Raw genomic sequence first — 49,619 nt, forward strand, 5'->3', positions numbered from 1 at the left:
GCGCAGCGTGAAGGCCAGTGCAACTGCCGGGCGAGTCATGCGCCGTCTTCCGCCACGCGGTTTCCGGGAAGGCTCCGGCGGGGGTCATCGTGGCCGTTGTCCCGCTCATGGTGGGCGCGGGCGCATTCCGTCACGTACAGGTCGTATACGGCCGTTATGTTGCGGGCGGGGTCAAAAAGCTTTTCCACCAGGGCGCGGCCCGCTTCGGCCATGTCCAGCGCAGCCTGCCTGTCAGCAAGCATGCGGCGCACGGCATTGGCCAGCGCGCGCGGATCGCGCTGCTGCACCAGAAGGCCGGTCTCGCCGTCAATGATCACCTCGGCAATGCCGCACACATCGGTGGCAATGACAGGCATGCGGTGTGAAAGGGCTTCCATGATCACATTGGGGATGCCGTCACGGTCGCCGTTGGTATGCACAACGCTGGGCATGATAAGCATGTCGTGATCCAGCATGAAATCACAGATTTTATCGTGGGGGATAAAGCCAGGCATATCCACAACCCCGGCAAGCCCAAGCGCATCGCGCATCTTTGTCAGCTTGCGCCGCCAGTTGCCGTCCCCCACAAGGGTCAGGGTCACCGGCACGTTTTCACGACGCAGCCGGGCCATGGCCGTAAGCAGTTCGGGAAAGCCCTTGGTACGGGCAAAACGCCCTACAGCCAGCAGGCGGTACGGCGGCTGCATGGGCATGGCGCACCGGCCGCGCGGGCGGAATGTAAGGCTGTTATAGATGGCGTGCACCTTGTCCGCGCTTTCCGGCGGGCAAAAGCTGCGCAACCACTGCACGTTGGTGTGGTTATTGGTGCGGATGAAGAGCGCATCGCGCGATTTTTCCCGCAGCAGGCCGTCTTCGGGATAGATATCTCCGGCGCGGCCCGTAAAGGCAAAAGGAATGCCGGACATGCGGGAGGCCACCCAGGAGGCGGTGGCAGGCCCGTTGGCCCAGGCCGCATGGATAAGCTGCACGCCATCCCGGCGGCACTGCTCGGCCAGCAGAAAACCCGCCAGAAAGCACCAGGTATTCTCGCCCACGGCCTCAATGTTGCGCATGCGCCGGAAAAGACCCTCGCGCATAAGCCGCCACACCTTGTCCGGTTGCTGCCGCAGGGCACGCCAGAAGGCGGCCAGAACCCTGCCCGCGGCCCTGAAGCCCATACGCCGTACAGGGCCGTCATAATCGCGCATCTCTTCGCTGCAGCCCTTCAGGTTTTCGCCGTACATGCTGTAGGCATAGACCGGAAGGCCCCGCTGTCTGAGCTGTACAACCTCACGGAATATAAATGTTTCCGAGGATAAAGGGAACCATAGAAGCACATACGCGACAGCCGGGGGCGCCGCCTGCCGGCCGCGCTCTGCTCCCGCTTCTGTGGCATCGCCACTGGTAAAAGACATGTCGGTCTCCGCAGCAAACGAGAGCCGGGCCATAAGGCCCGGCCGGAGTGTTGTTTTTATTCGCCCAGGGATTCTTCGGCGTGGTCGCTTTTGTATTTTTCAACAATGGCCTGCGCCTTGGGAATCTCTTCTTTCACAGCATCGAGCGCCTTGCGGATATGTTCTTCCGTATGGGCGGCCGAAAGGAAGAAACGCAGCCGGTCTGTGCCTTCCTTGACTGCCGGAAATGTGATGGGCATGACGTAGATGCCGCGTTTGAACAGGGCGTTGGACAAAAAGCCCGCCACCATGGGGTCGCCCACCATGACAGGCACAATGGCGTAGCCTTGGGCCGCGCCTGTATCAAGGCCGATGCTCGAAGCGTACTCCACAAAAAACTTGGAAATCCTCTGCAGCTTGTGTACCCGTTCCGGCTCACGCAGCATAATGTCCAGAGCCTTGTGGCAGGCCACGGCAATAACCGGGGGCATGCCCACGCTGAACACAAAGCCCGGTGAACCGTACTTGAGAAATTCCACCAGCTCATGCCGGCCGGCAATAAAGCCGCCGCACCCGCACATGGACTTGGAGAGCGTGCTCATCCACATGTCCACTTCATTGGCGTCAATGCCGAAATGCTCGTGAGCGCCGCGTCCGGTTGCGCCCAGCACCCCCAGCGAGTGAGCCTCGTCCACCAGCAGCATGCAGTCATACTGCTTTTTCAGCCGGATGATGCGGGGCAGGTCGGGGATGTTGCCGTCCATGCTGAACAGGCCTTCGGTAACGATAATGGCCCGCTTGTGGTCTGCGCGCTTGGCCTTGAGGATTTCTTCAAGGGCATCGCAATCGTTGTGATTATACGAGTAGCGCGCCGCGTGGGACAGGCGCGCGCCCTGAATCAGCGAATTGTGGGCCAGGCCGTCGTGAAAGATGGCGTCGCGATGGCCGAGCAAAAAGCCCAGAGTGGATACGTTGGTGGCGTGGCCGCTCACGTACACGATACTGTCTTCCACGCCATACAGATCAGCGAAAGCGCGCTCCAGCGCACGGTGGGGCGGGCGCTCGCCGCCCACAAGGCGGCTGGCCCCGGCGGAAGTGCCGTATACGGCGGCGGCTTCGGTGACGACCTCGGTTATTTCCGGATGGGCGTTGATATCCAGATAATCGTAGGTGGAAAAATTCAGATATTCTTTGCCTTCAATAAGCGTGGTGGCCTTGGCCGCGCGCTCGTGGCAAAGAAAAAGAGGATTTTCCATCCCCATCTTGGCTCCCATCTCCACAAGCCGGTCAAAGGCGAGCTTGGAACGCATGCGGCTGAAACCGCCGGCGGAGCTTTCAGTAGCGGCAGCGGTTGTTGATGCCGCCTCTTTTCCGGCCTGACAGGAATGGTCTTTCTTCATGCCTTGTCCTCTTAATTTGTCCAAAAAACGCGCCTATCCGCACCCTGCGGCGAGCCGCCGGGCACAGAGCGCAACTTTGTAAGGAGCCAGTATAGCCAAAGCGCGAAGCTATGGCAAGTGGGGAATGACAAATACACACCAGACCGCAAAACCGGCTTCCAGCAAGACTTCAGGCACTGCGGGCGGTTTGCCGCGCGCACTTCCGGCGCACATTTACCGCTGCGCTTCTGGACAAGCACTGCGATATGCCCTAACATAACACCCTTAGCCGATCTGAGATCACGGTTCGGCCCTTTTTGACCAACCGCGCTCCACAGGCTTGAAATTTTATGCAGCAATATCCTGCTCCTCAATACGGTAAAAACCGTGCACCGCAAAGCGCCGTTCTTTCCGGCGGCCTGCTTGTTGTGTCGCTTTCCGGCGCCGCGTTTTCACGTCCCGTCCCGGAGGATTCCGGCTCCGCCAGGCAACCTCTCCTCACAGGGCAGGTCTGCGCCCAGACCCTGGCCCGCCAGTGCTTTGACTGGCTCACCCATGCGGAAGATTCCGGCCCCGTCATGCTCTGGCTTTGCTGGAACGAGCAGAAGCCCCCCACTCCGTTGGCCCAGCCTCTGGCGCTTGCCCTTGAAGGCCTGCAAAACCTCTGGCGTATCGGGCCGGTCCGGCTACAGTGCGAGCCCTTCGCGCCCGGCCTTATGCAGGAGGCTGAAAAACTCTTGCGCCACATGCCGGAACAGGGGGGCAACGCCGTGGAAGCCCCCGGCGAAAGCATCCCCGGAACGCCGACCCAATGCCCCCTGGGGGCAGACCAGCACCTGCAGCCCGAGACAGGGCGCGTGCCGACCATTCTTTTGCTGGACTTCACGGCCGATGAGGACGGCAGGCTGCATTGCCAGCCCCTGCTGCTGCGCCTGCCCGCGCCCACCCCGCCCTGCTGCGACACACTTACATGCCGCAAAAGCCCGTCCCGCGACATACAGGAACAAACAGGCGCACACGCCGCACCCACGCCCTGCCGCCAAGCCGCAGCGGTCACGGTTGCCGCCCCCGCGCCCGCCATGCCCGGCACAGCCGACGCCCATGCCGCGCCTGGCGAGATCATACTTGACGGAGTGCGCTACGCGGAACTTCCCCAGGACGGCACACTATGGCGCATAGGCGCCACCAATCCCCTGTGGCGGCAGGAACTTCTTGCCTTGCCACGCAATCCCGATGCTGCCGCGCTTGCGGCTCTTGAGCCACGCGGCCTGTGGATATCCCCTGCCCAGACGCCGCCGCCCCTGGCCGTCATGTGCTGCGGGCTTGGTTCGGTCTGGCCGGGCATGGGCCGTGAACTGTACGACAGTTTCCCTGTGGCGCGCGCGGCCATGGACCGCATCGCCGCCGTGGCGGACTGGGACGTGCTTGGCCTTATGGATGAAAAGGACGTGGAAAAGGTCAGCCTCACCCGCTGGCAGTCGCCCTACTTTTTCATGCTTGAGTTTGCGCAGTGGAGCGTGCTTTCTTCGCTGGGTTTGCGTCCCTCACTCTTTTGCGGCCATAGCCTGGGCGAACTTATCGCCCTCTGCTTCAGCGGCATCTATTCGCCCGAGGTGGCCTGGTATATTCTGGACACGCGCGCAGTACACATGGCCGAGCTGGAGGCCGCGGCCACACGCGAGACAGGCATGATGGCCGTGCACGCCAGCGCGGAGGTCGTGGAAGAAATCCGCGCCACCTGGCCGACCCTGTACGTATCCAATTATAATACCCCCCAGCAGTTCATCCTCAGCGGCCCGCGCGAAGCCCTGCAGGAAGCCCGCAAGAGCATGCGCAAACGGCGCATACCGGCCATTGTGCTCAACGTAAGCATGGCGTTCCATCATCCGAGCATGCGCGTGCTGCGCGATCTTTCGCTGCGCCGCCTCAATGCCCTCGAAATGCACGCCCCCCACAGCCCCATGCTCAGTTGCATAACCACCGGCCTTTACCCGGATGACCAGCCTTCCATCTGCCGCCACATTACCGACCTGGATGAAAATTCCGTCCGCTGGACCGAGTGTGTGCATGCCATGTGGAACAGGGACGGTATCCGGCATTTTGTGGAGTTGGGACCTCAGGACACCCTTTGCGGCCTTGTCCGGGACAACGAAGCCCGCGCCCTCTGCCTGTCGGCCGGGCGCAAGGGCAAGGAAGTTGAAGGCATGCGTCAGGCGTGCGCACAGCTCTACGCCCTCGGCCATCTGCGCGAAAGCGCCATCCGGGCGCGCTTCACCACCACGCACGACGGCGGCGATGCTGCGGCTGCCGCGCGCACACCGCTGCCACACTGCGGCCTTGTACCCGCCGGAACGCCGGACACCGCCTGCCCTGTGGCACACGACGCGCAAAACGCGCCGCCCACCGAAGCTGCGCTGCCGTCCGAAGCACCGTCCGCGCCTCTTTCAAGGGTGGAAGAAACAACGGCATCCGTTTCCGCCGCCGCTGCGCTGCGCGTCGTCATGGACGTGCTGGCCCGCGCCAGCGGACGGCCAGCGGAAGAGCTGCGTCCAGAAATGGACCTGCGCTATGACCTGGCCCTGCGCTCCAGCCGCTTTCCGCTCATTATTCAGGAAGTGGAAAAAGCGCTGGATATCACCGTCAATTTTGAAGATCTGCTCAAGGTTTCCACCATAGGCGATCTGGCACGCATTCTGGGCGGCCCCCTCTTTGCCGAAGGCGGTCAGGAATCCGTAACAACAGGCGCAAGCCCTTCCCGCCGTGCAGCACTGGCCTGCGCCTGCGCTCCCCTGGGTCGTTTTGCGCCTCTGCCGCGGCATCAGCCGGAAGAAAACACTCAAGCAGAGGATGCCGCAAACCAGGCACAAAGCGTCCCCGCCCAACTGCCACTGGACCCCTGCGGACAGGGGCTGCCCATTCGCAAAGGCGACGTGCTGGCCCTGCTCTTTTTTGAGCCTGACCTTTTGCCCGCGCTCATGAGCGGGCTTGCGCCGCTGGGCTGCGTACTGGCCGTGCCGAAAGAGCAGCTTGAAGCCTGCGCTCCCCTGGCCAAAGCCGGTTCGCGCCTTGTACCCCTTGACCTGCGCATACGCCTGCCGCACAGCGCCACAGAGGCGCTGGCCCTTGCCGAAGAAACCCGCATGGCTCTTGACGCTCTGGCCCACCGTGAGGGCCGCGTGGACGGCCTCATCTTCGCACCCGCCGCCCTTGCGCAGCCGGATGGAGCAGCCCGCGGCCCCGCCTCTTCAGATGCCGGCTTCGCCGAGGCCCGCATGCCGGAAGTTCTGGAAGCCGCCATGCGCTCCTCCCTGGGGCATGGCCTGCGCTACGCCTGCCTGTGCAGTCTGCTTCTGCCCGCACGGGAAAACATGTATTGCGACGGCTCGCTGGAAAAATGCCTCGACACGCTGGGGCAGGAAGCGGGTGTAGCCGTACGCGCCGTGCGTCTGCTTGAACCCAGCCTGCGCGCCGGGCTCAACGAATGGGGCGACCTGCTGGCCCGCGAACTGCTGCGCGGCGCAACGGGGCATGTATTTTGGGCGCGGCACACCGCCCTGCCGCACCGTGCTGAACCCGGCCACCGGGCTGAGCACGCCCCGACGGACGCGGGCCTGGCCCTGGTCGAGCGGCCCCGCTTCTACCCCCTGGTTTTTCCCGATCCGCACCCGCCATACCGCGGCACGGCCACGCTGTTTCAGGGCAACTGCCACTATTCGCGCTTTGCCGACACGGATCTGGCCCTGCACGGCGGGCAGCCGGGCAATGCCCTTGGCGAAAACACGCCCTGGTTGCCGACAAACCGCGCCCTTGCGGCCCTGCTGGAAGCCTCCAGCCTGTGGCTGCCCTGGCTTACCGTAACCGGTTTTTCAGACCTGCGCTTTCATGAGCCGCCGCTGTTGCCGCCCGGCATCACGCGTGAATGCCGCCTGACCGTGGAGGCCGAACCCTGGCTCATGCAGGACGGCGTCATGACCCGCATGTGCCGGGGCGATCTGGCCGTGCGCGAAATTACGGCCAACGGCAGGCATCTCGGCCAGTACGCCCCTGTAGCCGGGGGCATGACCCTGCTGGCTGCGGACAGTGGGCAGGTCCCCCCCCTGTGGCCGCACGAGGCCGGTATTTTCGAAAAAAACGGCGATGCCGCGGTTCCCGGTCTGGACACCGAACTTTTTTATGAGGCCGTCGGCCTTGGCGCGCCCTGGCGCATGTTACAGGATTTTTTGATTTTACCAGAGCACAGATACGCGGCGCGCCTTAATCCGCCGCATGCGGCCATTGCCCCCGAGGGCAATAAAGGCTATGCTGATGTTCTGCATGTGGTGGAGGGAATGGTGCAGGCTGCCTGGCTGTCTATCGCCCAGGAAGCTGAACATACCAGCGCGGGCATAACAGCGGTGGCCGATGCGGTACGCTGCTGGCGGCTGCACGCGGCTGGTTTTATCCGATTCGGGGCCGAAAGGGGCAAAGGGCCGTGGCATGTGGTGCTGCGCCGCTCATGGTCGGATCCCCGGCTGCTGCGTTTTGACGGCCAGGCCGTTGACGAACGCGGCCGCGTCTTCCTCACTCTTCATCATCTGGAATTTGACCGGCGGGACCACGGACCCATCGCGCCTTAGCGCGTTCCCGCCGCAACAACCGTGACCATACCAACGCGCCGGGCGCGCGAGCCTGTAAAGGGTGCCAGATGCCGCATAACGCACGTACTTTCCTTCCAGCGCGGACCTATCTTCCGCTGCTGCTCGTTCTGACCCTTCTTTTCTCTGCCTGTGCCTCCAACAAGGCGGGACTCAAGTCGCCGGAACTGCCCGCCAGACACTGGCTGGAAGAGGCTCCCGGCGTGCCGGTAGAAAACAAGGCCAAGCTCGAGGCTGCGGTTCCCAACCTTTATGATCCCGCCAAGGTCTTCACCTTTGAAGACTGTGTTTTTCTTACCATCCAGCAGTCACCGCTTCTGGTCAACAGCGCGGTTGACCTGGAAATCAAGCGTGTTGCCCTTACCGATGCCGTGTGGAAATACCTGCCCGAACCACGCATGACCATGCAGGTTACCAACAACCTCACGCGCTACAACATGGACCACAAGGACACCCCCGGCGACTACGGGCGTGCCAAATTTACCGTGGGCTTTCACGCTGCCTTTCCCAATCCTGTGGCCGCCTATTTTGAACATCAGGTGCAAAAGGCCATGGTCAACCTGGCTATCTCCACGCACCGCAAGGCCGTGGGCGAAGCGATCTACAAGATCGGCCAGGCCTACCTGCAACTGCAGGCACAGAAAAAAATCGTCAAGGCACAGAAAGATCTGCTGCCCATCGGCAAGGAACTGGTTTCCTACTGGCAGCAGGTGGAAGCCGTTGACGGCCGTCAGGGTGTTTCTCTCAATCTGGCGATGCAGCACCAGCGCGAGCTTGAGCTTATGCTGGAGCAGACCAAGATGAAAGAAACCATGCAGCTTACCCAGCTCAAGATCCTCGCGGGCGTGGATCCGCAGCAGCGCCTGGATGTGGACACCTCCAGCGCCGAAGAAATCCTGCGCGACTTTAACGGACGCAAGCTCAAGTGGGACGAACGCTGGACCACCACCGAAGACGATCTGCTGCTGCGCGGCCAGATCAAGCTTGGCGACTATAACATCATGGTTGCCTGGGCACAGTATATTCCCGACATGAGCATCGCCATCGACAAAAACCCGCCCGCCGGTCAATATCAACCCTCCAGCGGCAGCGAAGATACCTTCCTGCACCTGAATTTCAGTTTCCCCTTGCTGGACTGGGGCCGCCGCTACCGCGGCGTGCAGACTGCCCGCATGCAGAAGGCGCAGGCTTTTCATGAGATGGCCCGCAAGCGCACCGACTATTCCAACCGGTGGCTGCAGGCCGAACAGAGCGTGGCCCTGGCCGAAACCGAGCTCAAACTGGCACGTACGCGCTTTGACACGGCAGCCATGCAGTTCAAGGAAGCCCACATTTCTTTCAACGAAGGCATCGCCGAACTGCCCGCCGTGGCCGACAAGCAGGAAGCCATGGTGCAGGCCCAGGTGGCCCTTATTCGCGCCGAGCTGACCTGCGAGCTGGCCCAGCTTGAATGGATGCACCTTTCCACGGTCCTTCAGGAACATTTCCTCGGCCTGCCCGCCAAAGAGGTGCTGTAATGCAACGCCTTGCCCGTATATGCTCCCCCGCCGCGCGCGGCCTGTTTCTGACGCTGGCTCTGCTGTGCAGCCTGGCATTGGCTGTCGCCGCCACTGCGGCCGAAGGCGGCAAAAGCAGCGTGACCATCCTTACCGGCAAAGTGGTGACCACGGTTACGCGCGCCATACCCATGCCCTTTAACGGGGTGGTGGACGAAGTGCTTGTCAAACCCGGCGAAGCCGTTGAGGAAGACGCCCCGCTCATGCGCTACCACCTGCATGAAGACGCTGAACGCGCCTTGCAGCGCGAAGTTATGCAGGGGCCAAGCACAGAAAGCCTCAAGGGTCAGGTACTTGACCTTGAACGCAAGCTGGCCGAAACCATTGCCCAGCGCAACAAGGCGCGCCAGCTTGCCGCCTCGGGCCTCGGCTCCCGGCAGGCTTCCGGCCGTCTTGAAGAAGACGTGACCTCCCTGCAGCGTCGTATCGAGCTCACCACCATTACCATCAAGAAAGCTGAAAACAGCTTTGCCATCCGCCTCAAGGAACTGAGCAGCTACTTTGGACAGGAAATCAAGGAAGGCGAAATCCTGCCTGAAACCCTCACCCTGACCTCCCCCATCAAGGGGTACGTGCTCTCTCTTGACGCCACCCTCAACCCCGGCACCCTGCTGCAGGCAGGCAGCATGCCTATCAGGGTAGGGCAGCTTGACCCCGTGCTGATTCAGGTGCCTGTGTACGAGGCCGAAATCAGCGGCATCTCGGAAGGGGACAAGGTGGATGTGGAAATTCCCTCGCTCGGCAACAAGGTTTTTCCCGGTAAGGTCAATGAAATATCCTGGGTTTCCAGTGACATGAGCGTCTCAAATCCGTCCTACTACACGGTGGAGATCACTGTTCCCAACCCTGATCTGGAACTCAAGCCCGGCTTCAAGGCCGTTGTGCGTTTCGGGGGCGGCAGGTAAAGCCGAGGCATGAAGCTCAAAAGCATCCCCCGCAGGCTCGGGTACATTCTGGGCGCGCAATGGACGCGCGACCTGGCATGGACGGCCTTTACCATATTGCTGGCCCGCCGCAGCCCGGATATTATGGGCCAGATCGTGTTGGCCCTCACGTTTGGCTATCTGGTGAAAACCATTGCTGATGTGGGGCTTAACGATTTTCTGCTGTCCACCTTCGCCCGACGTGAAGGCCGCCCCCGGGCGCTGCTCGGTGAGGTCACATGGCTCAAACTTGTTGTGCTGGTGCTGGCGCTGGTCACGACATGGCTGGTGACAGGCTGGCAGAACTACAGCCCGGAACTGCGACTCATAGTGCTCTGCATTGCCGCAGGCCTCGGTCTTGACGGCGTAAGCGACTCCTTTTTTGCCCTGTGCCAGGCCCGTGGGCGGCAGGATGTCGAAATGCGCATCCGCGTGCCTTCGGCCCTCATCGGCATCGGCTTTGGCATTGCGTGCGTGATTATGGGCGCGCCGCCCATTGTCATCGCTCTGTACAAACCCATCGAATCCGTACTCTGCATCCTTTTCGCGCTGGTAGCGCTCGGACGCAATCCCCTGACCGGCGTCGGCAAGGCCGGTATGTTAGACCTTGCGCGCCAGATGAAGCACGGCCTTATTTTTACCTGCATGGCCGCCTGCGCCATGTTCTACAACAAGATCAACGTTATTTTTCTCAAGCAGTACGGGGGCAATGCCGATGTGGGCGGGTACGGCGTTGCCTGGGAAACCATTGAGGGACTCTCGGTTCTGGTTTCCAGCGCCCTGCTGGGCAAGGTTATATTTCCCCTGCTGGCCAGACACTGGCAACAAGACAAGGCGGCCTTCAGCCAGTTGGCGGGCCAGACAGCCCGGACACTGTGGGCGGCGGCCCTGCCCATAATTTTTCTTATCTGTGTGGAAAGCGACCGTTTTTTGCCTTTCATCTACGGGCAAAACTATGAAAGCGCCGTCCGCGCCCAGCAATTGCTCACCCCGTGCCTGGCTACAGCCTTTCTGCACAATCTGGCAGCCTATGCCATGATTGGCATGCGCCGTCATCGTCTGCTGCTGGCCTTTTATGTGAGCGGGCTTGTGCTCAACATTGTCTGCTGCTTTACGCTCATTCCGGCCCAGCCTCTGGAAGGCGCTGCCCTGTCGTTGACCATCACCAAGGTGTGGGTCGCCATTCTGACTGTGGGGTTTTTCCAGTGGGCCGCCCGCCCCATGAGCGCAGGGCAATGGCTGCTTATGCTGGCCGCCATCATGGTGAGCCTGGCCCTGTGGTGGTTCACCGGCAAGATGGCCCCGCGCGAGGTGGCCGAACTTGTCGGGCTTGTTCCCCTGCTGGCCCTTTTCTGGCGCTGGCGGCCGCCGCCGCCCTTTGAAAAAAAGACAGCCTGACCCACAAACCGTTTTCCGACGAACCTTACGGCCGGGCGACTCCGCCTGCCCGGCTGCAACAAGCGACCATCGCAACCGCTGCTGTGCCGCCGGGCGTTGCCGCATCAAGCGGTGACTCCGGCCCGGTAACCTTTCCTTTTTCCATTTCTGCCTGGCCGCGCGTTGACGCGAGCATCCTGCTACGCGTAGTATGTGTCCATAATCCATGAAAAGACATGGCAAAGAACCTCTCAAGGGGCAGCATGGCAAAGGATTTTTTACCAGAACGCAGACGCCTGCTCAAAGGGCTGACATCGGCCGTGGGGGCCGCCGGTCTTGGGTTCGCAGGCCTTCAGCCCGCCCAGGGCATGGCCCTGCGCCTGTCCACCGACGATGTGAACTGCTGTACCATTATTGACGTGGACCGTTGCACCGGCTGCGGCGCTTGCGTCAATGCCTGCCGCGAGCGCAACCTTGCCCGCCTGCCGGTACCGCACAAGCCCATTCCCCAGCCAGTTCCCTCCTGGAAGCCTGTTGCCGACTGGTCCGACCGGCAGGATGTGACAAACCGCCTTACCCCGTACAACTGGCTGTATATCCAGTCCTGCACTCTTTCCGGCCACCGCGAGGGACACAAGGTGTTCATGCCGCGCCGCTGCCTGCACTGCCTTAATCCCCAGTGTGTGAGCCTGTGCCCTTCCGGCGCGGCCCGGCAAAGCCCGCAGGGGGCTGCATACATTGATGAATCCATGTGCCTGGGAGATGGCCCCTGCCACCGGGCCTGCCCATGGGGCATTCCCCAGCGCCAGTCAGGCGTCGGCCCTTACCTCAAACTCGCGCCCCGCTATATCGGCTATGGTCTTGTATTCAAATGCGATTATTGCCGGGACTTGCTGGCGCAGGGGCAGACGCCCGTGTGCGTGTCAGCCTGTCCGTCCGGGGCGCAAAGCATCGGCCCGCGCAACAAGATGGTGGCCCGCGCAAAAGAAATGGCGAGCCTGCGGCGGGGAGAGCTTTTCGGCCTTGCGGAAAACGGCGGAACCAACACCATCTACGTTTCTTCGGTCCCTTTCAGGGACATTGAAGCCGCCATGCTGCAGCAGGAACAGGTAGACTTCGGGCAGCCGAGCCTGCGTCCGGCCCGATCCAGTATGGAGAAAGAAAACAGCCTGTTTGATATAGTGCTGGCTGCCCCTCTGGCCGGAGCCGCCCTTGCTTCATTGCGCCTGTGGCGCGATCGGAAAAAGGAGCGCAAGCCATGACACGCATGATACGCTCGCAGTACCGGGACCGGAGCCTTTTTTCCGGCCTGTTTCATATGCTGTGGGCTGCAAGCCTGGCAGTCGCAGCGTTTTCCGGCCTGGCCCATTTGCCTTTTGCCGTGCGCTACGGCCTGGTGGACTGGGACAACCGTGCTCCCCTGTGGCACTACTATGCAGCTGCGGCCCTGCTCATGCTCAGCACCTACGCCGTTATCATCTGGTGGCGGCAGGGCCGGAAATATTTGCGCCTCACCCTTGGGGGATGCCTGCGGGCGGCGCTGCTGGGCGTCCTTATTCTCAGCGGCCTGACCCTGGTGCTGCACAATCTTCCTGATGTGGCTTTTTTTGGTAAAGCCTACGCCGTGATCAAACTCTGCCACCTGTTTTGCGCACTCATACTTGTGCCGGTTCTGCTGGTGCAGATATGTCTGCGTCTGACCGGGCGCTCGCCCTGCCTCATATCCCGCGGGGCTTCCGCAGCACAAGGAACGCAGCCCTCGCCGCCACAGGGTAATTGAAAGGCCTGGGGTGCGAGTACGCCCGGGCAATGAGGGAAAAGGCTTGTCTTCGGCAAGGAGGCTTGCCGTCCAGCGGGGAAAGGACTTGCCCTGCGGCAGGTTCGTTATTTTCGGTCTTGCAACGGACCCGGATTTTTCAGGCAAGGCGAAAGCGATGGATGGTATTGCGCGGCGCGCAGGGAGATCACCCGAACGAAGCGAGGGAAGCTCCCGCAGCAGCGGCCGTGCAGCCCTCGCGGAATTACGGAAGCAGGTAGGCCCAGCAGGATTGCCCGGAGTGAGTGCAGATGTGGCCTTGAGGATCGATGGAATGTGGAAGGCCCAGCGGAGGTGCTTCGAGGGGGATGCAAGGGGGGCCGAGAAGGGGGCGCAGCCCCGTAACCGGCCCCACCTTGCCGCACGCCGCGCAGGCGGCCCAAATAACAAACAAAGAAAAAGCCTTCGCGCCCGCGGGGCGACAAAAAACCTCTCTCAAAGGACAAGCTCTTTCCCACCCCAGCCTGTGTAGCGCAAAGCCGTCCACGGCATAGCGCCCCCCAGCGGGGCGGCAAAACTCCCATCCCAAAGGGCAAGCCTTTTTTCTCTCAATCCCTGCGGATCACGCAATACCGCACGCCGCGCGGCAGTCCCCGCGCCGCAGAGGCGGCCTTTATGAACGGTAATCCGCATTTTCCGTCACATATTCATGCCCAAGATCCGAAGCCTTGAAAGCATATGAGCCAGAGCCGCCGCCCAGATCAATATCCACCTGTACATCCGCGCCCTTGAGCCGCTCGGTGAGTACGGCTTCCTGGTCTTCATTGACCGGGCAGCCCTTGCGGAAGCGTTCAATGCCGCAGAGCTTCATGCTCACCGCCGCCGGATCAAACCTGGCCCCGCTGTAGCCCACGGCCGTCACAATACGGCCCCAGTTGGCGTCTCCGCCATAAATGGCTGTCTTGACCAGTTGTGAATGCCCCACGCTACGGGCCACCAGTTCGGCATCTGCGTCGTTTTCCGCCCCGTTGACCGTAATGTGAATAACCTTGCGTGCGCCTTCGCCGTCCTTGACCAGCATGTACGATACCTGCCCCAGAATGGCCGTAAGCGCATCTTCAAGCAGAGCGATGTCTTCCGGCCCCTGTGCAGCCACCCCTGAGGCTCCGTTGGCAAGCCCCAGAATGGTGTCGTTGGTGGAGGTGTCGCCATCCACGCTCACCCGGTTAAAGGTCCTGTTCACGGCGCGGCCAAACATGGCCTGCCAGGGTTCGGCGGCTACCTGCGCGTCTGTCAGGGCCACGCAGAGCATGGTTGCCATGTTGGGGCAGATCATGCCGGCCCCCTTGGCCATAACCGTCAGGCGCACTGTTCCGCCGGCAAGCGCCACCTCGCGCGTGGCAAACTTGGGGAAAGCGTCGGTCGTCATGAAGGCGCGGGTAAAGCCCTCGGCATCGCGACTGCCAAGGCTTTGTACCAGCGCAGGAACAGCATCAAGCCAAAGATCCATTTTGAGATGCGCGCCCACAACACCCGTGGAAAGAGGCAGGATTTCATCCTGCGCAAGCCCGGTAAGGCCAGCCACCATAGCCTGGGTAGCACGACAGTTGGCAAGGCCCTCATCGCCGGTGCAGGCATTGGCCTGCCCCGCATTGGCAAGCACGGCGCGAACTGCGCGCCCGCGGGCCAGAATTTCCTGACAAACCAGCACAGGTGCCGCCTTGAAAAGATTTTGCGTAAACATGGCTGCCAGCACAGCGGGTGTATCGGAAACAATAAGGCCCAGGTCGTCGCGGCCTGCTTTCTTGAAGTTGGCTGCCGCGGCCCCGGCCCTGAAACCTTTGGGCAAATCATTCTGCATGAACGTTCTCCTCAAAAAAGTATGCCGTCGGCATCAATGCCGGACGACTGCACCGAAAGCCCGGTGCTGCGCGCCATTCGCTGCTTTCGCTTAGCACAGGCACGGTGGCCCGGACTGGAATTTTCCGGCAGCGGCGCCTGCCGCGCGCCTGTGCCGGACTGTTTGCAACAAAGCACCCAAGCGCAAAAAACAAAAGGAAGGACCCCGCACCTGTGCGCCGGATATCCTTCCCCGGCCTTCGCTGCCAGTGGGCGGCAGCAGCCTGCCCGTGACGCGAAGGACAAGGGCGGGCGCTCCGAGGAACGCCCGCCCGCATAATGCCTATGTCCTGCTTTTCTGAATTTCTTCAGAAATGGCCTGGGGCACTTTTTCGTAATGGTCAAACTGCATGGTGAAGGTGGCGCGGCCCTGAGTGCGCGAGCGCAGGTCAGTGGCATAGCCGAACATGGCGGACAGCGGCACCTGAGCGCGCACGCTCTGCGCGCCGCCGGCGCGGGCTTCCATGCTCTGCACGCGGCCACGGCGGCCGTTGAGGTCGCCCATGACGTCGCCGAGGTATTCTTCGGGCGTCACCACTTCCACGTCCATGATGGGTTCAAGCAGCACGGGGCTGGCCTTGTGCATGGCGTCCTTGATAGCCATGGAGCCTGCCACGTAGAAGGCCTGTTCCGACGAGTCCACTTCGTGGTAGGAGCCGAAGACCAGATTGACCTTCACGTCCACCACGGGGAAGCCGGCCAGAACACCGGACTTCAGGGCGTCGCTGATGCCCTTGTCCACCGGGTTGATGTATTCCTTGGGAATGACACCACCGGTGATGGAGTTGATGAACTCATATCCCTTGCCCGGATTGGGTTCGACTTCAATAACAACGTGGCCGTACTGGCCGTCGGACTTGGCAGGCTTGGAAATGGTTTCGCGATAGGCCACCTGGGGCTTGCCCACGTTGGCGTTCACGTTGAATTCACGGGTCAGGCGGTCAACGATGATTTCCAGATGCAGTTCGCCCATACCGGCGATGAGGGTCTGGTTGGTTTCTTCGTCGCCCTTGACGCGGAAAGAGGGGTCTTCTTTGGCGAGCTTGTTGAGCGCGGCGGAAAGGGCGTCGCGGTCAGCCTTGGTCTTGGGCTCAATGGCCACTTCAATGACCGGCTCGGGGATGTTCAGCGATTCCAGAATGACCGGGCGCTTTTCATCGCACAGGGTGTCGCCGGTGGCGGCGTTCTTGAGGCCCACCAGGGCCACAATGTCGCCCGCGCCGGCCCATTTCACGTCTTCACGCTTGTTGGCGTGCATCTTGAGGATGCGGCCGATGCGCTCGCGCTTGCCGGTATTGGAGTTGTACACCGTGCTGCCGGACTCAAGGAAGCCCGAATAAATGCGGAAGAACGAAAGATGCCCGATGAAGGGGTCGGAGAACAGCTTGAACAGCAGACCGGCCAGGGGATCCTTGTCGTTGCAGTAGCATTCGACGATTTCATCTTCCTTGCCGGGCACATGGCCGGGCATGGGCGGAATGTCCACAGGCGAAGGCAGGTAATCCACCACGGCGTCCAGCAGGGGCTGCACACCCATGTTGCGGAAAGCCGAGCCGCACATGACAGGCACGATGGAGCGGGCAATGGTAGCCTTGCGGATGCAGGAAACAATTTCCTCTTCCGTAAGGGTTTCGCCGCTCAGGTACTTTTCGAGCAGCACTTCATCTTCTTCAGCCACGGCTTCAAGCAGTTCGTGGCGCTTTTCCTCAAAGAGGTCCTGCATTTCGGCGGGCACGTCTTCAACCAGAAATTCCTGGCCCTTGCTGAGCTTGTCAAAGCGGATAGCCTTGCCGCGCACGAGGTCCACAACGCCTTCAAACTTGTCTTCAGCGCCGATGGGCAGTTCCAGCGGCACGGCCTTGGCGCCCAGGCGGTCGTGAATCATGCCCACGCAACGGAAGAAGTTGGCGCCGATGCGGTCCATCTTGTTCACGAAACAGATGCGGGGTACACCGTAGTGGTCGGCCTGGCGCCACACGGTTTCAGACTGGGGTTCAACACCGGCCACGGCGTCAAACACGCAGATGGCACCGTCAAGCACGCGCAGCGAACGTTCCACTTCAATGGTGAAGTCAACGTGGCCGGGGGTGTCGATGATGTTGATACGGCAGTCTTTCCAGAAGCAGGTGGTGGCAGCGGAGGTAATGGTGATGCCACGCTCCTGTTCCTGCTCCATCCAGTCCATGGTGGCCTGGCCTTCGTGCGTTTCGCCAATCTTGTGGCTCACGCCGGTATAGAAAAGAATGCGCTCGGTGGTGGTGGTTTTGCCGGCGTCAATATGGGCCATGATGCCGATATTGCGCTGTTTGTCTACAGGAACGGTGCGGGACACGGGGTTATCCTCCATACTGCGGATGCGGTGTGGTGTGGTGCAAAACCGACGCCGCTTCCTTACGGATGCGGCGTCGGGATACATTCATGAGAAAATCGGGACGGCCTCTTACCAGCGGTAATGAGAGAAGGCCTTGTTGGCATCAGCCATGCGGTGGGTGTCTTCGCGTTTTTTCACCGCGCCACCGCGCCCGTTGAAAGCATCCAGCAGTTCGGCGGAGAGTTTCGCGGTCATGCCTTTTTCGCCACGGGAACGGGCGTAGTTGATGAGCCAGCGAATGGACAGGGAAACCTGGCGCTCGGGGCGCACTTCCATAGGAACCTGATAGGTGGCGCCGCCCACGCGGCGGGCCTTGACTTCCATGTGGGGCTTCACGTTGTCCAGGGCCTTTTCAAAGGCGCGCATGGGTTCTTCACCGGTCTTTTCGGCCAGGTGCTCCAACGAGCTGTAGAAAATTTTTTCAGCAGCGCCCTTTTTGCCGTCATACATGAGCCGGTTCACGAACTTGGTGATGAGACGGCTGGAATAAATCGGATCGGGCAGCACTTCCCTTTTGGGAACAGGACCTTTACGGGGCATGGGGTTTCTCCTTCATGCGGGTTTTCGGCGTCACCAACCCCGCAACGCACCGGCGCTCGAAACAACGGGCGGCCAGGCGCGCCGCATGGCGCACGCCGTACAAGATACAAAAGGCTACTTGGGACGCTTGGCGCCGTACTTGGAACGGCTCTTGCGACGGTCGGCCACACCGGAGGTATCCAGGGTGCCGCGCACGATGTGATAACGCACGCCGGGCAAGTCTTTTACACGGCCGCCGCGGATGATGACCACAGAGTGTTCCTGAAGGTTGTGGCCTTCGCCGGGGATGTACGCCGTCACTTCAATGCCGTTGGTCAGGCGCACACGGGCAACCTTACGCAGAGCGGAGTTAGGCTTTTTAGGGGTGGTGGTGTAAACGCGCGTGCACACGCCGCGACGCTGCGGGCAAGCCTGCAGGGCGGGGGTCTTTTTGCGTTTCAGCACGGCCTTCCGCTCGATGCGGATAAGCTGGTTAATCGTGGGCATTCTTTCCCTCCATTTGGGATTTTTCAAAAACTAGACACCTGAAGAGGACAGGACATAGCTTACCTGTCAAAGCCTGTCAATAGAACTTCCCCGGCGAAAGCCCGTGATCTGCGCATAAAAACACCGCCTGGCGTCACGCCATGGGTGTCTTTACCGTATCATTGCGCCGGGTTGTCCGCCCGTGATCAGTGCGGCACGGAGCTGGAAAAAAAATTGATGACAAGCACGCCTACAACAATAAATCCAAGCCCTATGCAGGCCGCCAGATCAAGTTTTTGCCCGAAAAAAACAAGACCGATGATGGAGACAATGACGATGCCCACACCACTCCAGATGCCGTAGGAAATCCCCATGGGTACAACCTTGAGCACCAGCGACAGCAGAAAAAATGAAAAGCCGTAACCGACCAGGGCGGTCACAGTGGGGACAAGGCGGCTCATGCCCTCGGACTGCTTGAGGCATGCCGTGGCAATGACCTCAAGCAGGATGGCTCCGCCCAGTTGCAGATAGGCCAGGGTGGCGGGATGCATACTTTCCTCACGCAGGCCGCATGGGCGGCCGCAACTAAAGCTTCAACACCGAGAAGGCTACTCTCAAAGCATGCAGGGTACTCGCCCGGCACGCCGCCGCGAAAAAGGTTCAACGCCTCTGCGCGCATGTGGCGGATATTGCCCGGGCAGCTTCCCGGGCATCATCAGGACTGCTTCATGGCCGCATTACCATGCAGTTTCCGCAGGCTGCGGCTATGCGGCACGGCTGCCGTGCCGCAGCCAAAAGGCAACGTGCCACGAAGCAAAAAAGACATTGGGGAGAGCATGTCGCACAACATGCCCTCCCCGCATTCCGTTCTATTCTTCGTTCAGGGCTTCGGCAAAGCGGGTGCGCAGGGCCTCCAGCTTGGCCTTGGCGTCCAGCAGCTTTCCGGCGCGTTCGCGCTCGCGCTCCACCACGTCGGCCGGGGCGCGGCTTACGAAGCTCTCGTTGCTGAGTTTTTTATTCACACCCACAATGTCTTTTTCAAGCTTGGCAAGTTCCTTGTCCAGCCGGGCCAGTTCACCATTAAGGTCCACTGCTCCCTTGAGCGGCACAATAACCTGGCAGCCTTCCACCACAGCCGAAGCCGAGGCCTTGGGCGCATGCACGTCCGCTCCCACGTCAAGCCCTTCCAGGCGGGCCAGGGTAAGCATGAGGTCGCGGTTTTCTTCCAGCAGGGCCTGCTGGGCCGCATCCACGGGGTGCAGGAGCAGGCTTACGCGGTGCGCGGGGCTGATGCCGAGCTCGGCCTTGATGGTACGCACAGCCACGATGATCCCCTGAACAAGCTCCATACGGGCAGCTTCGGCGGGGCGCACGCAGGCCGGGCGCAGTGCGGGATAAAGCTCGCAGGCCAGATCAGTGGCTTTTTCACCGGCCGGCACGGACAGGGCCGCCCATATCTCGGCCGTGACAAAAGGCATGACCGGATGCAACAGCAGCAGTATTTCCCGCAGGGCCAGCCACAGCACATACTGGGCGGCAGCCTTGCGCTGCTCGTCTTCGCTCTGCATGTCGGGCTTGATAAGCTCAAGATACCAGTCGCAAAACTCGTTCCAGAGAAACTTGTACCCAAGCTGGGCCGCATCGTTAAAGCGGTAATCCTCAAGGGCCTGGTCCATGTCCTGCTTGACCACCTCAAGCCTGTGCAGCAGCCACTGATGGTGCAGCCCCTGTATGGCCGAAAGATCCACGCGGGCCGGGGCTTCTTCGGGCAGGTTCATAAGGGTGAAGCGCGCGGCGTTCCAGAGCTTGTTGACAAAATGGCGGTAGCCTTCAATGCGGTCTTCGGAAAGACGGATATCGCGGCCCATGGCGGCAAAGGCCGTCAGCGTGAAGCGCAGGGAGTCACAACCATATTTGTCTATCATTTCCAGTGGGTTGATGACATTGCCCGTGGATTTGGACATTTTGCGGCCCGAGGCGTCGCGCACCAGCGCGTGCAGGTACACATCGGCAAAGGGCGGCTTGCCCATAAAGTGGATGCCCATCATCATCATGCGGGCCACCCAGAAAAACAGGATGTCAAAACCCGTCACCAGCACAGATGTGGGATACCAGCGGTGCATCTCCTTGGTATCGGCGGGCCAGCCCATGGTCGAGAACGGCCAGAGCGCCGAAGAAAACCAGGTGTCCAGCACGTCCTCATCCTGCTTCAGGGCGGTGCTGCCGCAGTGGGGGCAGACGTCCGGGGCCTCTTCGGCCACAATCAACTGGCTGCACGCATCGCAGGTCCAGGCGGGGATGCGATGGCCCCACCATATCTGGCGGCTGATGCACCAGTCGCGGATATTGTCCAGCCAGTGGTAATAAGTCTTGAGCCAGGATTCCGGCAAAATGCGGGTCATGCCAGGCACGGCGTCACGGGCGGCCGGGGCCATCTTTGTGGCGGCCACGAACCACTGGGTGGAAACGTGGGGTTCCACCACGGTGTGGCAGCGGTAGCAATGGCCCACGGCATGTTCCAGCTCTTCCACGCCTTCGAGCTGTCCGGCGGCCTCAATGTCGGCCACGATTTTTTCGCGGCATGCCGCCTTTTCCAGCCCCTGATAGATTCCGGCTTCAGCCTTCATGATGCCGTTTTCGTCGATGGCCTGGATAAAGAGCAGATCGTGCTTCTTGCCCAGCATCCAGTCGTTGGGATCGTGGCAGGGCGTCACCTTGAGCGCGCCGGTACCGAACTCGCGATCCACGTAGGCATCGGCAATAATGGGAATTTCGCGGCCCAGCACGGGAACCAGCGCCGTCTTGCCCACCATGTGGGCGTAGCGCTCGTCCTCGGGGTGTACGCAAATGGCCGTATCGCCGGGGATGGTTTCAGGCCGGGTGGTGGCGATGGTGATGGAGCCGGAGCCGTCCGCAAGGGCATAGCGCACCTTCCAGAGCCTGCCCCTGCTCTGCTCGTGCTCGACTTCGTCATCGGCAAGCGCCGTATGGCAGCGGGAGCACCAGTTGATAATATAGTCGCCCTTATAGATAAGGCCGTCGTTGTACAACTGCACAAAAACCTTGCGCACGGCGGCGGAAAGGCCTTCATCCATAGTAAAGCGCAGGCGCGACCAGTCCACCGAAGCGCCCATGGCGCGAATCTGGTCAAGGATGCGGTGGCCGTAGTCTTCGCGCCATTCCCACACCCGCTCGACAAAAGCCTCGCGGCCCAAGTCCTTGCGGCCCTTGCCTTCGGCTGCCAGGGCGCGCTCAACCACATTCTGGGTGGCAATGCCCGCGTGGTCAGTGCCGGGAACCCAAAGCACATTCTTGCCCTTCTGGCGGGCGTGACGGCAGAGCACGTCAATGAGCGTCAGGTTGAGAGCATGACCGATGTGCAGCGCGCCGGTGACGTTGGGCGGCGGAATGACTATGGAAAAAGGTTCGCCAGGGGCGTCCGGGTCGGGCGTGAAGGTTTTGTCGTCTTCCCAGTGCTTACGCCACCGGGCTTCCACGTCATGGGGCTCGTAGCCCTTGGGTAGGGTATCCGCCATCTTGCATTCTCCGTAAAAGGCGGCAATAGTGCAGCATTATGCATGCCGCTCAGCCAATCTGTATTTTATGGGATTCGTCTCACATCTGGGGCCTCATGGCCTGGCGCGCCGTGCGCGCCATGGGACTGCCCTGCCGCCTGGTTAAGGGAAAAGAGATAGCTCAAGGCGCTCTTTTAGGCAAGCCGCACGGCGGCAATGCCCCTGACGCTACGCAACCGGCCGTTCATACGGAAAACCAGCAGTCCGGGCGCGCCTCTCTGCTGCTGGTTCCCGGCGGCAACGCGCGCCTCAAGGCCGCCGGCCTGGGTGACGACGGCATACGGGCCGTGCGCCGCTGGATGGAAGAAGGCGGCAACTATCTCGGCTTTTGCGGCGGGGCCGGGCTGGCCCTGAGCCATGCCGCGCCGCAAAAGGGCCTGGGCATCTGCCCCTGGGGGCGGGCAGCCTATCCCGAACGGCTGCACCATCTTATTTCGGGTCATGCCAGGGTGCACATTTGCGATAACGGCGATTTTTCTTTCCGCCCCCCGCCACGCCCCAGCGGCGGCTGCCCCCAAAAACAGCAGGCCACAGCGCCCCCGGCAGACAGAGCCTGCCCCGGCGCGGGAAAAGCTGCGGGCAGGGTTTCCGCTCGCTGCCTGCCCCTGTCCGCCGGAACGGAACGCCCCCCAAGCCTGCCCGTGTGGTGGCCCGGCCGCTTTGCCGCGGAGGCCGACACCGGCGTTCATGTGCTGGCCTCCTACGATGCGCCCGATGCCGACTTCTGGCTGGCCGACCTGCCCTTGCAAAGCATACCGCCGCACATTTTCGGGCAGTGGCAGGAGCTTTACGGCGTGAATCTTCTGCCCGACTTTCTCAAGGGCCAGCCTCTCGTGGTCAGCGGCCGCCATGGCCGGGGGAATTACGTACTGAGCTATTCGCACCTTGAAACCCCGCACAGCCCCGATGCCAACACATGGCTGGCCCAACTGCTGCGCCAGCTTACCGGTCTTGAGCCTGACAGGGCGGACGTGCCCCTGTGGCAACTGCGCCACCCCTGCCATGCCTGGCCCGAAGGCAGCACGCCTCTGCTGGATGCCCTGCGCCACATGCGTGATCTGCTGGACCTTGCCGTGGAGCATCATCTTTTTTTCGCGCGCACCCACTGGCTGTGGGGCTGGCGCACAGGCCTGCCCGGCGCGGCGTGCAACAACCTGCATGCGGCCCTGTGTACGGCGGCCAGCCTTGAGCCTTCCGCGGCAGCCCTGGCCTACTGGCGCGAAGTACGCCCGCGTTTCAGCGAACTGGCAGACCGCTTCGCCGCCGGAGCCGAAGGATATTTTCTGGCATGCCGCCTGGCCGAAACCCTTTCGCCCAGCCTGCCGGACGCCGTGAGCAGACGCGGGCTGGACAGCCAGCGGCAAGCGCTTTTCGGCCATCCCATGAGCGGCGGCGGCCTTATGGAAGAGCTGCTGAACATTACTGAGGAACTGGTTTTTCTTTCGCAGGACTCCACTCCCTGCGACTTGCGGTAACAGAACAGCCCGCGTAAACAAAACGAAAAACAGCAGAAACAACATGCTTGCATTTGATCTGGGCCGCACTGGCTATGAAGACGCTTTTGCCCTGCAAAAACAGGCACAGGCAATGGTACAATCCGGCGGGGACGACATCCTGCTTCTTCTCGAACACCCGCCCACCGTCAGCATCGGCAAAAATTCCGGGGCAGAAAATGTTCCGCCGCACCTGCAGAGCATGTGGAACGGCCATGTGGACATTGTGCACAGCACCCGTGGTGGCAATGTGACCTGCCATTTTCCGGGCCAGCTTGTGGCCTATCCGGTTATCAGCCTGAAAAAACGTTCCGGCGGCATCCGCGCCTATGTGCATGACCTTGAAGAAGCCGCCATATGCATGCTGGCCCGCTTTGACGTAACGGCAGCACGGCGGCAGGGTTTTCCCGGCGTATGGACGGGTGAAAGAAAAATCGCATCGCTGGGCATCGCGGTGAGCCGCTACGTCACCATGCACGGCCTGGCCCTCAACGTGGCTGACGACCTGTCCCTGTTCAACATTATCTCGCCCTGCGGCCTGGAAGGCGTGGCCGCCACGTCCATTGCCCGGGAAACCGCGGGTCCTGTTCCGGACATGGCCGCCGTAAAAACGGCTTTTCTTGAAGAATTCCATAATATTTTCCAGCCCGCCGGGGGCGAGGCCCTGCCTCTGCCCGCCCTGCGGGCCGCCCAAGACCTCATGACACTGTTGCAAGACACGCAAAGGACTGAAAAGTGACCTGCAAAACCTCCGCTTCCGGCTCCTGCGGTGACAAACCGCAAAAAGCCATGCGCATGCCGTCCTGGCTGCGCCGCCCACTGGCCTCGGACAAACGCTTTTTCTCCACCACCGGCCTTGTGGACGATCTGGGCCTTTTCACCGTCTGCAAGGCGGCCAACTGCCCCAACCGGCAGGAATGCTATTCCGCAGGCACAGCCACTTTTCTGATCCTGGGTGAAACCTGCACGCGCAACTGCCGTTTCTGCAACATCCATCCCGGCCAGACCGCACTCCCCAGCCCCGATGAACCGGAACGCGTGGCCAAGGCCGCACGCACCCTGGGCCTGCGGCATATCGTCATCACCTCGGTCACGCGGGATGATCTGGAAGATGGCGGCGCCGGGCATTTTGCCCGCACCATCGCCGCCGTGCGCCAGTCTCTGCCCCAGAGCAGCATTGAGGTGCTCATTCCGGACTTTCAGGGTAACGAACAGGCCCTGCGCACGGTTATGGACGCCGAGCCCCATGTAATCAACCACAATGTGGAGACCCATCCGGCGCTGTACAGCAAGGTACGCCCGCAGGCCCGCTACGAACAGAGCCTGGAGCTGCTGCGCCGGGTGCATGCTGCCGGGCGTACGGCCAAAAGCGGCCTTATGGTGGGCCTTGGCGAAACCGACGAGCAGGTGCGCGAAGTCATCCGCGACCTGCATGCCGCGGGCTGCTCCATCATCACCATCGGGCAGTACCTGCCCCCCAGCAAGGAGCACCACCCCCTTGACCGCTACGTGACGCCGGAACAGTTTGAAGCCTATGCCGACTACGGAAAGTCGCTGGGCGTCACGCACGTTTTTTCCGCCCCGCTGGTGCGCAGCAGCTATCAGGCGGGAAGCTTCGTGCAGCCCGATGCATAACACTCCTCCCATTGAAAACATACACGCCCGCACGGAGCGGGCTTTTACTGAAATACTGCCGCAAGTCACCCGCGGATAAAAAGTACCCACAAACGCAGGCCCGGCCTTTTTCCTGAAAGCGCGCTTTCGCGGGAAAAGGCCGGGCCTGCGTTTGGTTGCTAAAAAGACTGTTTCTTAAACCGGCTGCAATACTACAGCTACAATGTTAAATCATGCCCAGAGTCTGGAACAGCCAGACAAAGCCCGTAAGGGTCAGTATGCTCAGACCGTTGCTGACCACAGCGGTCAGGGCGGCCTCTTCCGGCACGGCATTGTAAACCTGGGCCAGCACGCTTACCACCAGGGCTGTGGCCGTGGCGCTGATAAGAACGCCGATGGTCAGCCACAGGCCTGTAATACCGAGTGCATACATAATCCCCCAGCACAGCAGCGGATGCAGCACAAGCTTGCACAAGAAAAACCATATCTGGCGCAGCAGCACCCCCCCTTGAGAACGGCGTGTGGCCACGGCCAGTTTTTGCTGTAGATCCAGCCCGAGCGCCAGCAGCATGCAGGGGGCGGCTGTATAGCCCACAAGACTGATGGCGCTGTCCAGCGGCTTCCACAGGCCAAGCCTGGTCAGGGAAAGCACGCCGCCAGCCAGCGTGGCCAGCAGTATGGGATTGCCCAGGATGAAGATGCGCACCACAGTTCCCGCAAAAACCAGCGGGTTGCCGCCCTTCCAGGCCAGAGAGCCGGACAGGATGTCCAGCCGGGTCTGCGCCATGATCATGACCACGTTGGGCGTGAGGATAGCCAGCCCCGCCACCAGCATGGCCTCACTGTTGCCAGGCCAGAGATTTGACACAATGGGCAGCCCCACAAAGGCCGCGTTGCAGGCCGAGCAGGAAAGACCGCTGATTACCGCCGGGCCGGCCTCGCGATGGCAGAACAGCCTGTCGCCCGCATAGCCGAGAATGTAAACAATCATCTGGGACCCGATAACAGCCAGCCAGAAGCCGCCTCTGGCCAGATCTTCCGGATTCGCCCCGGCCAGCAGATGAAAGATAAGCAAGGGCAGGGCCAGCTTGAGCACATATACGCCAAGCACCGGTCCGGCGTTTTCGGGCAGCACATCGCGCGCCCTGAGCAGCACCCCGAGGGCGATGATGCAAAACACCGGCACAACAGCAAAAAAAGCATGAAACATGGCATTTCTCAAAACGAAAAAGGTGAACAACATGAACGTCCGCGCACTGTCACGCGGACGCATCATGAACCTGTGCGGCACCACTGTCCAGCCCGCGAGCCTGCGGTTGCCCGGCGACGAGGCACACGCAGCCGCAAAAAATTACAGTACGGATTACCCCGCCGGGGTTCGGACACATCCCGGCCCAACGGCCAGAAATATTGTCACGGCCATGCCGCCGGTTTTCCGGCATAACAGCGCGGCACTCCCGGCGGGTAAGCCGGACAAAAAAGAAAAACAAAAACCCCGCTATTGGGAGCGGGGTTTTTGAACAGTCATTCTCCGGCCTGGGCCGGTAATGAATATGCGCGGCGCGCAGGCTATTTTTTGTCGGCCTTTCCGGCCTTGTCAGCCTTTTCAGCAGGCTTTTCGGCAGCTTTTTCAGCGGGCTTTTCGGCCTGTCCGGCGTCCTTGTCAGCTTCGGCTTCAGGGGCCTTTTCGGTCTCGGCCGCGGGCTTGAAGTCCACCTTCTGCTTGTCCATGGCCGCAATGATGTCGTTGGTCACGTCAGCCTTGGAGTCAAAGGAGGCGGCAGCTTCGGAGCTGATGATAAGGGCATAGCCCTTGTCGGCACGGTAGGCGTTGATGATGCGCTGCATGGTGTCATACAGCACGTTCACGACGTTCTGCTGCTCCACCTGCATGCGCTGCTGCGAGGCCATGTACACGGTCTGCAGTTCTTTCTGGGCTTCGGCGTCGTTGGCGTTCTGCTCAAGACGCTTCTGGATGTCGTTCAGTTGCGCCTGCATGTCGGCCTGCAGGCTTTCAAGGTGCTTCACGCCAGCCTTGCCGGCTTCGCTGTCGCGCATGACGCGCGTCATATCAACGACCGCCAGTTTGGCCTGGGACGAGCCTTCACCCTGTTGGCAGGCAATAAGCATCAGGCTCAGCAGCAGGGCCAGCGGCATAAAATAACGGATACGCATGGTAATGGACACTCCTCTCAGAATTTCCGCGTGCCGTTGCACGGCCTGCGCGGCGTGTTGTCAATGGTGTACGTTGTTTTTACTGCCACCTCAACCGTTTTTTCCCGGCGGGCCTTGCTTTCTGTTCAAAAACATAGCCCGGGCTGCAAGCGCGCGCACATCCGGCTGCGCGCTCCGTCTTCGGGCAACGAGCCGGACAGCGGCCGGGTGGACGGACGAACGGGATAGCCAGACGCCGCACCCCGAAGCATGGCAACGGTGCGGACAGATATTTCAAACCCCTTGGATGCGCTCTCCCCGGCCTGGCAACGAAAATACCTGCCGTCACTATCTTCATCCGCAACCCCTTCGGCAAGGGGCAAAACCGGGTTACAACCTTACGCCTGCCGCCCGCCCGCGCAGCCGTCATGCGCTTTTACAATAAAATCCTTTATTGCAGCGCGGCGTAATGCCCTTTCATCCTGGCAACCTTGGCCACATAGGCGCGGGTTTCGGCCACGGGCAGACGGATGGTCAGGTCTTCGTACAGTTGTTCTGCGGTCAGGGCGTTGATGGCGTCAACAGCTTCTTCCGGACTGTTGCCGAAAAGCCGTAGAAAACGGTTCGGTCCCATATTGTAGGCGGCCACGGCACAGTATTCGCGCGCTCGCGGGTCATGCACCCCGGCGAAATATCGCGTGAGCAGAATGTGCAGATAGGTCGTACCATAGCGGATATTTGTTTCCGGCACGCGCAGGTCTTCAAAACTCACATCGCCCGTACGCCCGTAAAGATAGCGGTGTACCTCGCCCCCGGCCGTGTCCGGCAAAATCTGCATCAGGCCCATGGCCGACTTGTGACTCACAAGGGTGGGCGAAAACGAGCTCTCGCTGTGAATAATGGCATACACAAGCTCGGTGCTCAGATTATAGCGCCCGGCAAAGCTTTCCACTATCTGCTGGTAGCGCCGCGCCCTGGGGGGGAGCATATCGCCGCCGTAATAGGCGTTGGCGGCAAGCATGCCCTTTGCGCCGCCCTGCCCGGCGGTCTTGCCGGTACGCGGCAGCAGGGGGCTGTAACCTTCAAGCAATGTCTCGGCAGCCAGCCAGCGCAGGGGCAGCCCCCTGGCGTCAACGGCGTCTCCGAAGCGCGAGGGCTGCACCGCCAGCAGCGGCGGCATGGAAAAACCGTCAAGCGCCAGCAGAGAGGCCAACTGCCCCGTCCCCACCGGAATCTGGCTGAAAAGGTCGCCGTCTTCTGCGTCTGCCCGTGACGGAACATCGGCCAAAGACGCCAGCGCCACCACGGGCGATGCCGCACGGCGCAAGGACCATTGGCGTGAACCGTCGCCCCGCGGGACGATGGGCACAGGCATATCCTCGGGCCGCAGGCTGACCACAACAGGGCTTGCGCGACGACGCACCTCATACCCCTCGTGCTGCGGCACGAAACCCGCCAGCAAGCCCAGCAGCAGTACTGTGCCGCCGAGGCAACCGGCAAGGATGGCAAGGGTTTTATGGCGCTTCATGAAAAATCCTCAAATCTGATGGCATTGGCCTGTTTTTTGTCGGCACGCGGTCACACAGCGCAGGCAGCGCCGCAACGCAACCAAACAAAACGGGCGCTCCCGCCGCTGTGGCGCAAGCAGCGCGCAATGCGCGCCACGGAACGTGAAAAGCTCAATGCAAATTTGCTGCCATTGATAAAATAGTTTATGGTTTTAAAACATTACAGATAGTGGTGACGGCAGTCACGCGAGCGGGTCAAAATAATGAATGCCGTTGACCTGCCGTCCGTTCAGGACTATGCTAACTACCCTGCGGCAAGTCCTGTTTTTACTCGACCGGCGCGGCTCTGCGCCTTACAGACCACAGACAGCCCCTGCCAGAAGTTTTCAGGCGGCTGCGGCTTGACAAAGCCGCAGCCTTCTGCATTTTCATGCAATGGAGCATACGGTGCCACAGCACACGAAAAAATATATCCGTGAGGAGCTTATCCGCCTTTTAAAGTACGCCCCGCCGGAAATGCGCGTGGCCGTTCTGGGGCTTTTGCCTGCTGCCAAAAGAACGCTTGACCAGGGCTACCGCCCCTCGGTGCGCGGCGTTCCCCTGCGTAGCTGGCGCTGCCTTTTGCACCTGCTGTCTTCTGTCGCGTCCATGCAGAGCGATACGGAAATGCTGCTGCGCGTCTCAAGCGACCTGCTCGCCATTGCCGACCGCATGGCCCCTCCGGGCGAAGTGCTGCGCCAGAGCGCCGAAATTCTTGTGCACGCCCTGCACGCCGAACTCTACGTCTGCCGGCTGCGCAACAAACAGGGCGAATGGGTGGCGCGCTCGGCCAGCCATGTGAGTGGCAAGGCCATACCCATTGTGGCCCCCATGCTGGAAGAAAGCCTGCGGGAACACCCCGTGATGAACGCCATCCTTCAGGGCCACACCCGTTATGTGGTTTCCAACAATCTTCAGGCCATTGAAAAGGGCGGCGATTCCTTTGACTGCATGATTTACAAAGAAGGTTACCGCTCCCGCCTGGCGTTTGTGCTGCGCGAGCGCAACGACCGCCCGCCCTTCGGCCTTGTCATGTTGTACACCAAGCGCGAATACGGCTTTGAAAATTACGACGAGCGCTTTCTCGGCAAATGCGCCCGCCTTGTTTCGCTTACTGTGGGCCGCCGCATTGCCGTAGCCCGCGACGCACTGGAAAAAGCCGCCGGGGCCATGGCCCACTACGGCAACAATGCCATCAACGTCATGCGCAACCAGGCCGAGTACTGCGGCGAACTTGTGGAAGACATTGACGCAACCCAGGCCCGCGCCCTGCGCCTCACCCGCGAACTGATGGCGGAATTTCCCGAAAACACGCGGGGGCGCATCCTGGCCGAAGAGCTGGAAAGTGCCTTGGCCCGTGCCGACCTTACCGAGCTTGCGGGGCATCTGGGCGGTGTGCTTGAAGGCACACGGCGCATGACCCGTATTATCAGTTCCCTCAAAAAATCCGTGGAGCGTCCTCGCCTCATGCACTACGCGCTGGGACATGATGTCCTGCGGCTGGAAGACGACGCGCCAAGGGAGGACTAGCATGCGCCTGTCGGCCATCTTTCCTTTTCTGTCCACACTCAAAACCTACTCGCCCCGGGACTTCAGGGCAGACGTAACGGCCGCCCTGACCGTCACGCCCATGGCTGTGCCGCAGGCCATGGCCTATGCCATCATTGCCGGAGTTCATCCGCAGTACGGCATCTATGCCTGCATGCTGCCGGTGGTTATGGCGGCCCTGTGGGGGTCCTCGCGCTTTATGGCCGCCGGGCCTACCAACGCCATCTCCATGGTGCTTTTTTCCACTATGGCCACCATCAGCGTGGGCGGCACGCTCATCATCAACATGCCCGAAGAAATACGCATGACGTATATCTTCGGCCTGGCACTTTTTTGCGGGCTGATACAGGTGGGCATGGGCCTTGCCAGGCTGGGCGACCTTGCCAACTTTATCTCGCATTCCGTCATGGTGGCCTTTACCACGGGCGCGGCCCTGCTTATCGGCATGGGCCAGCTCAAGACGGTTTTCGGCATACCCGGCCCCAAGAAAGCGGGCTTTTTTCACCAGATGTTCGACGTGCTGCACGGCCTGCCCCATCTGAACGAATGGTGTGTGGGCCTGGCTGCCCTGACCATTGTGCTGGCGCTGGGGCTCAAGCGCATTTCACGGCGTTTTCCGTCCTCGCTGGCGGCCCTGGCCCTGGTTACCGCAGTTTCGTGGTATTTTGAGGCAGACAAGCACGGCGTACCGCTGGTGGGGGCCATCCCCAGCGTCATTCCGCCGCTGTCCATGCCTCCGGCTTTTGATCTTGCGGCCGTGCGCGACCTTTTCATGCCCGCGCTGGCCCTGGCCCTGCTGGGAACCGTGGAGTCGCTGGCCATCGGCAAACAGCTCGCCAGCGTCAAGAACGACAACTTTGACGGCAGCCAGGAACTTATCGGACAGGGGCTGGGCAATATGGCCGCGGGCATCACCTCCGGCATACCGGGGTGCGGCTCCTTTACCCGCAGCGCCCTTATGGTCACCTCCGGCGGGCGCACGCGCATGGGTACGGTGTTTTCCGGCCTGCTGGCCCTGCCCATGCTTTTTGCGCTGGCCCCGTTCATTGCGTGGCTGCCCCTGCCCGCGCTGGGCGGCATCCTGCTCATCATCGCCGCACAGATGATCGATGTCGAGGCCATACGCCTGTGCCTGGTGGCCACGCGCATCGACAGGGTGGTGCTGTCCCTTACCTTTGCCGCCACACTGATCTTTGACCTTGAGAAAGCCATCTTCATCGGCGTGCTGCTGTCGCTGGTGCTTTTTATCTATAAAACGGCCCACCCCCGCGTGCGCCGCCTGCGCCCCAATGATCCCCTGCTGCGCGAGGCCCCGGAGGATCTCCCCAACGGCATCGCCGTGTATGTTGTTGAAGGCACACTTTTTTTCGGCGCCATCCACGAACTTGAGCGCCAGCTTTATGAAGAGGACGATGAGCCGACGCGCCTTGTTGTCCTGCACCTTACCCGTGTTTTCTGGCTGGATGCCTCGGGCGCATACGCCCTTTCGCAGTTTGTGGAACGCTGCTACGCCCGCAGCATTCCCGTCATTCTGGTTGTAGGCAGCCGCTCTGTGAACAGAATATTGCAACGCACGGGTATACTGGACTATCTGAGCAATGGCTTTGTGGCCGAAACCATCAATGAGGGGCTGCGGCAGGCTGCCCAGTTGCTGAGCCGCATTACCTGCCGCGATGGCCTGTGCATCTATCCCGTGCCGGGCATTGCGCCCCTTGCCGAAAGCGCCGCCGCAACATATGCCGGAGCCTTGCCGGAAAACGCCCCCGGCAAGGATGGGGACGAAGACGATGCGCCGCCCCTGTTTGAAGCCACGGAAGCCGGAGCCGCCGCCAGCACAGCCCCCACGCAGATCGACCAGTTGCCTCTGGATATGGACCATCATGACGACGAAGAGCACAGTGATGCGGGCGAAACGGATGGAACGGGTGAAACAGACCGGGAAAACCGGGCTGACTGCGCCGACAGTGCTGATGCAGACTCCGCCCCGCGTTGCGAAGACGCCGCCCCGGCGGCGGGCAAGGCTGTTCCTCTACCCGATGATGTGTCACAGGGCAGCATTCTTATTGTCGGTCCGAGGCCCCCGGCAGAATTCCCCGGCACGGACGACCTGCAAGGCCCCCCTATGCCTGAGGACGAACGCAAGGCCCCGTAACCCTGTACCAACAAAACTGAAACCAGCGTGCCGCCGCAACCGCGTATGCCGCCCTCCGGCAGAAAAACCCGGCAGCCTTGAGGCCGCGATGCACACCGCCCCGCCCCAGGCCCATACGCTTTGCCGCAGCCGGGGCAAAACATTCGCGGAACAACACGCTTCTGCATAAAGGATCACCGTGAGCAAGGCCTTTTCCCTGCCCGTCTGCCCCAGTAACCCGGCAAGCCTGCCCATTGGCCGCGAACATCCCTGGCTGGCTCCGCTGGCGGGATACAGCGACCTGCCCTTCAGGCTGCTCTGCCGCCAGTACGGCGCGGCAGTTTGTGTGACGGAAATGGTCAGCGCCAAGGGCTTGGTGTACCAAAGCCCCGGCACCAACGAGCTTCTGGCAAGCCTGCCGGAAGACCAGCCGCTTGTGGTACAGCTTTTCGGAGCCGAAGCCCCGTTTCTTTCCCGCGCTGTCAGCCTGCTGCGCGATGCGGGCTACGGCTGGTTTGACCTCAACATGGGCTGCTCTGTGGCAAAAGTGCTGCGTCAGGGCGCGGGCGCGGCCATGCTTGGCGATACAGACAATATCCTTGAAGTGGCCCGCAGCATGATCGCAGCCGCCGGGCCTGGCCGCGTGGGCTTCAAGCTGCGCCTCGGCCTTGATGACGCGCGCCCGGTACTGCCTGATCTGGCCCTGCGCCTTGAAGACGCGGGCGCGGGCTGGCTTGTGCTGCATCCGCGTACGGCCCGTCAGGGCTTTGGCGGCACCGCACGATGGGAAGCGCTGGCCGACCTTGCCCCGCGCCTGTCCATTCCCCTGCTGGCCAGCGGCGATCTTTTTTCCGCCGCCGAGGGCATGGCCTGCCTTGAGCAAACCGGTGTGGCAGGCCTTATGTATGCGCGCGGGGCCATGTATAACCCCGCGGTTTTCGCTGATCACGCCGCCCTGTGCGCAGGCGGCCGCCCGCAGCCCCATGACGCAGCCTCACTCAAGGCCATGATTTTACGCCATATGGAGCTTGCACGCCTGCACTGCCCAGGCAAGGCGGCTGTATGGAAGATGCGCAGCGTCGTGCCGCGCTACGTGCGCGTCTTGCCCGGCGCGCGTGCCTTACGGCAGGAGCTGTGCCGCTGCTCCACCTGGGAAGAACTGACCGAAGCGCTGGACAGATGCCTGACGGTTTGAGATTCTGGCCGCCTGACACCGGGCAACCGCCCACATGAGAGCGCCGTGCGCGGCCGCAACCGCGCATACCCGCCGAGGAGAACATATGAATGTACGCCGCGCCAAAACAGCGGGCTTCTGCATGGGCGTGAGCCTGGCCCTGCAAAAACTCAATACCGCCCTGGAGCGCCGCACCGGCCCGGACGCGGGAACGGGCCGCATATGCACGCTCGGTCCCATTATCCACAACCCGCAGGTGCTGGCGGAGTACGAGGCCCGTGGCGTGGTCTGCGTCAACGACCCATCACAGTTGCGGCAGGATGATGTGGCCGTCATACGCGCGCACGGCATCACCCGGCAGGTGGAGCAGGCCGTATGCGCAAGCGGGGCCACGGTGGTGGACGCGACCTGTCCCAAGGTAAAAAAAGCCCAGCTTTCCATCGCCCGCGCCACATCGCGGGGGGCGACCCTGCTGCTTTTCGGTGAAGAAGACCACCCCGAGGTACGCGGCCTCATATCCTACGCCTGCGGCCCTGCCCACGTATTCGGCAATGCCGGAGAGCTGGCGGCCCTGCCCCTTGACCCCGCACAGCCCTACGTGCTGGCCTCGCAAACCACCCAGGACCGCGAAATATTTACTTCCATTCATGAAAGCCTGAGCCACACCCTGGACGATCTCACGGTGTTGTCCACCATTTGCGATGCTACCCGCGAGCGGCAGGAAGAGGCCAGAAACATTGCCTCATCGGTAGATGTCATGGTAGTCGTTGGTGGACGACAGAGCGGCAATACCCGGCGACTTGCGGATGTGGCTGCGCTGAACGGCATCGCCACCTATCATGTGGAGAGCGCCGAAGAGCTTGAATCAAAAAATTTTACAAATAAACCCCGTGTGGGCCTTACGGCTGGCGCATCTACGCCGAAAAGCCTGATAGACGCCGCCGAAAAGTGGCTTTCTTCGCTATAACGTCCCGCACGCGCGACACGATTTTTGGGAGGCAGCATGTCCCAGTCCAATATCCTGCTTGAGGCCGGCACCAATGAGCTGGAAGTGGTGGAATTTTATCTTGACGAATTCGTTCCATCTTCCACCGATGCGCCCCAGACGGACGAAAACGGCCAGCCCGTCCCCCCCGCCTCATACCGGGGGTATTATGGCGTCAACGTAGCCAAGGTGCTGGAAATCATCCGCATGCCCAAGGTTACGGAACTGCCCGAAGTGCAGCACCCCAGCGTACTCGGGGCCTTTAACCTGCGCTCCCGCATTATTCCCCTGGTGGACCTTGCCATGTGGCTCGGCAAGACACATCCGGCCAATGAAGAACAGCCCAAAACCATTGTGACGGAATTCAACAACGTCACCACGGCTTTTATGGTATCCGGCGTCAACCGTATCCACCGCATAAGCTGGGAGCAGGTTGAGCCGCCGAACAAATATGTGGCCGCCGTCTCCAACAATACGGTCATCGGCGTGGTCAAGCTTGAAGACCGCATCATTTTCCTGCTGGACCTGGAAAAGGTGGTGGCCAACCTCAATCCCAAGCTGGGCCTGCGCCTGGACGACCTGGGTGAAGACTGGACCAACAAGGGCTACCGCGCCCTTGTGGCCGACGACTCTGCCCTGGTGCGCGAAATGCTGCGCGACCTTATGGAAAAAGCTGGCTTTACCGTTGAGGTTGTCTCCAACGGCCGCGCCGCGTGGGAACGGCTTGAAGACATCAAGCAACGCTGTGAAGACAGCGGAAGGCCCGTTTCGGACTTTGTGCATGTGATGGTGTCGGACATTGAAATGCCGGTGATGGACGGTCTTAATCTCACCCACCGCATCAAGACCGATCATGTGCTCAGCAAGCTGCCCGTGATACTGTTTTCTTCGCTCATCACGGACAAGCTGCGCCACAAGGGCGAAAGCGTGGGCGCGGATGATCAGATATCCAAGCCGGAAGTCACCCAGCTTGCCCGCCGCGCCATGGCTCTTATCAGGGCATGCGAAGAAGAGGCAACCCGTTAGCGCAATGTGACTGTAAAACGGCTCTGGCGGCTGCGCGGGCAGGCGCCCGCCATAAAGGCGCAAGTGCGGCCGGCCAGTGCAGGCGGCCTATACAGGCTGTCAGGGTAAACTGCTTGCGCGTCCCATCGTGCACACTTCAGTTGTCTTGTCCAATGCCGAAGCGCATGCATTGCGGGCAGCCGAAGTGTACGCCTTGCGGGCATTGAGGCTGCCTGTTCTCAAAGACAACGATTCTTGATGCCCTCGTGCGGAAGGGACTTCACAGCAATGCCGCCACGGCAAAAGCGCCGCGCGCAAGGCTGTGGCAGCACCCCGGGATTGTCCGCCAACCTTCCACGCCACATGGCCCCGCACGGCAGCAAACTCACCGTACAGGCCTTACCGCTGGGGCCGCACGTGGCCGCGGTGATAAGCCGCAAATGCCTTGCTGCCGCACCAACACTGCCGCCCCCCGTTGCCACACCGCCAAGAGTACCCGCCCGAAAGATTTTTCCCGCCTTGACGTACCATGCACCGCACAGTATCTTTTGTTACAGTTTAAAAAAAGATAACACCGACACAATTTCACCCTGAAACTGTGTCGGCGGTTGCGCAAGCACGCCCGCCATAAAGACCTGGCGCGCTTCAGTCCTTGTTTCAGGGGGTTGCGGCAAAAACAGCAGCGCTACGTGGTTGTGCTGGCAGAGCCGTAGTGAGCATTCTGACACGTTGGGAATATACATTCCCAAAAGAGCAGCGCTGCGGATGCTGCATATCCGGCACAGCGGCGGGTGCAAAAGGGCCGTGCGCGCCGCCGGTGACACGTATTTCATTAAAATAGCACACGGCTGCCCCCGCAACCGCGCCGGGCCAGCCCGACTCCGCAAGGGGAACATGTGAGGCGGAAAAATCCGGCAAAGGCAACCTGTGCCCGCTGCCACGACGTTCTGGCGAGTCTGCCCCGGGGCGGCGGCATCCGCATGCCCGCAGACCTCTGGGCCTGCCTGCCGTCAGGGCCGCCGCCATGTATGCCTGACAATCCTGTAGCCTGTCTGCCCGCCGCAGCGCCTTCTTCGCACGACCACGAAGAAAATGCCGTCCGCAAAACCGGCGGGCAGCCAGGCCGCCTTGCATGGCCGCGATGTGCCTGTTCCGGGCAAACCGCGCTTTTTCAGTGCGCCCGCAAGGCCGGGGGGCTGGCAGCTTCTCTGTTTCTGCACGTCCTTTTTCTGGCGGCTCTGCTGGGCTTTTCGTTCCATGCGGTTCAGGAGGCTCCCAGAAAAGCCCTTGGCGTGTCCCTGGTAAGCCTTGGCGCTGCTCCGGTTCCTGCCGCAAGCCCTGCCGCGCTTTCTGCGGGCGCGCCGCCATCTGCCGCTGTTCCCGTGCAGCCGGAACCCGTCGCCCCCACGCAACAGCCCGCGGCGCGCAAGCCCACGGCAGATACGCGGGCCAAACCGGTTTCACCTAAAAAAGCGGCACTTGCCCCTGCCGACACAAAAGAGCGCGTTACACCGCCGGCAGTGCCTGAAAAACGCACATCCGCCACATCGCCCGCCTCCACGCCCATCTTCACGGCGGCGCAGGCTTCCCCCGGCGGCAACACCGCAGACGCTTCAGCCTCCCCCGCTGTTGACGCCGCGGCAGCGGCAGGCGCTGACAAGGTGTACTCTCCCCGTCAGCTTGACCAGGCACCCGCCGTGACCAAAGGAGTCAAGCCGGAGTACCCGCCTTCCGCCCGCAGCCGCAAGGTGGAGGGGCGCGTTATCGTGCGCATGGTGGTGGAGACCAGCGGGCAGCCCGGACAATGCAGCATCCACAGCGCCACCCCCCAGGGATATTTTGAAGAAGCCGCCCTGGACGCCGCCCGCCGCATGCGGTTCCGCCCCGGAACCAAAGCCGGTAAAACCGTCCGCACACTGGTGCTGCTGCCCTTTGATTTCAATCTCCGCTAAAAAACTTTCAGGCGTTGACTGCAAACAGGCTTTCTGACCGGGATTTGCGCAGCCCCTCGTATTTTCCGGCGCATAGGCAACAACGTGCCGCTTCGCAAAAAATGCCGCGTCCACACTTCCGGGACAACATCGGTATTGGCCCGCAAACACAGAAAGCAACGAGTTACCGGCTTTCTGCCGCAGTTCGCGTGGCCCGTCCCCGCACAAAAACAGGCTCCGCCGCATTTGCAAAGGCCCGTTACCGCATGTTATCCTGAACGCAATAACTTCAGGGGGTATCACATGGCTGTAGTGCTGGGCACAGCCGGACATATCGACCACGGCAAAACCTCTCTGGTGCGCGCTCTCACGGGCATCAACTGCGACCGGCTGGAAGAGGAAAAACGCCGTGGCATCACCATTGAACTGGGCTTCGCCTGGGTGGACATGCCCGGCGGCGAACGCCTGGGTATTGTGGACGTGCCGGGCCACGAGCGGTTCGTAAAAAATATGGTTGCCGGAGCTGCCGGGGTGGATTTTGTCATGCTGGTCATCGCGGCGGACGAAGGCGTCATGCCCCAGACCCGCGAGCACCTTGAAATATGCTCGCTGCTCGGCATCCGGAACGGCTTTGTGGCTCTGACCAAAACAGACATGGTGGATGCCGACTGGCTGGAAATGGTTACCGAGGATGTGCGCGGTTTTCTGGCCGGAACCTTTCTTGAAGGTGCGCCGGTCTTTCCTGTCTCATCGGCCACAGGTGAAGGGGTAGACGCCCTGCGCACCCATATTTTTCAACTGGCTGCCGACCTTCCTGCCCGGCGGCGTGTTGATATCTTCCGCCAGCCTGTAGACCGCGTATTCAGCATGAAAGGCTACGGCACGGTCATCACGGGTACGGTCATTTCAGGCAGCGTCAAGGTCGGCGATGACCTGCGCTTCATGCCGCCCGGTACTCCCACCAGGGCGCGCGGTCTGCAGCGCCACGGCAAAAGCGTTGACGCTGTGCCGGCCGGACAGCGCTGCGCCACCAATGTTCAGGGGCTGGAGGTGGGCGATATCGAGCGCGGCCAGGTGCTGGCCCATCCCGATGAGCTTTTTCCGGCCCGGCGCTGGCTCATGCGCCTTACCTGCCTTTCCTCCTCCCCGCGCGCCCTGCGCCAGCGGGTGGAGATACATTTTCACCACGGCACAAAAGAATGTGCGGCCCGCGTGGTCTTTTGGGACAGGGACAAACTGGCCCCCGGCGAAACCGCCCTGGCGGAAATCCGCTTCAAGGACGAAATGGTGGGCGTTTTCGGCGACCATTGCGTGCTACGCGCCTATTCCCCCCTGCGGACTGTGGCGGGCGGCCTGCTTTTAAGCCCCCTGCCGCCCGACCTGCGCCGCAAGGACCCGGACCTGCAAAACAAGCTGGCCCTGCTGGAAAAACTGCCTGCTCTGGACAGAGAAGCCGAATCCGCCCCTGCCGGCAAGGCCGGGGCAAAGGCACGAGATGAAGCCCGTACCGCCTTTATCGAAACCGTGCTGGCCCTGCGTGGGGCCGAAGGCGCTGATGAGGCGCGCCTGCGTGTGCTCACGGGCTTTCCGCGGGCAGCGCTCGAATCGGGCCTGCAACTGCTTTCCACACGCGGCGCGGCCCTTTGCTGGGACAAGGAAGGACGCCTCTGGATAGGCAGGCAGGCATTTGAAAACCTGCAACAGTCCTGCCTTGAGCGCGGGGCGGAGCTGCACCGCAAAGATCCCCTCAAGCCAGGCTTCACCCGAGGGGCGCTGTGCTCTGGCTGGAGCAAAAACCTGCCGCAACGCCTTATCCAGCGCGTGCTGGACACGGCACTCAAGCAGGGGCATCTTGCCCTTGAAGGCGAAGGCCTGCGGCTGGCCGGGCACAAGGTCAGCCTTGCGGCGGATCAGGCCGGTCTGCGCCAGAAGCTGCTGGACGCCCACGCCGAAGCGGGCCTTGCCCCGCCCAACGCCAAGGACGTGCTGGAAGAACTGGGCGTCAGCGCCAAGGAGGCCGCCCCCGTGCTGCGCCTTCTCTGCGAAGAAGGCGCGCTGGTCAAGATCAAGGACGGTCTTTACTATCACGGCCCGGCCCTGAACGACATCATGGAGCGCGTGCGCCGCTGGTTTGAGAGCAACAACAATCTGGACGTGGGCGGCCTTAAAGAAATACTGGGGCTTTCGCGCAAGTACCTCATTGCCCTTCTGGAATATATGGACAATGAGCGCATTACCGTGCGCGTGGGTGACCAGCGCCGCTACCGGGGGCGCTGAGCGCAGGGCGGCCGCAGCGCGGGAACAACCACGCCCTGGCCGTATCCCGGCGCAGGGCAGACCCCGGTTGCTACTGACACGGCACCCGCGCAAAACATTGCGCAAATCCTGTGTAATGCCGCGCGCGAACCCCGTGCGGGGGCTGCCCGGCTACAGGTTTGCAGCGGCAAAGCAGCCCGGCGATTGCGTACGCGGCGTTATCGTGCCTGGTATTATCGCTCGGTAGTATAGTGTCTGGCAGGGTCCTGCCCTGGCACGATCCTGCATGGCGCGCCCCTGTCCGGCACTGCTGCAAGACCTGCCGCAGACCACCCGAAGACCGCGCAAAAATATGGGCAATGCCCCCTGTTTTTATTGCGGTGCATACATAGTATACGTTAATAATGCTCATTTGCTCATAATACTCACAAGTAAGGAGCGCAGAAATGCCCGAAAAAATTCTGGTAGTGGGCGGTGTAGCCCTTGGTCCCAAGGCCGCGGCCCGTTGCAAACGTCTCATGCCCGATGCGGAAATCACCCTGGTGGATGAAAACGTTTTCATTTCTTACGGCGGCTGCGGCATACCCTACTACGTCTCCGGCGAAATCCAGAATCTGGACGACCTGCGTTCCACGCCCTACCACACGGTGCGCGATGCCGATTTTTTCCGTGACATGAAGGGCATCACTGTCCGCACCCAGACCCGCGCCACGGCCATTGACCGGGCGACCAAAACCCTTGCCGTCAAAAACGTGGTTACCGGGCAGGAAGAAAAACTGCCCTATGACAAACTGGTACTCGCCACGGGCGCTACCCCGCGCGTACCGCCCGTCGAAGGCAAGGATCTTGAAAACGTTCTTTCCCTTACCCGGCTGGAAGCCGCCGGAGCCATCCGCACGGCCTGCCAGGAAGGCAAGATCACCGAGGCCGTCATTGTGGGTGGCGGCTTCATCGGCCTTGAGGCCGCCGTGGCCCTGGCCGACATGTGGGGCGTCAAGTGCAGCGTGGTGGAAATGGTGGACCAGATACTGCCCGGCGTGCTTTCACACTCCGTGGCCCGCATGGCCGCTCACGACTGCGTGACCCATAACGTGGATGTCTACGCCGGAGAAAAAGTCCTGCGGCTTGAAGGCAAGGACGGCAAGGTCTGCAAGGTCATCACCGACAAGCGCGAACTGGACGCCCAACTGGTGGTCTTTGCGGCGGGCTTCATTCCCAACGGGCAGCTTGCCAGGGATGCCGGGCTTGACGTGGCCCCCTTCGGCGCCATTGTGGTGGACCGGCACATGCGCACTTCTGACCCTGCCATCTATGCGGGCGGCGACTGCGTTGCCATCAAGAACATCATTACCGGCAAGCTGGGCTACCTGCCGCTGGGCAGCATGGCCAACCGCCAGGGGCGCGTTATCGGCACCAACCTTGCGGGCGGCGACGCCGCATTCCCCGGTTATGTCGGTTCCTGGGCCGTCAAACTATTTGACCTTTCCTTCTGCGGCGTGGGCCTCACCGTTGAGCGCGCCCGCGCAGAGGGTTTTGACGCCTTCAGCGTAAGTGTGGAGCAGTTTGACCACGCCCATTTTTACCCCGAAAAGGCCATGATGACGCTGGAACTTGTGGTGGACAAAGCCACAAGCCGCGTGCTCGGCATGCAGGGGGCCTGCGCCGACGGCGATTCCCTCAAGGCCCGCGTGGATGCCGTGGCCGCCGCATTGCAGTATTCGCAACCCACGGTGGAAGACATCTCCAACCTTGAGGTAGCTTACGCCCCGCCCTTTGCCTCGGCTATGGATGTGGTCAACGTGGTGGGCAACGTGGCCGACAACGTGCTGGCCGGGCGCTTTACCCCGGTGACCGCCGACCAGTTTATGGACATGTGGAAAAACCGCGAAAAAAATAACATGTTCTTCATTGATGCGCGCCCCGCTGCCGCCGGACGCGCCGTGCAGGAAAAGCACCCGGACTGGCACGCCATACCGCTTGAAGAGGTGGCTGCCCGCATCAACGAAGTTCCCAAAGACCGCCCCGTTGCCATTATCTGCAATACGGGCCTGCGCGCATATGACGGCCTGCTTGTGCTGGCCCGCCACGGCATCACCGATGTGGTCAATTCCACCGGGGGCATGCAGGCGGCCATCAAGATGGGCCTGTCTGTCTAGGGCAATTGCAAAATGAACTTGCCCTGACGCCTGTGCACACCGGCATTCGCCGTGAAGGCGCAAGCGCAATCTGTTTGCGCGGTAAAGCGATGTAACGGGCGTACCGTAAATTTTGAGAATACCTATTCTCAAAATCGAAATGCTCTAAAAGACAGATACGTAAAAACCGCCGCCGGTTAACCCGGCGGCGGTTTTCTTGTGCTTTCACAATGCAGGGCGGGTCAGCCCCCCTGCGTCTATTCCTGCGTAAAGCGGTGCAGGCGAACGGCCAGCGGCTGCATGCTGCTTCTGTTCATGGCTGCGACCACAAAGGCATAGTCCCTGGCCTGTCCGGCAGGCGGGCAGGGGCCGCGATAGTGGCGGGTCAAGCCGCCTTCGGGTATAATGCCCGAACTGTCATTATCCCACATGCCGCCGCCAAGGAAAAGCTCCTGGGCGTCGCCGGTGTATTCTACCAGGCGCACGTCAAAGTAATCCGTACCGTTGGGAGCCTGGAGCACCGTTATTTCTGGCGAAATGCGCGAGCAGCGATGCACGTCGCGCAGGTTTACCGTAAGGACCATACCGCTGGGCGCGGCTTCCGGCTCCTTGGTGGAGCAGGCGGGCAACAGCATGGCCGCGCACAGCGCGGGCATCAGGACGCGCACGGCTTTGCCGAGAATATCAAAACGCATCAGAGCCTCCAAATGACAATTGCTTTATGCGGCTTTTGGAAGCATAACCAATACTCATGGCGAATACAACAACCACTGGGAGTCGATTTATGTCTATTCTTGCCGACAGTGTTACCGGTTACCTCGAACACGCATCGTGGATACGCCGCATGTTTGAAGCCGGAGGACATCTCAAGGCGCGTTACGGCGCGGACAAGGTATATGATTTCAGCCTGGGCAACCCCGACCTGCCCGCCCCGCCCGCTGTGGCCGAAGGTTTGCGCGCCTTTGCCGCGCACGCTCACGAGCCGTTTGCTTTCGGCTACATGCCCAACGGTGGTTTTGCCTGGGCGCGGGAAAAGCTGGCTGACTACCTGAGCCGCGAGCAGGGCGTGACCCTGACGGCTGAAGACGTGATCCTGGGCTGCGGCGCGGCTGGCGTGCTCAACGCCTTTTTGCGCGCCGTGCTCAATCCCGGCGAAGAAATGCTGGCCTTTGCTCCCTATTTTGTGGAGTACGGCTTTTACGTGTCCAACCACGGCGGCGTGTTCAAGGCCGTGCAAAGCAAAAAAGACACCTTTGCGCCTGATCTGGACGCGCTGGAAGCCGCCATTACCGAAAAGACCCGCGTGGTACTCATCAACTCGCCCCACAACCCCACAGGTGTGGTTTACAAACGCAAGGAAATCTCGGCCATTGCCGACCTGCTGCTCAACAAGAGCCAGGAATACGGCAAGCCGATATGGCTGGTGGCTGACGAGCCCTACCGCTTTCTGGCCTATGACGGCGTGGAAGTACCCTCGGTGCTGCCCCTCTATCCTTACGCCATTGCCATCAGCTCTTTTTCAAAAAGCCTTTCCCTGCCGGGCGAACGCCTGGGCTATGCCGCTGTTTCGCCCAAGCTGCCCGCAGAAGAGAAAAAACTGCTCATGGCCGCCCTTACCCTCACCACACGCATTCTGGGCTTTGTCAATCCGCCCGTGGTGGGCCAGCACATCATGGCCGCTGCCCTGGGCAGCCAGGTGGACCTTGAGGTCTACGCGGCCCGCCGCAAGGCCATGGCCGAGGTGCTTGAGCAGGCTGGCTACGAATTTCAGATGCCTTCGGGGGCCTTTTACTTCTTCCCCAAGGCTCCCGGCGGCGATGACGTGGCCTTTGTAAACGCCCTGCTTGAAGAGCGCGTGCTGGCAGTACCCGGCACCGGCTTCGGCTGCCCGGGGCATTTCCGCCTGGCCTTCTGCGTGGACGAAAGCGTTATCCGCAATTCGGCCGAAGGTTTCGCCAAGGCCCGCGCCACAGTTAAATAGTATTTGAACTGCAAAACGCCTGCTCCGGCAGATAGTGCCGCGCCCTTGCCCAACGGGCGCGGCACTATCTGCCCGCTCCGCATGCCAGCCCGGCGCGCGCCATACGCCCGGCAATGCGTAACAGGCCACGCGCACTAAAAAACCACTGAAAAACGCCGTATCAGACGCACCCCGGACCGGACCTGGCAACCGAATCAATGGAGCCTTTATGCCAAACAGAATGCAAAACAGCGTATCGCGCCGTTTTCTCTGCGCCTTTGCCCTGCTCGCCCTTGTCATGCTTGCGGCATTGCCCGCGGCCGCCCGGGATATAAGCGTGCAGGACGCGGCTGATCTGCTGCAGAATCCGCCGCAGGGCCTGATTATTGTAGACGTGCGCACACCCGCCGAATTCCGCGAGGGGCATCTGCCCGGCGCGGTAAACATCGATTACTTTGGCGGGCCGTTTGAAGCGCAGATTGCCAACCTGCCCAAGGATGCCCCGGTGCTGCTTTACTGCCGCACCGGCAACCGTTCCGCCGGAGCCTACAAAAGCATGCAAAAGGCGGGGATCGGGAATATTCTGCACATGAACGAGGGCATCAGCATCTGGCAACAGCGCGGACTGCCAGTAGAAAAATAGTTCCACCAATCTGGCACGCTCTCTGCATCATTGGGGCGGGGAGGAATGTTTTTCCTCCACCGCCCCTATTTTTATGGAGGCCAGCGTGAACTCGTCACTTTATATAGGCGCTACGGGCATGAAGGGCTTGGCGGAGGGCATGAATGTCACCACCAACAACCTCGCCAACGTCAGCACCATCGGATACAAGCAGCAGGGCATTCTCTTTTCCGATATTTTTTACGCCGAACAGGGCGGTATGGGAAACTGGTGGAATGCGCAGGATAACTCGCGCGTGGCGCTCGGCCAGGTGGGTATGGGCCTTCAGGTGGAGTCTGTACGCACGCTTTTCGGCCAGGGTGCGCTTGAATCCAGCAATACGGTCACAGATATGGCCATCAGCGGCAAAGGCTTTTTCCAGGTAACGGACGGCGTGGATCTTTACTATACCCGCGCCGGAGATTTCCGCCCTGACCGGGAAGGCGTTTTGCGCACGCCCTCGGGCCTGGCCCTCAACGGCTACAAGTATAATGCCGACGGAACCAAGGGCGGATTGCAGCAGATCACCATAGACAAGTTTGCCACCATGCCCTCAAAGAGCACCACGGCTGTGGATATGCGCTTCAACCTGGGCCTGGAAACGCCGAGCAGCACCGATGCGGCCAACCCCTATTTCAGCCTGCTGAACACCTACGACGCCAACGCCTCGCCGCCCCTTTCCAACCTGGCCTACGGCTATGCCCAGAACATCACCCTGTACGGTGAAAACGGCAGCCAGCAACAGGCGACCATATACTTTGATGCCGCCCCCAGCGACCGCCCCGGCAGCGTGGTGCAATACCTCATATCCACAGGCAGTACGCCCAGGGATGAAAACGGGATTGCCCCCGGCACTGGCGCTCTGATGACCGGAACCCTTACTTTTGACGCCAAGGGGCAACTGACCGACATGACGGCCTTCACCCCGTCTGCCGAGGGCAGCAAAGACCTGGCGGACTGGGTTCCCTCTGCCCTGTCGGACGGCGGCCTGCCGCAAATGACGGTCAACGGCGCAGCCACAACGGTGAACCTTGGCATCAGCGCCGCCGGGGGCTGGCAAAATGCACCGGCCAATGCGGCTGCCGTAGGCGCCAGCCAGAACGCCCTGGGCGGCATGGGGCAGGACGCCACCGTAGCGGTTGACGCCACAACCAACTATAAAGGAACCTCGCCTGTCACGCGGCGCAACAACCAGAACGGCTATCCCGAAGGTTTTTTGAGCAATATCAGTATTTCTGCCAACGGAAACGTGGTGGGGCTCTTTTCCAACAACCAGAGCATGGACCTGTGGCAAATTCCCGTATGCCGCTTTACAAGCGAAGACGGCCTGCGGCGTGAAGGCCACAATATGTTCGGCGCCACCCCCGATGCCGGGCAGATGGACATGGGCGAGGCCGGAACCGAAAACTACGGCACCATACGCGCCTACAACATTGAAAATTCCAATGTGGACGTAGCCACGGAAATGGCCAACATGATCATTACCCAGCGCGGCTTCCAGTCCAACAGCAAGGTGGTCACCACTGCCGACCAGATGCTGCAAAAGGCTGTGGAGCTGAAGCGCTAGGCCGCGCCGCCGAATCAAGGCGGCTGCGGGCAGGCAGATTGTGTCGCCGTGCGCTGAAAAACAGGATATTCCGTTAGCTGGACCCAAAAGGGGCGCGCTGCCATACCACGGCAGCGCGCCCCTTTCCGTATGCCGGGCGTGTCCTACGCAGAAGCCAGCTTAAAAAATTTCTCGGGCTGCAAAATAACCACCGCATCGCCCTCAAAGGGGCCAAAAAGCCCTTCCTCTTCCTGCTGTTTCAGCACCTTGTACAAAGAAACCCGGTGTACCCCAAGCAGGCTTGCCATTTCCTGCCGCGAGATACCCAGGTTCGCCGTAAGGGGATGACTGTCCGGCTCAAGATGCTGCGCCATAAATTTGCAGACCCGCACGAGCAGATTGTCCACGTACAGGGAAGAAGCCTGGTTGGACAGTATCCGCAGCTTGCGCGACATGGAGTGCAGCAGGTTGGACACAAGATCGGGCCGCTCCCGGCTGATCACGGCAAAGCTCTCTTTTGAAAAGCCGTAAACCACGCAACCCGTGGCACACGTGAAAAAACTCTCCAAAGGCATGGGGTCCAGAAAGGGCGTTTCGCCGAAAATACAGCCTTCATGAATGTACCAGAGAATTTTTTCCATACCTTCAAGGCTTTGATGTGTCATCCTGACGGAGCCTTTTTCCAAGAAAAGAAGATGATTGCGAAACTGCACCTCATGCCCCTTGGGCCAGGCAAAACGCCTGGCAAGATACAGCACCGACCGCCAGGGGGCGTTCATACCCTTCATCTCCTTAAAGGCCCAATTGCGATTGCCTCTGACACCTTCAGCAACCATTCGTTTTACCATGAAATCACCCCCAGAAAACAGCGGCCGTCATGCGGCGCGCGCCATGTCGGAAATTTATTGTGAAAAATGTTGCATACGGAACACGTCTCTCAGCCACCCTGCCGCTACCCTGATTCTGCAACACACAAAAATTTTATCCACATGGAGAAAAGGCGAACTGCCATTTCGCCTTTTGAAACATCAAGGAGGATACATCATGGGTCATCCGACAATTTACCCCACAGGAGTCACCCTGTTCAAGCCCGAAAAATGCTGGGGAGGATTCACCATTTTTCAGGCTCAGGAAGTCGGTGCTGTTCTTATGGACATGAATGGCCGCGAGGTCAACGTCTGGAAAGGTGTTCACGGCATGCCCAACAAGATGCTTCCAGGCGGCTATCTTGTTACCAGCCGTGGCCGCCGCAGTGGCAAGTACAGTGTGCAGGACGGCCTTGACATTGTCCAGACCGACTGGGACGGCAATATTGTCTGGAAATTCGACCGCAATGAATTTATTGAAGATCCCGGCACTGAAGGGCGCTGGATGGCGCGCTATCATCACGATTTCCAGCGCGAAGGCAATCCTGTGGGGTATTTCACACCCGGCATGGAGCCCAAGGCGCTGGAAGGCAACACCCTGGTGCTCTGCCACCGCAACGTCCGCAATACCGCCATCAGCGACAAGCTTTTGCTGGACGACCTTATCCTTGAGGTCGACTGGAACGGCGAAATCCTCTGGGAGTGGTGCTGCAACGAGCATTTTGAAGAAATGGGCTTCAGGGAAGGCCCCAAAAACACCCTTTCGCGCAATCCCAACTACCGGCCCACGCAGCCCGAAGGTATGGGCGACTGGATACATATCAACTCAATGTCCGCCCTCGGCCCCAACAAATGGTACGATGCGGGCGACGAGCGCTTTCACCCCGACAACATCATTGTGGACGGGCGCGAGGCCAACATCATCTTCATCATCAGCAAAAAGACCGGCAAGATTACCTGGAAAATCGGGCCGGACTACGACAGCTCGCCGGAACTCAGGGCCATCGGCTGGATCATCGGCCAGCACCATGCCCACATGATCCCCCGCGGACTGCCCGGCGAAGGCAACATCCTCATTTTCGACAACGGCGGTTGGGGCGGCTACGACGTGCCCAACCCCGGTGCTCCCACCGGCGTCAAGGCCGCCCTGCGCGACCATTCGCGTGTGCTGGAAATAGACCCCGTGAGCCTCAGGATTGTCTGGCAGTACACGCCCAAGGAAGCGGGCTTTCTTGAACCGATGGACAGCAACCGCTTCTACAGCCCCTTTATCAGCGGCATGCAGCGTCTGCCCAACGGCAATACCCTCATCACGGAGGGTTCGGACGGCCGCGTTTTTGAAGTTACCCCCGATCATGAAATCGTGTGGGAATTTATCTCGCCGTATTGGGGCAAGCATGTGCCTATGAACATGACCTACCGCGCCTACCGCGTACCCTATGAATGGGTTCCCCAGGTGGAAAAACCCGTGGAAAGCGCCATTGCGCCCCTGGACGTGGCTACCTTCCGCGTACCCGGCGCAGCAGCGGCCGGAGACCGCGACAAGGAGGTCACCGTGGAAGGCTGCCAGCCCTATGAGGGCAGCAATGCCCTGTGTGTGGCCTCGGTAGAAGACCCCTCCGGCAACTGACCCTCCCTCCACATCCCGCCCCGGTTTGCCGGCCGGGGCGGGGCAAAGTCCGGACACCTCACGAGGACGCCATGCTTGTTAAAACTTCCGACCTTACACCGGCCATGCTGGCAAAATGGGCATTCAGTCTCATACTGCCGCTTGCCGTCTACCTCGTCATGCCCCGCAGCGAAGCCTTTACCGACACCATGGCGGCATTTCTGGCCGTCACCCTGTGGGCCGTCATCGCCTGGGCCGTGGACAGCATGAACGAAGTGGCCGTGGGCATTGTTCTGCCCATACTGTACACCCTTTTTTGCGGCGTAAGCCAGAAGGTCGTTTTCGGCCCGTGGCTTTCCGAAGTGCCTATTATTGTCATAGGCGGGTTCACACTCGGCAAGATCATTCAGGAAACAGGCCTCGGCAAGCGCATTGCCCTCACCTGCGTCAAGCTGACAGGCGGCAGCTTTGCCGGAGCCCTGGCAGGCATGACACTGGCGGCAGCCATCATTTCGCCGCTGGTTCCTTCCATCATGGGCAAGGCAGCCATCATCTGCGCGGTGGCCCTTTCCCTCTGCGATGCGCTGGATTTCAAGCCAAAAAGCCGCGAAGCCACTGCGGTGGTGCTGGCTGCCTGCCTGGCTGTCGGCTCCACAAAGCTTGCCTACCTCACGGGCGCGGGGGACCTTGTCATGGGCATGGGCATTGTGGACAAGGTGATGGGAACCCAGACCACCTGGATGGAGTACGCGAAATTCAACTTTATCCCGGCCATGCTGTACACGCTCATGTCTCTGGGCCTGGTGCTGCTCGTGCTGCGCACCAGCGTCGACAAAGAAAGCCTCTGCCGGGCCGTGCGTGAAAAGCATGCGGAACTTGGCGCAATGAGCGATGAGCAGCGCCGTGCCCTGGTGCTGCTGTGCGGCACGCTGGTGCTGCTTTCCACCGACACCCTGCACCATCTGAGCGCCGGAACCGTGCTTGTGCTCGTGACGGCCATATCCTTTTTGCCCGGCGTAAGCCTCATGAATGGCAAGCGCATAAGCGCCATCAACTTTGCGCCGCTCTTTTTCATCATGGGCTGCATGGCCATCGGCAGCACCGGGGGCTTCCTCAAGGTCACCCAATGGCTGGCGGGCCTTGTTCTGCCCCTGTT

The 49,619-nt window shown here is 61.0% G+C and carries 37 protein-coding genes; 24 read left to right on the forward strand and 13 right to left on the reverse strand.

Annotation, left to right across the window (positions count from 1 at the left end; all coding sequences use genetic code 11):
* Positions 1-35: 35 nt before the first annotated feature.
* Positions 36-1,394, reverse strand: a complete 1,359-nt coding sequence (locus tag QZ377_RS07495; protein ID WP_291440549.1) for a glycosyltransferase — start codon at positions 1,392-1,394, stop codon at positions 36-38.
* A gap of 56 nt (positions 1,395-1,450) precedes the next feature.
* Entirely contained in the window at positions 1,451-2,773 is a 1,323-nt protein-coding gene (locus QZ377_RS07500; RefSeq protein WP_291440550.1) for an aminotransferase class I/II-fold pyridoxal phosphate-dependent enzyme, read from the reverse strand.
* 329 nt (positions 2,774-3,102) lie between these two features.
* Here QZ377_RS07500 and QZ377_RS07505 point away from each other — a divergent pair, with 329 nt between their 5' ends.
* From QZ377_RS07505 to QZ377_RS07530, 6 genes are all read left to right on the forward strand, one after another.
* Positions 3,103-7,368 (forward strand): acyltransferase domain-containing protein, encoded by a 4,266-nt coding sequence (locus QZ377_RS07505; protein ID WP_291440551.1) that lies wholly within the window; start codon positions 3,103-3,105, stop codon positions 7,366-7,368.
* 68 nt (positions 7,369-7,436) lie between these two features.
* Complete coding sequence (locus QZ377_RS07510) at positions 7,437-8,903, forward strand: TolC family protein (RefSeq protein ID WP_291440552.1); 1,467 nt, start codon at positions 7,437-7,439, stop codon at positions 8,901-8,903.
* The gene (locus QZ377_RS07515) at positions 8,903-9,847 is read left to right on the forward strand and encodes an efflux RND transporter periplasmic adaptor subunit (protein WP_291440553.1); all 945 of its coding nucleotides are present in this window, start codon (positions 8,903-8,905) and stop codon (positions 9,845-9,847) included. The genes QZ377_RS07510 and QZ377_RS07515 overlap by 1 nt, the downstream gene beginning before the upstream one ends.
* Before the next feature lie 9 nt (positions 9,848-9,856).
* Entirely contained in the window at positions 9,857-11,263 is a 1,407-nt protein-coding gene (locus QZ377_RS07520) for an oligosaccharide flippase family protein (protein ID WP_291440554.1), read from the forward strand.
* Between the two features lie 215 nt (positions 11,264-11,478).
* Positions 11,479-12,504: a 4Fe-4S dicluster domain-containing protein gene (locus QZ377_RS07525; protein WP_291440555.1), complete on the forward strand. Its 1,026-nt coding sequence runs from the start codon at positions 11,479-11,481 to the stop codon at positions 12,502-12,504.
* A complete protein-coding gene (locus QZ377_RS07530) occupies positions 12,501-13,022 on the forward strand; it encodes a FeS-binding protein (protein WP_291440556.1) in 522 nt (173 codons plus the stop codon). Before QZ377_RS07525 ends, QZ377_RS07530 begins: the two co-directional genes overlap by 4 nt.
* A 649-nt stretch (positions 13,023-13,671) precedes the next feature.
* Here QZ377_RS07530 and argJ read toward each other — a convergent pair.
* The 6 genes from argJ to QZ377_RS07560 form a co-directional block, all read right to left on the reverse strand.
* Complete coding sequence (gene argJ / locus QZ377_RS07535; protein WP_291440557.1) at positions 13,672-14,859, reverse strand: bifunctional glutamate N-acetyltransferase/amino-acid acetyltransferase ArgJ; 1,188 nt, start codon at positions 14,857-14,859, stop codon at positions 13,672-13,674.
* Positions 14,860-15,180: 321 nt separating this feature from the next.
* Positions 15,181-17,229: an elongation factor G gene (gene fusA, locus QZ377_RS07540; protein WP_291440558.1), complete on the reverse strand. Its 2,049-nt coding sequence runs from the start codon at positions 17,227-17,229 to the stop codon at positions 15,181-15,183.
* A gap of 108 nt (positions 17,230-17,337) precedes the next feature.
* Entirely contained in the window at positions 17,338-17,808 is a 471-nt protein-coding gene (gene rpsG, locus QZ377_RS07545; protein WP_012625690.1) for a 30S ribosomal protein S7, read from the reverse strand.
* A gap of 114 nt (positions 17,809-17,922) precedes the next feature.
* Positions 17,923-18,294: a 30S ribosomal protein S12 gene (gene rpsL, locus QZ377_RS07550; RefSeq protein ID WP_012625691.1), complete on the reverse strand. Its 372-nt coding sequence runs from the start codon at positions 18,292-18,294 to the stop codon at positions 17,923-17,925.
* 185 nt (positions 18,295-18,479) lie between these two features.
* On the reverse strand, positions 18,480-18,824 hold the full coding sequence (locus QZ377_RS07555; protein ID WP_291440559.1) for an SMR family transporter: 345 nt from the start codon (positions 18,822-18,824) through the stop codon (positions 18,480-18,482).
* Positions 18,825-19,142: 318 nt separating this feature from the next.
* A complete protein-coding gene (locus QZ377_RS07560) occupies positions 19,143-21,809 on the reverse strand; it encodes a valine--tRNA ligase (RefSeq protein WP_291440560.1) in 2,667 nt (888 codons plus the stop codon).
* 38 nt (positions 21,810-21,847) lie between these two features.
* Between QZ377_RS07560 and QZ377_RS07565 the strand changes: the two genes are divergently transcribed.
* From QZ377_RS07565 to lipA, 3 genes are read left to right on the forward strand one after another with little or no spacing between them, the layout of a single operon-like run.
* The gene (locus QZ377_RS07565; RefSeq protein WP_291440561.1) at positions 21,848-23,323 is read left to right on the forward strand and encodes a BPL-N domain-containing protein; all 1,476 of its coding nucleotides are present in this window, start codon (positions 21,848-21,850) and stop codon (positions 23,321-23,323) included.
* A 43-nt stretch (positions 23,324-23,366) separates the two neighbouring features.
* Entirely contained in the window at positions 23,367-24,080 is a 714-nt protein-coding gene (gene lipB, locus QZ377_RS07570; protein ID WP_291440562.1) for a lipoyl(octanoyl) transferase LipB, read from the forward strand.
* On the forward strand, positions 24,077-24,976 hold the full coding sequence (gene lipA / locus QZ377_RS07575; RefSeq protein WP_291440563.1) for a lipoyl synthase: 900 nt from the start codon (positions 24,077-24,079) through the stop codon (positions 24,974-24,976). The genes lipB and lipA overlap by 4 nt, the downstream gene beginning before the upstream one ends.
* A gap of 205 nt (positions 24,977-25,181) precedes the next feature.
* Here the strand turns inward: lipA and QZ377_RS07580 are convergent, their stop codons facing one another.
* A complete protein-coding gene (locus QZ377_RS07580; RefSeq protein WP_291440564.1) occupies positions 25,182-26,165 on the reverse strand; it encodes an AEC family transporter in 984 nt (327 codons plus the stop codon).
* Between QZ377_RS07580 and QZ377_RS07585 the strand changes: the two genes are divergently transcribed.
* Positions 26,164-26,475: a hypothetical protein gene (locus tag QZ377_RS07585; RefSeq protein ID WP_291440565.1), complete on the forward strand. Its 312-nt coding sequence runs from the start codon at positions 26,164-26,166 to the stop codon at positions 26,473-26,475. The genes QZ377_RS07580 and QZ377_RS07585 overlap by 2 nt on opposite strands.
* Positions 26,476-26,524: 49 nt before the next feature.
* On the opposite strand, the gene QZ377_RS07590 is transcribed toward QZ377_RS07585, so the two are convergent.
* Together QZ377_RS07590 and QZ377_RS07595 are read right to left on the reverse strand one after the other, a co-directional pair.
* Positions 26,525-27,130: an OmpH family outer membrane protein gene (locus QZ377_RS07590; protein WP_291440566.1), complete on the reverse strand. Its 606-nt coding sequence runs from the start codon at positions 27,128-27,130 to the stop codon at positions 26,525-26,527.
* Between the two features lie 430 nt (positions 27,131-27,560).
* Entirely contained in the window at positions 27,561-28,637 is a 1,077-nt protein-coding gene (locus QZ377_RS07595; protein WP_291440567.1) for a transglycosylase SLT domain-containing protein, read from the reverse strand.
* Here QZ377_RS07595 and QZ377_RS07600 point away from each other — a divergent pair.
* From QZ377_RS07600 to QZ377_RS07640, 9 genes are all read left to right on the forward strand, one after another.
* Positions 28,626-28,820, forward strand: a complete 195-nt coding sequence (locus QZ377_RS07600; RefSeq protein ID WP_291440568.1) for a hypothetical protein — start codon at positions 28,626-28,628, stop codon at positions 28,818-28,820. The two genes, QZ377_RS07595 and QZ377_RS07600, sit on opposite strands and share 12 nt — an antisense overlap.
* A 244-nt stretch (positions 28,821-29,064) precedes the next feature.
* Positions 29,065-30,186, forward strand: coding sequence for a hypothetical protein (locus tag QZ377_RS07605; RefSeq protein WP_291440569.1), 1,122 nt, complete (start codon positions 29,065-29,067; stop codon positions 30,184-30,186).
* A gap of 1 nt (position 30,187) precedes the next feature.
* Positions 30,188-32,356 carry a SulP family inorganic anion transporter gene (locus QZ377_RS07610; RefSeq protein WP_291440570.1) on the forward strand — a complete coding sequence of 723 codons (2,169 nt, stop codon included), beginning with the start codon at positions 30,188-30,190 and terminating at the stop codon, positions 32,354-32,356.
* Between the two features lie 178 nt (positions 32,357-32,534).
* On the forward strand, positions 32,535-33,530 hold the full coding sequence (locus QZ377_RS07615) for a tRNA-dihydrouridine synthase family protein (RefSeq protein ID WP_291440571.1): 996 nt from the start codon (positions 32,535-32,537) through the stop codon (positions 33,528-33,530).
* 85 nt (positions 33,531-33,615) lie between these two features.
* Positions 33,616-34,476: a 4-hydroxy-3-methylbut-2-enyl diphosphate reductase gene (ispH, locus tag QZ377_RS07620; protein WP_291440572.1), complete on the forward strand. Its 861-nt coding sequence runs from the start codon at positions 33,616-33,618 to the stop codon at positions 34,474-34,476.
* A gap of 36 nt (positions 34,477-34,512) precedes the next feature.
* On the forward strand, positions 34,513-35,520 hold the full coding sequence (locus QZ377_RS07625; RefSeq protein WP_291440573.1) for a chemotaxis protein: 1,008 nt from the start codon (positions 34,513-34,515) through the stop codon (positions 35,518-35,520).
* Between the two features lie 1,007 nt (positions 35,521-36,527).
* The gene (locus QZ377_RS07630; RefSeq protein ID WP_291440574.1) at positions 36,528-37,451 is read left to right on the forward strand and encodes an energy transducer TonB; all 924 of its coding nucleotides are present in this window, start codon (positions 36,528-36,530) and stop codon (positions 37,449-37,451) included.
* Positions 37,452-37,733: 282 nt separating this feature from the next.
* Entirely contained in the window at positions 37,734-39,707 is a 1,974-nt protein-coding gene (gene selB / locus QZ377_RS07635; RefSeq protein WP_291440575.1) for a selenocysteine-specific translation elongation factor, read from the forward strand.
* A 425-nt stretch (positions 39,708-40,132) separates the two neighbouring features.
* A complete protein-coding gene (locus QZ377_RS07640) occupies positions 40,133-41,842 on the forward strand; it encodes an FAD-dependent oxidoreductase (protein ID WP_291440576.1) in 1,710 nt (569 codons plus the stop codon).
* A 236-nt stretch (positions 41,843-42,078) separates the two neighbouring features.
* Here QZ377_RS07640 and QZ377_RS07645 read toward each other — a convergent pair whose 3' ends face one another.
* Positions 42,079-42,516, reverse strand: coding sequence for an MbtF (locus QZ377_RS07645; protein ID WP_291440577.1), 438 nt, complete (start codon positions 42,514-42,516; stop codon positions 42,079-42,081).
* 89 nt (positions 42,517-42,605) lie between these two features.
* Here QZ377_RS07645 and QZ377_RS07650 point away from each other — a divergent pair, with 89 nt between their 5' ends.
* The 3 genes from QZ377_RS07650 (at position 42,606) to QZ377_RS07660 (ending at position 46,009) form a co-directional block, all read left to right on the forward strand.
* The gene (locus QZ377_RS07650) at positions 42,606-43,802 is read left to right on the forward strand and encodes a pyridoxal phosphate-dependent aminotransferase (protein ID WP_291440578.1); all 1,197 of its coding nucleotides are present in this window, start codon (positions 42,606-42,608) and stop codon (positions 43,800-43,802) included.
* A 208-nt stretch (positions 43,803-44,010) separates the two neighbouring features.
* Positions 44,011-44,424: a rhodanese-like domain-containing protein gene (locus tag QZ377_RS07655; RefSeq protein ID WP_291440579.1), complete on the forward strand. Its 414-nt coding sequence runs from the start codon at positions 44,011-44,013 to the stop codon at positions 44,422-44,424.
* An 85-nt stretch (positions 44,425-44,509) separates the two neighbouring features.
* The gene (locus tag QZ377_RS07660) at positions 44,510-46,009 is read left to right on the forward strand and encodes a flagellar hook-basal body complex protein (RefSeq protein ID WP_291440580.1); all 1,500 of its coding nucleotides are present in this window, start codon (positions 44,510-44,512) and stop codon (positions 46,007-46,009) included.
* Positions 46,010-46,152: 143 nt separating this feature from the next.
* Here QZ377_RS07660 and QZ377_RS07665 read toward each other — a convergent pair whose 3' ends face one another.
* Positions 46,153-46,767: a Crp/Fnr family transcriptional regulator gene (locus tag QZ377_RS07665; RefSeq protein WP_291440581.1), complete on the reverse strand. Its 615-nt coding sequence runs from the start codon at positions 46,765-46,767 to the stop codon at positions 46,153-46,155.
* 265 nt (positions 46,768-47,032) lie between these two features.
* On the opposite strand from QZ377_RS07665, the gene QZ377_RS07670 reads away from it, so the two are divergent.
* Positions 47,033-48,484: an aryl-sulfate sulfotransferase gene (locus tag QZ377_RS07670; protein ID WP_291440582.1), complete on the forward strand. Its 1,452-nt coding sequence runs from the start codon at positions 47,033-47,035 to the stop codon at positions 48,482-48,484.
* Between the two features lie 71 nt (positions 48,485-48,555).
* Positions 48,556-49,619 (forward strand): SLC13 family permease (locus QZ377_RS07675; protein ID WP_291440583.1); only part of this gene is annotated, 1,064 nt, incomplete at its 3' end.

It is taken from the genome of Desulfovibrio sp. (genome assembly GCF_019424165.1).
Classification (GTDB): domain Bacteria; phylum Desulfobacterota; class Desulfovibrionia; order Desulfovibrionales; family Desulfovibrionaceae; genus Desulfovibrio.

Excerpts from the sequence above, each read along its gene's own strand:
- QZ377_RS07495 (WP_291440549.1), bottom strand. The coding sequence starts at position 1,394 with ATGTCTTTTACCAGTGGCGATGCCACAGAAGCGGGAGCAGAGCGCGGC.
- QZ377_RS07500 (WP_291440550.1), bottom strand. The coding sequence starts at position 2,773 with ATGAAGAAAGACCATTCCTGTCAGGCCGGAAAAGAGGCGGCATCAACA.
- QZ377_RS07505 (WP_291440551.1), top strand. The coding sequence starts at position 3,103 with ATGCAGCAATATCCTGCTCCTCAATACGGTAAAAACCGTGCACCGCAA.
- QZ377_RS07510 (WP_291440552.1), top strand. The coding sequence starts at position 7,437 with ATGCCGCATAACGCACGTACTTTCCTTCCAGCGCGGACCTATCTTCCG.
- QZ377_RS07515 (WP_291440553.1), top strand. The coding sequence starts at position 8,903 with ATGCAACGCCTTGCCCGTATATGCTCCCCCGCCGCGCGCGGCCTGTTT.
- QZ377_RS07520 (WP_291440554.1), top strand. The coding sequence starts at position 9,857 with ATGAAGCTCAAAAGCATCCCCCGCAGGCTCGGGTACATTCTGGGCGCG.
- QZ377_RS07525 (WP_291440555.1), top strand. The coding sequence starts at position 11,479 with ATGGCAAAGAACCTCTCAAGGGGCAGCATGGCAAAGGATTTTTTACCA.
- QZ377_RS07530 (WP_291440556.1), top strand. The coding sequence starts at position 12,501 with ATGACACGCATGATACGCTCGCAGTACCGGGACCGGAGCCTTTTTTCC.
- argJ (WP_291440557.1), bottom strand. The coding sequence starts at position 14,859 with ATGCAGAATGATTTGCCCAAAGGTTTCAGGGCCGGGGCCGCGGCAGCC.
- rpsG (WP_012625690.1), bottom strand. The coding sequence starts at position 17,808 with ATGCCCCGTAAAGGTCCTGTTCCCAAAAGGGAAGTGCTGCCCGATCCG.
- rpsL (WP_012625691.1), bottom strand. The coding sequence starts at position 18,294 with ATGCCCACGATTAACCAGCTTATCCGCATCGAGCGGAAGGCCGTGCTG.
- QZ377_RS07555 (WP_291440559.1), bottom strand. The coding sequence starts at position 18,824 with ATGCATCCCGCCACCCTGGCCTATCTGCAACTGGGCGGAGCCATCCTG.
- QZ377_RS07560 (WP_291440560.1), bottom strand. The coding sequence starts at position 21,809 with ATGGCGGATACCCTACCCAAGGGCTACGAGCCCCATGACGTGGAAGCC.
- QZ377_RS07565 (WP_291440561.1), top strand. The coding sequence starts at position 21,848 with ATGCATGCCGCTCAGCCAATCTGTATTTTATGGGATTCGTCTCACATC.
- lipB (WP_291440562.1), top strand. The coding sequence starts at position 23,367 with ATGCTTGCATTTGATCTGGGCCGCACTGGCTATGAAGACGCTTTTGCC.
- QZ377_RS07585 (WP_291440565.1), top strand. The coding sequence starts at position 26,164 with ATGGCATTTCTCAAAACGAAAAAGGTGAACAACATGAACGTCCGCGCA.
- QZ377_RS07580 (WP_291440564.1), bottom strand. The coding sequence starts at position 26,165 with ATGTTTCATGCTTTTTTTGCTGTTGTGCCGGTGTTTTGCATCATCGCC.
- QZ377_RS07590 (WP_291440566.1), bottom strand. The coding sequence starts at position 27,130 with ATGCGTATCCGTTATTTTATGCCGCTGGCCCTGCTGCTGAGCCTGATG.
- QZ377_RS07600 (WP_291440568.1), top strand. The coding sequence starts at position 28,626 with ATGGCGCTTCATGAAAAATCCTCAAATCTGATGGCATTGGCCTGTTTT.
- QZ377_RS07595 (WP_291440567.1), bottom strand. The coding sequence starts at position 28,637 with ATGAAGCGCCATAAAACCCTTGCCATCCTTGCCGGTTGCCTCGGCGGC.
- QZ377_RS07610 (WP_291440570.1), top strand. The coding sequence starts at position 30,188 with ATGCGCCTGTCGGCCATCTTTCCTTTTCTGTCCACACTCAAAACCTAC.
- ispH (WP_291440572.1), top strand. The coding sequence starts at position 33,616 with ATGAATGTACGCCGCGCCAAAACAGCGGGCTTCTGCATGGGCGTGAGC.
- QZ377_RS07625 (WP_291440573.1), top strand. The coding sequence starts at position 34,513 with ATGTCCCAGTCCAATATCCTGCTTGAGGCCGGCACCAATGAGCTGGAA.
- QZ377_RS07630 (WP_291440574.1), top strand. The coding sequence starts at position 36,528 with ATGCCTGACAATCCTGTAGCCTGTCTGCCCGCCGCAGCGCCTTCTTCG.
- selB (WP_291440575.1), top strand. The coding sequence starts at position 37,734 with ATGGCTGTAGTGCTGGGCACAGCCGGACATATCGACCACGGCAAAACC.
- QZ377_RS07640 (WP_291440576.1), top strand. The coding sequence starts at position 40,133 with ATGCCCGAAAAAATTCTGGTAGTGGGCGGTGTAGCCCTTGGTCCCAAG.
- QZ377_RS07645 (WP_291440577.1), bottom strand. The coding sequence starts at position 42,516 with ATGCGTTTTGATATTCTCGGCAAAGCCGTGCGCGTCCTGATGCCCGCG.
- QZ377_RS07650 (WP_291440578.1), top strand. The coding sequence starts at position 42,606 with ATGTCTATTCTTGCCGACAGTGTTACCGGTTACCTCGAACACGCATCG.
- QZ377_RS07655 (WP_291440579.1), top strand. The coding sequence starts at position 44,011 with ATGCCAAACAGAATGCAAAACAGCGTATCGCGCCGTTTTCTCTGCGCC.
- QZ377_RS07665 (WP_291440581.1), bottom strand. The coding sequence starts at position 46,767 with ATGAACGCCCCCTGGCGGTCGGTGCTGTATCTTGCCAGGCGTTTTGCC.
- QZ377_RS07670 (WP_291440582.1), top strand. The coding sequence starts at position 47,033 with ATGGGTCATCCGACAATTTACCCCACAGGAGTCACCCTGTTCAAGCCC.